Below are 57671 nucleotides of genomic sequence, written 5' to 3'. Positions count from 1 at the left end.
AGGATCTCCTACGATATCAGAAGATACGATAGGGTCTTCAGTGTACTTCAAGATTCCTTTCATTGGGCCTTCAGCAGCAGCTTTCATAGCAGCGTTTACTTCTTCTACAGTTACTTCGCGAGACAAAGTAGCTACCAAGTCAGTGATTGACCCAGTTGGCGTAGGGACTCTCATAGAGTTACCATCCAATTTGCCATTCAATTCAGGCAATACCAATCCAACTGCTTTAGCAGCACCAGTCGAAGTAGGTACCATATTGATCGCAGCTGCTCTAGATCTTCTCAAGTCATTGTGAGGACCATCTTGCAAGTTCTGATCAGCAGTGTAAGCATGGATAGTGGTGATAAATCCTTGTTCCAAACCAAAGCTGTCGTGCAATACCTTAGCGATAGGAGCTAAACAGTTAGTTGTACAAGAAGCGTTAGACATGATCGTCTCATCGCCAGTCAAAATATCGTCATTTACACCCAATACGACAGTTGGGATGTTTCCTTTTGCAGGAGCAGAGATAACCACTTTCTTAGCTCCAGCAGTCAAATGTTGGCTAGCGCCAGCTTCGTCTACGAATCTACCAGTAGATTCTAGAACTACGTCGATGCCTAATGCTTTCCATGGCAAATCAGAAGGAACTCTTTCAGCAGTGATGCTGATTTTTTTTCCATTTACAACGATTCCGTCTGCAGCAGCTTCAACAGTTCCGTCGAATTTACCCTGCGTAGAATCGTACTTTAATAAGTGTGCTAACGTCTTAGTATCAGTCAGGTCGTTGATCGCAACGACTTCCACATTTTCTTTTTTCAATAATGCTTTGAACGCAAGTCTTCCGATTCGTCCAAATCCGTTGATAGCAACTTTAATCATTGATTAATAATTTAGTGTGTGTTAAAAATTTTGGCAAAACTAATAGGTTGAACGACTAATTCAAATAATTGGTTCGTAAAGAAACGAACTGTTATTTGGATGTTTGTTAATTTATCAACAGAAATTATCAAGATATCATAATATTTATAGACTTTCGTTGAATTGATCGCAAAAAAAGCCATAGAAACGGGAGTAAACTGGTTCCATTCGAAAAATTGGAAGGTTTATAAATTTCAAAAAGAAATGTGGCAGACCTTTTTCGATTTGCCCAATGGACTGCTCAATGCACCCACGGGTAGCGGCAAAACCTTCGCATTGTGGATCCCGGCTGCCATGAATGCTTATGCAGCAAAGTCGCAAAAGAAGAAATTGAAAGTCATTTGGTTGACCCCTCTGAAGGCTTTGGCCAATGATATCAAACTGGCACTTGAAAAATTTAGTCAGGACAATGATCTAGGTTTAAATATTGCCATTCGCACAGGCGAAACTTCCACTGCCGAGCGGAAGAAAATTACTGATTCAGCGCCTGATGGTTTGATTATTACACCAGAGAGTTTGCATCTCATGTTGAGCCAAAAGAATGCCCCTAACTATTTCAGTGATTTGCAGTGTGTGATTGTAGACGAATGGCACGAACTGCTAGGAACTAAACGAGGTGTACAGGTAGAATTGGCATTGTCTAAACTAAGAGTATGGTCAGATTCAGGACTAAAAACCTGGGGGATATCAGCGACAGTTGGAAATATGGACGAAGCGCTATCAACACTCACTGGGCCAAATCAAAGTGGTCAAATCATTCGAGCTAACATTAAAAAGAAAATTCAGATCAAATCGATCATACCAAAAAAGATTGAAAACTATCCTTGGGCAGGTCATCTGGGTATTCGATTGATGAAAGAGGTCATGGAAATTGTGAAGCAGAACACTACCACCCTACTCTTCACCAATACACGTTCACAAACAGAAATCTGGTATCAAGGCATTATTGATAAATATCCAGAGATGATTGGACTGATGGCCATGCATCACGGCTCGATTGACAATGACATCAGAAGATGGGTGGAGGATGCCTTGAATGCAGGTAAGCTAAAATTGGTGATTTGTACTTCCAGTTTGGACTTAGGTGTCGATTTTCGACCTGTAGACATGGTCATTCAAGTAGGTAGCCCTAAAGGAGTCTCCAGATTTTTCCAGCGAGCTGGCCGAAGTGGTCATGGTCCAGGTGAAATTAGCCAGATGCGTTTTGTGCCTACTCACGCTTTAGAGCTGATGGAGGCAAATGCATTGCGCTCAGCGATTGATGATGATTTGTACGAACCTAGAAAACCATTGACTAATTGTATTGACGTATTGGTGCAATATCTGGTCACTCTAGCGGTAGGAGATGGTTTTTTCCCAGAGGAAGTGTATGATGAAGTTAAAGCGACCAATTGTTATAAAAATCTTACGCTAGAGCAATGGCAATGGTGTCTGACGTTCATTACCACAGGCGGTGAGAGTTTGTCGCAATATGAAGAGTTTTCCAAAGTGGAAATTCTCAAAGGTGTCTATAAGGTCAATCGCCAGCGAACCGCTATGAGACACCGATTGGGGATGGGTACAATTGTGGGAGACCCTTCACTCAAAGTCAGGTTTTTAACTGGTGGATATATAGGAACAGTGGAAGAAAGTTTCGTGTCGAGACTCAATGCTGGAGATGTATTTTGGTTTGCTGGTCAGGCTTTGGAGTTTGTCAGAATCAAGGAATTGACTGTCATTGTCAAAAAAGGAAGAAAGAAAAAGGGGATTGTGCCGAGATGGGGAGGAGGAAGAATACCCCTCTCCTCTCAGCTATCCAGATTGCTTCGGCAGAAGTTTGAATTGGCTGCTCAAGGCACATATGAATCCATAGAAATGAAAAGGCTCAAGCCTTTACTCGATCTACAAGCAAAACTTTCTATTATTCCTGATAGTAAAACTTTACTGATAGAAAAAACACAAACCAAGGAAGGTTTTCATGTGTTTGTTTTTCCATTTGAAGGGAGAGCCGTTCATGAGGTGCTTGCTGGCGTGGTGGCCTTTCGTCTGGCACAGTCACAGCCGATCACCTTTTCCATATCTATGAATGATTACGGGTTTGAATTGCTGTCAGATCAAGAGATTCCAATTGAAGATGCACTCGAACAGGATTTATTTACCAGTAAGGACATCTTTTTTGATATTACCTCTTCTATTAATCAATCCGAAATGGCGAGGAGAAGGTTTCGAGAAATAGCTGCTATTTCAGGTTTGGTGTTTCAGGGGCATCCGGGCCAACCAGTTCGTGGCAAACATTTGCAAATGAATTCTGGAATCATTTACAAAGCCTTGGCTGACTATGACCCTGACAATTTACTTTTGAAGCAAGCTGAAGAAGAAGTGCTTTCACTTCAATTAGAACAAGAACGATTCTTAGAGTCTATGGACCGTATCAATCAACAAAAAATAAAATTGATAAAAACAACACAACCCACACCATTTTCATTTCCTATATTAGTGGATGGTATGCGAGAGCGTATCAGCTCTGAAAGTCTTGGCGAACGTATCGCTAAGATGCAGGTGAATATGGAGTGAGGTTTTGCATTTTTGTACTATACCTTAAAACACCCTTTTTGTCATTTCGACGGAGGAGAAATCTAAGCTAACTGCTTGGCGCTAAGATTTACGCTGTGGCTGCGAAATGGAACTTAACTTTAAAGAATTGAATATAATAAATATGAAATCAACACTAATAATTTCAACCGTACTCTTTTTTGTACTTCACACAGCTTCTGCCCAAGACCCCATCTTAGGTCAATGGAAAACAGTAGATGATGAAACCAATAAGGCTCGGTCAGTGGTAGAGATTTACAAAAAAGGTGATTTGTATTACGGCAAAGTAGTAGATATGATCCTTGAGCCCCATGAAGATCCTGACCCTGTATGTGAAAAATGTGATGAGGATGACCCTAGATACATGCAAAAAACCTTGGGAATGGAAATTCTAAAAGGTGCTAAAAAGGATGGAGAGGAATATGTAGATGGAAAAATACTCGACCCAGAAAACGGAACCGTATACAAATGCAAGTTGTGGTTAGAAGATGGAGAATTAAAGCTTCGAGGATATGTAGCTTTCTTCTATCGGACGCAAACTTGGTTAAAAAATGAATAGAGAATTGGAAGGACGTTATAACCAAATGTGGGAAAACGCCCGCTCTCAATTCAATCAAGGTAACTGCAATGTCGACCAATTAATTGATGATGAGGAAGACCACAGGCGTGGAATGACTCTATTGGCCCGACCAAATCAAAAGGTCAAAGAGGTAATTTCAAATTTCCAGAATGAACTTAGGCGTATTGAACCGAATCAATATTATCAGCCACAAGACGACTTGCACTTAACTGTGCTTTCTATTATTTCTTGTGACACAGGTTTTGAATTGAGTCAAATTAATTTAAGAGATTATGAACGTATGGTTAGGGAGTGCATCAGCGAACCCATCACAATTAACTTTGAAGGAATCACAGCAAGCTCATCTGGGATTTTAGTACAAGGTTTTCCTGAAGGAGAAGGACTTAAAGAATTAAGAAACGGCCTTAGAAATAAATTCAAGTCCTCGCAACTCCAGCATTCTATAGACTGTCGCTACAAAATCAATACAGCACATATCACCATCATGCGTTTCAGAAAACCATTGGTCGATTCTATAAAATTTGTAAAGTTGCTCGACAAATTCCGATCGTATTCCTTTGGAACTTTGCAGATCAGTCACTTACACTTGGTGTTTAATGATTGGTATCAGCGCACTGAGATCGTAAAGAAACTGGCTACTTTTGAGCTCAGTTAATTCGAGATTTCAATGAAGCACTTCAAGGCTACTATCCAAAATCAGACCTTCTACCTGTTGCCTGAAAAAGTGATCTTTTGGGAAGAACAAAAAGCTTTGATTTTGTCGGATTTGCATATTGGTAAAGCCAGTCACTTTCGAAAAGCTGGGGTGCCTATTTCGTCCCATATTCATGTGAATGAGTTTTTTGTTCTTGATGCTATCATCGAAGAATTTAATCCCGATAAGATTCTATTTGTGGGAGACCTTTTTCACAGCGACCATAATCAGGAGTGGGATTTGTTTTACAATTGGTCGCATCATTATGATGATCTTGAAATGATCTTGATTAAAGGCAATCATGATATTTTACCAGATTCACTTTATCGCAATTCAAGATTGAGAGTCGTGGATCTATTACAAATTGACAATATCGAATTTACGCATGAGCGAAATGAACTTTCTGAGTATTATAACATCTCTGGTCACATTCACCCGTCAGTGTCTATGGTTGGCTCTGGCAAGCAATCTTTGAAGCTCCCATGTTATCTATTCAGAGAAGATCATGCGTTCCTTCCTGCCTTTGGTCACTTCACTGGAATGGCAAAAATTAAACCTTCAAAAAAAGATAATATCTTTGTAGTAGCAGAAAACGAGATTATTCACGTTAGCTAATTGGACTATTTGTCGTAAATCAGCTATATTGAAAGACTGATGAAAAATTTCTACCCGCAAGGGTTACAATTAGTTACATTGTCGTATTTAAACTAGAGCGAGAGCTTAATAGTGTCATGAAAGACCATGAAGTGTTAGAACGGGTGAGTAGAGGGGACGAGGCAGCTTTGGACTACTTGTACAAAAAACATTACAAAATGATGACTCGTATTGTGCTAAACAATAATGGGTCTGAGGATGAAGCGAAGGATGTTTTTCAGGATGCGCTCTTGGTATTTTGGCAGAAGGCCGTTTCTGGTAAGTTGGTATTGACATCTAAGATTAGCACGTACATTTATAGTATTTGCTTGAATCTTTGGAGGAAGGAGTTGGACCGAAAGGGAAGACATTCCTCAGAAGAGGTCGAACAGAGTATTTATCAGGAGTATGAAAAGAATGAAAGAATTAAAATTATAACCGATTGTATCAATCAATTGGGAGACACCTGTAGAAGAATACTAACCTACCACTACTTCGATGGATTGTCTATGTCAGATATTGCAGACAAACTAAACTTTGCAAATACTGATACGGCCAAGACAAAGAAGTATAAATGTAAAAAGAAGCTTGACCTGATGGTTAAGCGGAATTATTCTTCACAAGATGTATTAGATTAAGAAAAATGGGAATTAACAAATACAGCAGTCAATTAGAAGCTTACTTCAGCGGCACCATGTCGGAAACTGACCGTATCCTGTTTGAAGGAAGAGTTGAAAGCAATCCAGAATTAAAATCTGAATTTTCTAAACAAAACGATATTGTGGAAGGTCTTAAGGCTCATCGTAGAGCTGAACTAAAGACTCGACTAAATAATATAACAGTAGAGCCTACTTTGATAGGTACGTTAATGCAAGGTTCGATGATGAAATCATTGACTTATGGACTAACGGCTGTCATGGTCGCTACAGGTAGCTATTTCTTTTACAACAAAGAAGCAGCTATACAGTATCACATAGAATCCTTAAAGGCGAAATCTGAATATTCGTTGCATTCTAATCTTCAACTTAATTCGCTAAATCAATTGAGTTACAGATTTGAAGGAAATATGCAAATGTTGGATTATGTAGATGCTGCTCCTGTTTTGAAGAAAAGGACCATTATTGAGGAAACTCCAAAACAAAGTATTGCTTTTGAAGTACCAGAAGTGGCTCCTACCCATGAGGAGGCTTTCGATGGTATGACTGTAGACTTTGGCGCTATGGATCGCATTGAGCAAGTATCTGGAATATCAGAAGTAGACAAAGTCAATATCCAAACTATTAATTCCAGAAGATATAATTTCCATTACCGTTTAGAAGACAATCGCCTTTTTCTATATGGAAAATTCAATGAGTCTCCCTATGAGATTATTGAGATTAGTACACCAGGAAGCAAGAAATTGTTTTTCTACTATCATGGAGATTTCTATCAGTTGAGGAAAAAAGCTTCTTCCATTACCCCTCTTTCAAAAATTGAGAACCGCGAATTGATTCACGAGCTTGATGCATTGAAGAGCAAAGGGTAATCACCTTCTGATTTTTTAATTTCTTCATTCCACTATTGTCAGTAATTGGGCTATTTTTGACCATTGACTTATGACAAAAGATAAAAAGTTTAGAAAAAAGAAAAAATTAGGAAGCTATCCCTTTATTAGTGTGGTTTTCAGTGTTACTCTCGCCCTTTTTGTAATGGGGCTTTTTGGTCTATTGCTAATGATGACCAAGAACTTGACAACCATTATTCAAGAAAATGTCGAAATGCAGATTTTTTTGAATAAAAATCTAAGCCAAAACGAAGTCACTAAAATCATCAAGACACTTTCTTCAAAGGATTATGTCATAAAAAAGGACGGCCTTGCACAGGTTACACATATTACAAAAGAAGAAGCAGCCAAGGAGTTTTATGAAGAGACAGGCGAGGACTTTGTAGAGTTTCTTGGAGACAATCCATTAAAAGATGTAGTGGTAATTAAAATCAATCCAGATTTTCATGAATCCCAAAACTTGATTGAAATTAAAAAAGAAATCGGCTTTATCCGTGGCGTGTATGAAGTAACTTATATCGAAAGCTTAGTAAATAGCATTCGCCAAAACGTAAAAAAAGTGAGCTTCGTGCTGATAGGCTTTTCTGTTATTTTGTTGATCGTCGTTGTAATCCTGATCAATAATACCATCAAGCTAGCCTTGTTCTCTCAGCGTTTTTTGATTCGTAGCATGCAACTGGTAGGTGCAACCTCCCAATTTATCCGAAAGCCCTTTTTATTGCGCGCTTCCTTATTTGGATTGATCGCTGGACTCATTGCAATAACTTTACTTGGATCGCTTTTGCGATATCTCAATAGCGAAGTAGAGGGATTGTTGGACTTACTTCAAACTGAACAGCTAGCTTTGCTCGGTACTGGAATCGTTTTGGTCGGAATTTTTGTAGGTTTTATGAGTACATTTGCGGCCATCAGGAAGTACATGAAAATGTCACTGGACGAACTTTATTAGATTATGAGCGACAAGAATAAATTAGCTTTTCAAAAAATCAATTATATGATCATGCTTGCCGGAGTGGCAGTTTTGATTCTCGGATTTATCATCATGAGTTTAGATGGCGAACCTTATGGGTTTGGTTTTCTTGGTCTGACTTTGGGTCCGCTTGTGGTACTTTTAGGTTTTGCCATTGAGTTTGTAGCTATTCTGTACAAGCCAAAAGAAAAATAAATGACTTTTATTGAAGCATTGATCCTTGGAATCATCCAAGGGTTAACGGAATTTCTACCTGTAAGTAGCAGCGGACACTTGGAGCTAGGCACCTATTTTTTGGGTGTACAATCAGAAGACAATCTTTTATTTTCTATTATACTTCATGGAGCCACAGCCTGTAGCACAGTGGTGATATTTAGAAAGGATATCTTAGAAATCATCAAAGGCATTTTTGAGTTTGAGTGGAATGAATCTACTCAATTTGCGGCTATGATTGTGCTTTCCATGATTCCTGTAGGAATAGTAGGTGTTTTTTTTGAGGACCAGATTGAATCTTTTTTTGGCGGAAACATTCTATTGGTAGGAACCATGTTGTTGATCACCGCTTTGTTACTTGCCTTCACTTATTTCAACAAAAAAAACGAAGGAACTATCACATTCAAAAGCTCTTTTTTAATAGGATTGGCACAAGCCATTGCTATAATGCCTGGCATATCTAGGTCGGGTTCTACCATTTCCATAGCCTTATTACTTGGCATTAACAAAGAGAAAGCGGCTCGATTCTCCTTCTTAATGGTGCTTCCTCCAATTCTGGGCGCTATGTTGTTAAAAACTAAAGATTTCTTAGAAAACCCAGAGATTGCAGCTAATATCTCTGGCATGAATCTTTCGGTTGGATTTTTGGCGGCTTTTGTATCAGGCTTGCTGGCTTGTCAATGGATGATTTCTATTGTGAAAAAAGGAAAGCTCATCTATTTCGCTATTTATTGTGGAGTGGTTGGATTGCTCGCCGTGCTTGGAAGTCTACTATGGTAGATCCTATTCTCATATCGGAAATGGACTTCGAAAAAGGAGAAGTCTTTTTGGTAGATAAGCCACTGGAATGGACTTCGTTCGATGTGGTAAAAAAAATTAGGGGAAGGCTTAAAATAAAAAAAGTGGGTCATGCAGGTACTTTGGACCCATTGGCTACAGGCTTGCTTATTATTTGTGCGGGCAAAGCCACTAAAAAAATTAATGAATATCAGGATTTAGGAAAAACCTATACCGGTAAAATGGTATTGGGTAAGACCACCCCTTCAGTAGATTTAGAGACTGAGTTCGATAGTGAAAAATCTTACGAGCATATCACCGAACAGCAAGTAAATGAAGCGGCAGCCAAATGGACAGGAGATATTGTGCAAATTCCACCGATCTATAGTGCCATCAAAGTAGATGGAGAGAGAGCCTATAAAGCAGCTAGGCGGAAAGAAGAGATCAAACTCAAACCTAGACCAGTTCATGTGCCTGTGTTTGAAGTAGATTCCAGCAATTTTCCCGAGGTCAGTTTCAAAATCCAATGCTCTAAAGGAACATACATCAGAAGCCTGGTTCGAGACGTTGGGGAAGAGTTGGGCTGTGGAGCCTATATGTCTGAACTACGGCGTACTGCAATTGGTGATTTTCAAGTAGACGATGCATTTGTTTTAGAAGATTTTATTTCCCGATTGCAAAGAGATTAGATTTGCCGTCATAATTACACGCTATGGTCATTATTGAAGGACACCAAGCCATTCCCGATATTCAAAACGCTATTGTTACCAGTGGTACTTTTGATGGTGTGCACTTCGGTCATCAGAAGATTCTCAAGAAGATAGTTAAAACAGCTCGAGAACTTAATGGTAAAAGTGTAGTTCTCACTTTTTGGCCACATCCCCGGTTTGTTTTGTTTCCTGAGGAAAAGACTTTGAAACTACTTTCCACTTTTGAAGAGAAGGCACAATTACTGGAAGAAGTAGGAATTGACTACTTGGTTAAAGTAGAGTTCACCAAAGCCTTCTCTCAACTGTCTTCAGAGACTTTCATCCAGAACATGCTTGTTAAAAAACTGAAGACCAAGAAATTGATCATTGGTTACGATCATCGTTTTGGTAAAAATCGATCAGGCAGTTTTGAGTACTTGAAAGAAAATAGTGAGCGGTTCGGGTTTGAAGTCGAAGAAATTCCTAGACAGGATATCGACGATGTGGGAGTGAGCAGTACCAAAATTCGTCAGGCTTTATTTCACGGATCGGTAGACTTAGCAGCTGAGTTTCTTGGGCGCCAGTATAGCCTGACTGGCCAAGTGGTCAAAGGAAAACGAATAGGAACAAAATTGGGGTTTCCAACGGCCAATGTTCAGGTCAAAGAAGACTTTAAATTAATTCCAAAGGATGGTGCATACATCGTCCAAGTGAAAACTGGAGGCAAATGGCACAAAGCCATGCTCAATATTGGCATTCGACCAACGGTGGGAGGATTACACCGTGTCATTGAAACACACATATTTGACTTTAATGAGCAGATATATGACCAAACTATCCAAATCAATTTTGTGAAATACTTAAGGGAAGAGAAAAAATTTGATTCCTTAGAAGACCTAAAAGCTCAACTTCAGAAGGATAAAGTAGTAGCCTTGGAACTTCTTAAAGAATATTGATCCAGTTGTTGGAAGTTTGATGGGGGCGAACGCCTCAAAAACCTTAAGTTTGTAGTGTATCATTATACATTAAACAACAACTTACTGCTATGAACAAAATTGTAGCTGATGCTCAAGCCGCCATTGAAGGAATCAATCACGGTATGACGTTAATGTTGGGAGGCTTTGGTCTTTGCGGCATTCCTGAAAATTGTATTTCAGCCCTAAACGATAAAGGGATTTCCGATCTTACTTGTATCTCTAATAATGCTGGGGTGGATGATTTTGGTTTAGGACTTTTACTTCAAAAAAAACAAATTAAGAAAATGATCTCTTCTTATGTAGGAGAGAATGACGAATTTGAAAGGCAAATGTTGAGCGGTGAATTAGAAGTGGATTTGATTCCACAAGGTTCATTGGCTGAAAGATGTCGAGCGGGTGGAGCAGGAATTCCAGCTTTTTTCACTCCTGCAGGTTTCGGAACTGAAGTCGCAGAAGGGAAAGAAGTTAGAGAATTCAATGGCAAACCACACATTTTGGAATCGGCACTTACGGCGGATTTTGCAATTGTAAAGGCCTGGAAAGGAGATAAATTTGGAAACTTAGTTTATAAAGGAACTGCACGAAATTTTAATCCGCCTATGGCCATGGCTGGCAAGATTACGATTGCAGAAGTAGATGAATTAGTAGAGCCAGGAGAGTTGGATCCTAATTTCATACATACACCCGGCATTTTCGTTCAGCGCATTTTTCAAGGAAAGGATTATGAAAAGCGAATTGAGCAATTGACAATCAGGAAAATTGAAAATTGATCAATTTGAAAATGAGGAATGATAAGGAAAATATCGTTGTAGACTTGACTTTTCAATTTGCACTGGGCATAATTTCATTTGCTGAAAAACTGGAGTCAGAAAAGAAGTATGTAATTGCCAGGCAGATACTAAAACCAGGCACGTCAATAGGTGCAAATGTGCGTGAGGCACAAAATGCTGAGAGTAAGGCTGACTTTATTCATAAACTCAAGATAGCCGCACCTTCAATTCTTCAAATTAAAAAATCTTCAAATTATTTAAGGGATGTTAGATAAAACTGGAATTGCAAAACGAATAGCACAAGAATTACAGAATGGTTGGTACGTCAATCTAGGCATTGGAATTCCAACATTAGTTGCTAATTATATCCCAGAAGGGATTGAGGTAGAATTTCAATCTGAGAATGGCATTCTTGGAATGGGGCCATTTCCGTACGAGGGAGAAGAAGATGCGGATATGATCAATGCAGGGAAACAGACCGTTACACTGCTGAAAGGTGCATCTATTTTCGATTCATCGACCAGCTTCGCCATGATTCGTGGCCAACATGTTCAATTAACTGTTTTAGGTGCCATGGAAGTATCAGAAAACGGAGATATTGCCAATTGGAAGATTCCTGGCCGAATGGTGAAAGGGATGGGTGGAGCCATGGATTTAGTGGCATCTGCTGAAAATATCATAGTAGCCATGATGCACACCAACAAAGCAGGGGAGTCAAAAATATTAAAAAGGTGTACGCTTCCTTTGACTGGAGTAGGCTGTGTAAAGAAGATTGTAACCAATATGGCTGTTCTAGATGTCACGCCAAAAGGTTTCCAATTAATCGAAAGAGCGCCTGGAGTGTCTGTCGAAGATATTCAAAAGGCCACTGAAGGTACATTGATCGTTGAAGGAGAGATTCCAGAAATGAAGATATAACTTTTCCGAAGTTTGTTGTAAAAGATTAAAGCCAAGAGCAAGAAGACTGCCTAGTCTCCCTGCTTTTTTCTTTGAAAACCGAAATGATTACTGATTAGTCCACCTTCTTCTGCACTTGATTTTTATCTTGGCATTTATTCATTTTAGATTTTTTCAACATGAATCAGATAAAATCAAAAGGACTGTCTGAGTCCTGGAAGGAATAAAAAAATTACGATTACTGGAATGGACGAGTTTCTTTTTGATTCTGAGCTCATGATGGAAAAAGCGTTAAGAAATGAATAGCAGCCTTGAATTCTTTGCTTACTTTCTTTTTCAAGAAAGAAAGTAAGGCCAGCCGGCGAGGCGAAAGTATCGTTGAGATACAAGTAAGTTTTAAACTCTGTTTCATTGGATAGATTCTATTAAGGTAAGACGTATTTTGATCATTTCTGATTCTCCCTCAGCTTTACAAATTGATCAAGGATTAGACTATTGTGATTGATTCAAATATTCTGAATTCAAGGTGGTATTCTGTGACTATTCATCGACTCTTTCATGAAGGTTTTGTTTCTTTGCACCTCCATTACGCAGATAAAATCAGATGAAGAAATCAAAAATCAACATAGAGGTCACACTCGACGAACAGAATATTCCAGAAGAAATTCAATGGTCCGCTGAAGATGCTGGGGCTGAACAACAAAAAACCAAGTCTATCTCTATTGGTATTTGGGATGATAAAAAGAGAGATACTTTGATGCTCGATCTTTGGACAAAAGACATGAATACAGATGAAATGAAGCAGTTTCATATTAATCTTTTAGGCAGCTCTGCAAGTACACTTTTGTCTGCCACAGGTGATGAATTCATGTCGTCAGAAATCTCCAATCTTTGCGAAAAATTGGTGCAATACCTGAGTGAAAAGTAGTATGCATGCATAATTTTTCTCTAAAATCATTATTAGGTGCTTAATCAAGGCTGATTTTATTAAATTTTCTTTAATATTAGAGACACGAAATAGTTTTTTCGTAGCATGATGATCAGCAAAACACTTAATAATGATTAATATGAGTAAACTTTTTACTAAGCGATTTTATCTGAGTTTGGTACTCGGGGGACTAATTAATTTCGGTGCTCTGGCACAGACTACCATTTCAGGCAGTGTTGTAGATAGCAACACGAGAGAGACTTTGCTCGGTGTGAGTATCGTGGTGAAAGGCAAAGTTATAGGCACAATTTCGGACACAGATGGAAATTTCAAATTGAGCGTAAGTTCTGCGCCTCCTATGACCTTAGTGTTTTCGATGGTAGGTTATACTTCTACCGAAATTGAAATTAACGATGCCAATGTTCAAGGACTCGAAATTAGTTTGGAAGAATCTGCAATCTTAGGGCAAGAAGTAGTCGTATCTGCTTCGCGAGTTGAGGAAAGCATCTTGGAGTCTCCTGTCTCCATAGAAAAGTTAGATATTCTGGCTGTCCAAAATACAGCATCAGATGACTACTACAAGGGACTGGCGAACATTAAGGGAGTAGATGTAAATTCTTCTAGTATTAATTTTCAAATAGTAAATACAAGAGGTTTTGCCAGCAACGGTAATACAAGATTTGTACAACAAACGGATGGAATGGATACACAGGCTCCTGGTCTTAATTTTCCTGTAGGCAACCTAAATGGCCCTTCTGTTATCGATGTGGAAAGTTTGGAACTAATTCCTGGGTCATCATCTGCAATATATGGGGCCAATGCTTTCAATGGAATTCTATTAGTCAATAGCAAGAATCCTTTTGACTATCAAGGTCTAAGTGCTTATTATAAAGTTGGCGTAAATCACGTAGGATCTAACGCAGATCAGGATGCCGCAATGATGAATGAGATGGCCATTCGATATGCCAAGGCTTTCAACAACAAGTTGGCAGTAAAAGTGAATTTCTCTTATATGCAAGCAGATGATTGGCATGGTACTAGCGCATTTGATAGAAATGCTAGTATAAATCCTTTTCCAAATGAAGAGAACATCAGTGCGGACAGATTGCACTATATGGGAGATGAAGCCAATTTGAATATGAATATTTTAAGATTTAGTACCACAAGTGGAGGTTCAGTTGGATGGCAAACTCCGGCATCTTCAGGAGACGGTGTTTTTGAACCGGGCATAACAGCTTGGCAGTATTCTCAATCTGGATTTTTGCCCAATCATATCATTGCAGCACCTAGTTACGAGGAAAAATATATAGTTGATTACGGCGCGAAAAATTTAAAAGCAAATGCTGGTCTTTACTATCGATTGAATGATGAATTAGAATTGAGCTACTTGTTTAACTATGGTTTTGGAACTACTGTTTATACCGGAGCACAGCGGTATTCATTAAAGAATTTTGCCATTCAACAGCATAGACTACAGCTAAGAGGCGATAATTTTTATATAAGAGCCTATACCACTCGTGAAAACTCTGGAGATTCATTTATTGCAGAATTTTTGGCTAAGAGGGTCAATGATGAAAGATACGGAGGGGATGTATCTAACTACCTTACTACTTACCCTATATATTATCTTGAGTCTTTATATAATCAAGGATTTAGGCCAAGTGATGACCCCAACAATGTCACTTCCGATCAATCTTGGCAAGCGCATGAATATGCGATGGGCGTGATGGATGCCGCTTTTCCTTTAGATCCTGAATCAAAGCAATTCGAAGAATATAAAAACAAGGTAAGCGAAGGAGAAGTCCCTTTTGGACCAAAATTTAATGATAATTCTGGCATGTACCATGTGGAGGGTCAGTATGATTTTAAAAATCAAATTGATGCAATAAGTCTTCAAACTGGTGCGAGTTTTAGAATGTTTGATTTGAAGTCGAATGGAACTGTATTTGACGATTTAGGAGGGCGTACCATAAAAGAATATGGCGGTTATGCACAAGCTTCTAAAAAGATAGCAAATGATCGAGTTAATCTTTTAGCATCTGTGAGATACGATAAGAATGAAAATTTTGATGGTCAATTTAGTCCTAAATTGGCTGCTGTATGGACATTTATGGAAAGTCATAATTTACGCATCTCGGCGCAGAGAGGATTTAGAAACCCAACAAATCAAGGTCAGTATATTGATTTGGACATTATCTCTGCTCGTCTATTAGGAGGCCTTCCAAGAGTAAATGAAAAGTATAAACTAACTGAAAATAGCTACCCAGTCTCGGTGGTTAATGAATGGACGGACGCTTTGTTTGAATCCAATGGTAACCCATTTGACCCAGCTCTTGTAGATGAATATTTAACAGGAAATGAACTAACTGAATTTAATGCTGTTCAACCTGAAACTGTCAAGGCATTCGAAATAGGTTACAAAAGCTTGCTTTCGAATAATTTAATGATTGACTTGGTTGGGTATTATAATATATACAACAATTTCATTACTCAGATTCAGGCAAGAAAATACAGTGAATTGGCAGATGGAAGCCCAAATTATGCTTCTTTGATGCGAGGGTCTACATTGACTTTACTTTCTGACGGTAGTTTTGAAGGAAATACGGCACAATTTTATACGAACATTGATAGACAAGTAACAGCTCAGGGGGCTGCTATCGGTCTTACCTATAGTTTGTCAGGCGGATATACTATAGGAGGTAATTATAATTGGAATGTGCTGAATGATGAGGACAAACTAGCGGCAGAAGGTTTTATTTCAGAATTCAATACACCAGAGCATAAGTTCAATATTTCATTTGCAAACAGAAAATTGACGGAGAACTTAGGATTTAATGTCACTTACAGATGGCAAGATGCATTCTTGTGGCAATCCTCTTTTGCTATTGGAGAAGTGGAAGCATATGCTACATTGGACGCACAAGTCAGCTACAAAATCAGCAATTTGAAATCAGTTGTGAAATTGGGAGGGTCTAATCTGACTAATGATTTTTATAACACCAGTCTAGGTGGTCCAAATATCGGAGCGATATACTATGTATCCATCACATTTGATGAATTCATGAATTAAGACTTTAAAGATCAATACGCAAAGCTGACATCGTAGTAGAACTTTTACTTTGGTGTCAGCTTTTTATTTTTTAAATCGAATTATCCTAAAATGAAAACTAGCTATACGAATAAAATAATTGTTTCACTTCTATTATTCGTAGTTGTTTGTACTTCGTGCAATGACAACGATGACAAAAAAGAAAGTGTTCAACACCTAGAGACTTCAACTTTCCAATTTGGAAATGATAAAGATGAAATTCTCAATTTATTTGCTTTTGCGGGTATTGATCAATTAGACGATTACCTAACGCATGATGTAAAAATTTATGAGTTGGAATATAAAACGCAGTATTTAGGGGAAGAAATTATTGCTTCTGGCTTAGTGACTTTTCCTGATACTTCCGAACCCATGCCTATGCTAAGTTTCCAACACGGTACTATGGTTGGGCACGATGAAGCTCCAACAGTTAATCGTGATTATACATTATTAAGCAATCTGGCAAGTGCCGGCTATATTTTTCTAATTCCTGATTTTATAGGATTTGGTAGTTCAAGCGAAGTACTACACCCTTACTATCATGCTGATTTAACAGCAAATTCTATATTGGATATGGTCCAAGCAGCTGAGGAATTGGCCAAGCAAGAAGGCTTTGACTTTAATGGAGATTTGTATTTGGCAGGTTACTCTGAAGGAGGGTTTGCCACCATGGCAGCTCATAAAGCCTATGAGGAGCATCCTATAGATGGCATCAAGCTTATTGCTTCGGCTCCAGCATCTGGGGGATATGATGTCAAAGGAATGCAAGAATATTTTTTCAGCCTTGATACTTATCACCAGCCATTTTATCTAGCATATGTAGCTATGTCTTATTTTTCTACTTATTCAGATTGGACTCTTAGCTTAAGTGATATGTTTAATGAACCTTACGCGACTGATATCCCAAAATATTTTGATGGAAGCTATTCTGGAGGAGATATCAATGATAAGTTAACGAATGATGTGAATGAATTATTAACAGAGACATTTCTCGATGAGGTAGACACCAACGATAAATTTGATGAATTAAATGATGCTTTTGAAGAAAACAGCTTAGATGCTTGGGTACCAGAGATACGAATGATCATGTATCATGGCGATGCAGATATTACTGTACCCTATCAAAATTCGGTGGACGCTTATGAAAATATGATAACCCTAGGCACATCTAGTGATATCTTGTCGTTTATTTCAATTGAAGGAGGGACACATGGCACTGGTTTTTTCCCTTATGTAGAAGATTTTATTAAGAAGTTTGATGAGCTGAAATAAGTGATTTCAGATTTCGTTACTACTGAGCGGACAAAATTCTGTGAAATGAAATTTGTTATGCATACATACTATTATATATATTTTATTTAAATTGGATGACTTAATTCAATTTTTGAAAACAAAATTCTACGAAATGAATACACTTGACAAACTATTTAGAGTTATGATGCTGACGCTTTTATGCGGATTAGCACTGTCATTCACAGCTTGTGATGACGATGAAGATGATGAAGAAGAAGCAACGATGACGATTTATGAACTAGTATCAGCTGATAGTGATCTTAGTGACTTAAAAAGTTATATTGATGCTGATGCAGAATTGAAAGGATATGCCGAGGGTACAACTACTCACACTTTATTTGCTCCGAACAATGCGGCATTTACAAAATTAGAAGCAACATTAGGTAGTTCACTTGATATAGTAGCTCCAGATATTGTAAAAGCTACCATGCTTTTTCAATTTGTAGCAGATGATGTCTCTAGCGATGAGCTTGTGAATGGTTCATTTGAAACTTTGCAAGGAGAAAACATTGTTGGAAATGGCGATGGTACTATTGCTACCGGTGGATCTGATGATGCAGTAGAGGTACTAGAGGCTGATATAGCTGCTACTAACGGTACTGTACACGTTATTGAAACTATTCTTATTCCTCCAACACTATTCGCAACAATTGGGGTTAACTTGGGTAAACTATCTCAGCCTATTTTGTTAGGCGCAGACTTTACAATTTTGGCTTCAGCTATAGCAAAAGCTGACACTTATGCAGCTGAAAATGAATTGACTACTCTGACTTCAATTTTGATTGGGGAAACAGCTTACACAGTATTCGCGCCTTCTAATGCAACATTTGAAGCAGGAAGTATTACTGCAGATACCTATACTGCTCAGCAGTGGTATGGTATTATTGCTAATCATGTAATAGTGGGAAGTGTAGCAGGTTCTACATTGGAGACATGTGATGAGTTTAGTACTTTGTATACCTTGGATGGAGTTAATTTCGGTGCTTTAGAAATTTTCAATAATACAGATGTAGTTGAAGCGGACAATGGTATCGGTGTTTATATCGATTCTAATGGAGACGTAGATTGTACGTTGGCTGATTCGGGGGCTTCCCTAACTAATTTGGATGCAGAAGTAGCAATTGCAGATGCATTTGAGGCGTCAAATGGAATTCTTCATGTGATTGCGGGTGTTCTTGCACCTTAAGTAAGACTTATATAATAATTTTAAACCCTGGCGAATTTCGTCAGGGTTTTTTTGTGTCCTGCTTATAGGAGCAATTGAAACGGACTGCTAACACAAGTATAAAATGTTATGCATGCATACTATATTTTGGAAAATCTTCTGTATTTTAGAGGAATGAAAACTGACCCAAAATGGCTTCCTTCTGAAGTGGTTTCAACACGCCTACTCCATCAGAGTTACTCCTTCGAGAACTCTGATGTCTTTGAGAGATATTCTCAGAGTCCCTTACAGGTGACTCTGAGGAGAAGTAACTTTGTTTGGAAATGGACTCTGATTGCTGATGTTGTCCAGTTGATTTTTGGGCATAAAAAAAGGGTCTCTGAATCAGAAACCCTTTCGCTATCTGGTGGTGATGAGTGGGCTCGAACCACCGACTCACGGATTTTCAGTCCGATGCTCTACCAACTGAGCTACATCACCGCGTTAACGAGGCACAAAAGTAAAAATAATTGTTAATGCGGCAAACATTTTAGAAGATATTTGAAATAAAAAAATAGGGAGAATATGACATGGATTTTACAAGTAGTTTTTGTGGCGGTTGTAGCTGTTCCGATCTACTTTTTAATACGAAGAATTAAGCAAATCAGAAGTAATATTTTGCTTGGTAAAGACTTGGATCGTTCGGATCGGCCAAGTGATAGATGGAAGGCCATGTTTTTGATAGCCTTCGGTCAAAAAAAGATGTTTAAAAAGCCCATTCCTGCCTTTTTGCATTTGCTGATTTATGTTGGATTCCTTGTGATCAACCTTGAAGTTCTTGAGTTTTTGATTGATGGATTGCTTGGGACGCACAGAATATTTGCGCCATACTTGGGGTCATTTTATAATGTAGCCATGAACTTCTTCGAGTTGCTAGCCTTTGGGGTGCTTATTTCCTGTATTGCCTTTCTGATTCGAAGAAATGTGATCAAGGTGCCAAGATTCACCAAACCCGAAATGAAAGGATGGCCTGCGTTGGATGGTAATCTGATTTTGATCATTGAATGTGTGTTGATGTTCGCTATTCTAAAAATGAATGCAGCAGATCAGGTATTACAAAGCAGAGGGGTTGCAGGGTATGTGGATACTGGAAACTTGATGATTTCTAGCCTATTCATTCCGTTGTTTCAAAATTATTCAGATGGCTTTTTGATAGTCATTGAGAGAGGAGCCTGGTGGTTCCATATCATTGGCATTTTTGCTTTCGCTGTCTATGTGACTTACTCTAAACATCTTCATATCTTTTTAGCATTCCCTAATACCTATTATTCCAATCTGGAACCAAAGGGTAAAATTCAGAATATGGATGCAGTGACCAATGAAGTCAAATCCATGCTGGGTATGCCTGTAGAGGGAGCAGGAGATCCTCCTGCCGAAGTAGGAACTTTCGGAGCGAAAGATGCTACAGATTTGAGTTGGAAGAGTTTGATGGAAGCTTATTCTTGTACAGAGTGTGGAAGATGCACAGCAGAATGTCCAGCCAATCAAACCGGAAAGCTGCTTTCTCCACGTAAAGTGATGATGGACACCCGCGATCGAATAGAAGACATAGGAGCGGGTAAAGGAGAAGGAAAGGCCTTATTAGGCGACTTTATTACTAAAGAAGAAATCAATGCCTGTACGAGCTGTAATGCCTGTACAGAGGCATGTCCTATTAATATTGATCCATTGTCCATTATTTTGGAAATGAAGCGCTATGTAGCCATGGAAGAGTCTGGCTCACCAGCCTCTTGGAATTCTATGTTTTCCAATATTGAAACCAATTTTGCCCCTTGGAAATTTTCTCCAACCGATAGGTTCAACTGGGCACAAGATTTAAACGACAAAAACTAAGCAGATGAGCGAAGCGATAAAAGCACCTACAGTAGCAGAATTACAAGCCAAAGGAGAAACTCCTGAAATATTGTTTTGGGTCGGATGTGCAGGGTCATTCGATGACAGATATAAAAGAGTGACTGTTGCCTTTACAAAAATCTTAAACAAGCTTAATGTCAACTTTGCCGTATTGGGCCCTGAAGAAAGTTGTACAGGGGATCCTGCCCGTAGAGCTGGAAATGAGTTTTTGTTTCAGATGCAAGCCATGGCCAACATCCAATTGTTGGATATGTATCAGGTGAAGAAAATTGTGACTGCCTGTCCTCACTGTTTTAATACTTTGAAGAATGAGTATCCTGATTTAGGTGGCAATTATGAAGTCATTCATCATACCACCTTTTTGCAAGAACTTTTGGATGAAGGCAAATTGAAAGTAAGTGGAGGTTCATTTAAGGGACAAAAAATCACTTATCATGATTCTTGTTATTTGGGTCGAGCCAATGATATCTACGAAGCACCTAGAAATGTATTAAAATCACTGGACGCAGATTTAGTCGAGATGAAAAGGTGTAAGACTAAGGGTCTTTGTTGCGGAGCTGGTGGTGGACAGATGTTCAAAGATGCTGAGTCAGGAGACAAAGAAATCAATATCGAACGTACGGAAGAGGCTTTGGATACTGGAGCCAAGGTAATTGCTTCTGGCTGTCCATTTTGTATGACCATGCTATCGGACGGTGTGAAAAGCAAAGAAAAGGAAGCGGAAGTTCAGGTAAAAGATATAGCAGAGCTGCTTGATGAAGCTATGGATTAATCCGTACACAGCTGATCGATCAGGGCTTGAGCGAGAGTGAGTCCTGTATCCAGTGCAAATTGCCAGTCTTGGCAAGCCGCATCGGTATTTCCTAAATCATATTGAACGGTGCCTCTATTGAGAAATGCTTCTCCATAATTAGGACTTATAGCAATGGCCGCATTAAAGTCCTTTAGTGCCATTGGGCTATTGCCAATAGTGAAATAAGCAAATCCTCTTTGGTAGTAGGCATCTGCATTTTTGTTGTCCAATGAGATGGAAATATTGAGATCAGTGATCGCACTTTCATTCTCGCCCAATTCTGACAAACAGGAACCTCTAAGGAAAAAGAATTCAGGGTTGGTGCCATTTGTTTTTTCAAGATCATTGAACATGTCTAATGCTTCTTCCAAATAGCCTTCTGAGAGCAGTCCATGCGCTTGATCCATAGATGGGTTCTGTGATATCTCGCCAAATGATGAGACCAAAACAACTACTACTAGTAATATTTTCATAAACCTTCGTTTTTATCCAGAGCTCAAGTGTAATTTCCATGAAATAATATGGATTACCAATTAACTTGCTATTGAATGGTTGTAATCAAAACGAGATGAAAGGAATTAAGTTGATGAAGTTTATTTTTAGTTTGTTAATCCTCTTTCCTGGTCTTGCCAGTGGCCAAAATCTAGATAGAATTTTAGAAACTCACTTTGAAGCCATAGGACAGGAAAATCTAATGGCGATGAGATCTATTTTTATGGAAGTGCGTGAAATGGATGGATTCAAAGAAGGAAAAAAATATCAGATCACTAAAAAAGCTCCCAATAAAATAAGAATAGAAGGAACGTATAAAGAACTCTCATTTGTAAATGCTTTTGATGGAAAAACAGCTTGGACTATCGCGCCATGGACTGGTGTGCTTTCAGCTCAATTGATGACGGATCGGGAACGTCATTTGTTTTTAATGAATGCAGGAATAGGTTCTCCCCTTTATGATCACGGCTTAGGAAATACACTTGCAGTGATTGGGTCGGAGCGATCTGACGATGCTAATCATTATGTAATTCGCTCCACGATGCCTTCTGGTTTTTACGTGGACTATTTATTAGATAAAAAAAATCATTTAATTCATTTAGCGAGAGTGTATAAAGAAGATGAACCTGAAAAGGTTGAGGTGGAAGTGATTTTTAAAAATTACAAAAACCTTGGAGGTGTGTCTGTTCCTTTTGCATTTGAAAACAGGAGCGAACGATCAATTTTCGACATAGTGATTGATGATATTATTTTTGGGCAGGGCGTCCCAAATAGTTTTTTTAATAAACCCGAATGATATGTGCGCTATTTTGACTCCCATTCAAAATAGTGCACATTGTTAATGTTAGACTTATTGATCGGTAATAATTGCTGATTGGATAGACCAAGCAAAATCTACTTGAACTTTGTCTACAAAATAAGGGTCATCCATACTGATGTATTCATCTGCACTATATACCACGCTGGAACTGCTGGTCGCCAGCGAATGACAACTCATACAGTTGGTTTGCACACCATAATCATAATTAGGGTTTAGCTGATTTTCACGTTTGGCAAAAGTGCCTTTTCCAAATCCAGCCTCTAAGAATGGGTTAAACCCAAAAATGGGTTCAACATCTTGATTGGTTCCTCCCACAATAGGTTGATTAGGCCAAACCATCGCATAACCTGTAGATACTCCATAATGAGCTGCTGCTGCAGATAGTCCAGTAGGACGAATGGATGCGGCCGTAGTCGAACTAGGAGCCAAAGGAGTATTGGGATTTGGTGCCCAATAAAAGGTCTGCCATGTCCAATTACTGATTTCTTTGCTGGTAACATGCATGGCGACCAAAAGAGCTACATCTCCAGCTTTTGCCGTATCACCTTGCACAGCACTTTGTTGCTCATTGAGATATTTAGCCATTTCTGCATCTACCTCAAAGTTGATAAAATCGTTCAAGTTACAAGTAGAGGCAGGTGTTGGGTCATCTCCTCCATTCACTGGCACTAATACTTTGCCTGATTCTTGCCCATTATTTACATCTACAAATATGTAGCTATCCCATACCTCAGGCCCAAATGGTTTGGGGGTGTCTGGAGGGCCTGGCCAAGCTGGAATTCTGATAAAGTCATCTTGTTTACTGCCAACATAATAGGTCGGCTTTATTGTAATAGCATCACTTGGGAAAGCGGGTATTTTGCCGATTGTTCCTGGCTTTTTATAGGAATCTAAAACAGATTTTTTAAAAATTTGATTTTGAATTGCATAGTTGGCAGCACTTGGGTTGTATGAAACAGTTACCCAAAAATTGGTGCCAAAATCCAAACCAGCTGTAGTGTCAACGCCAGCCTGTTTAGCTAAAGTAGCTGAATGCTCAAATTGCTTAGGTTTTTGAAGCATCGTTCGCTCTGTTTTTTGGAGCTGTAGACTATTTTGTTTAACGATGGATTGCATTTCACCTAGTCCAAGCCATGTTTCAAAAACTAACAATGGATTTCCATTGTAGCTTTGATCAGTTGGTGAGGTAAGACCAGCCCAGATTCCCCAAGCGTGTGCATAAATGGATAAAGTATCCCGTTCAGCTAACCATTGATAAATCAATGTAGAATCTTCGGGAAAGTTAAAGCCTGGATCTTCAGTTGTTGGTAGGGGTACTGGAGTAATTTGATTGATGTTCTCCAATAATTGGCTTTCGGGACTGTTATTGATAGGCGTCGGTTTGTTACAACTCAGCAGTATCAAATGTAAAATCAGGGCTAATACCAAGCCCATGGGCCATAGACGGCCTAGGTTAGATAGTTTCATGAAAAATAAGTTAGGTTTACAATAAGAATTAAGTTAGGTTATTTTGTGATTATTCCAAAATAATTTCCTCCTACCATCAACATAACTTTTAACTTGAACTATCCATCAATTGAGCATGAATGGACAAAACTTGGGGGATTATTAGTTTTTTCCCATCATTGTTAAGAATGAAATCAGCTAATTCACTTCTAGTTTCTTCATTCACCTGTTTGTCAATGATCCCTTTGATTTCTTCTATGCTACGATGAGGGTCTCTTTTTTGTACTCTTTGAATTCGTGTCTCTATAGGAGTATAGACATTAATCATTACATCCAATTGTTTGTAAGACCCAGATTCTATCATTAATGCTGCTTCCTTTAGTACATAAGGAGCATCCCCTTGTGATTTGATCCATGTTTTAAAATCTTCGCCTACCAGAGGGTGTACGAGACCATTAATTTTTTTTGTTTTTTCCGCATCGTTAAAGATTGCGTTAGCCAAATAAGGACGGTTGAGTTTTCCGTCTTGGTAGGCTTCTTCACCAAATAGGTCCGTAATACTAGATATTAAGCCTGTATGATGTTGCATTAAAAATTTAGCCCTATCATCCGCTTGATACACAGGAATATCTAGAATTTTAAAAATTTCACAAACTGTTGATTTGCCAGAGCCTATACCACCGGTGATACCGACAATTTTCATTTGGAATCTTTGAAGGTCAACTTGATTCGATCTGAGGCGAGTACAATGTCAAGTGCCTTTTCGTGGGCATACATGAGGATGGGTGCGACCGTAGAATCATTCATATTTCTCATAGAATAATCTGCAGTAACACTAAAATCTGAAGCACTAACTTCTTCCTCGTCATCTTCTTTTATAGTATAATAAAGAGCAATGCTACTTTCGGATAGGTAGGCTGAAGAGTCTTCTGGGAAATCCAAGATCTCTATGGGAATGTTGATTTCTCTTGCGAGGTATTTTGAAACCTCAAACTTTACTGTAGCTTCTGGTGGAACCACTTTGACATGCTCGCCTACGAAGTAGGTCAATTCTTCTTCGAAGTTTCCATCTATACTCATATTGCTGAAATCGAGTTGAACGTATTCAGGCATTTGGTTCATGGTAGATTTAGGGCCTGAAACCACGGCGCTATCGACGTTGCAAGAAATTGAGCTGATCATTCTGTAAGATTGGGATAGTGGAATTGAAATACTATCTATATATACAGGTAGTTTTTTTGTGACTTTCTCTTCGATATTAAAAAATAGTGTGTCTGTAACTACATAAATCAACCGTAGCCCATCCAGTTGATCTGAAATCATCGGAATCAAACTTGATCGGGTAAGGAACTTAATTTCAGTTGGATTATCCAAGGGGATATTGATAGGTGTAGCATTTATTCGTAAGGTCTTTCGAATCAGATTCCAACCACCACTTGTTACATCAATTTTAATTTGTTTAGCCAAGGGATTAATCACAACGACACTATCTTCAGCAAATGTGTAAGATAACGGATAGTCTACCCGTGTGTCATAAGATTTGTTCATGGCATTAAAAAACCAAAAGGTAGTTGCTCCTAATATTGAGAGTACAACTACCTTCCAGTTATCTTTTAATCCAGGTAATAAAAACCTAAATATTCCCATTCAGTTTATTTGTTCATAAAAACAATTAGCTCGCTAACTTCTTGGAATTTTCCATCGAGATAGAAGATTTTTCTATCTTCATTTTAGCGCCTTTGTCTATTTCTAAAGTTACGGTAGAGTCGTCTACTGACAAAATTTTACCATGGATTCCTCCAATAGTAACCACTTGATCTCCTTTCGAAACTCCCTCTGAGAAAGATTTTTGATCCTTCTGCTTTTTTTGCTGGGGTCGAATGAAGAAGAAATAGAAGATGACTACCATGACACCAATCATGATCAGATTTGAATAACCTGCGCCACCTGCAGCTGCTTGTAATAATATGAAGTTTAACATGCTTCGTTAATTGTTAAAAAATGAATGAAGAACTTAAGACGGTGTGTCAGCATCTTTAGGTGCTGGAGTCACATTAGCCTTGATTTTGATTCTTTGTTGTTTTGGGTATGTATTCGAAGTGATAGTTACCGTTTTGTTTTGAACGCCTGGCTTCTTTCTACTGTTGAATTTCACTTTGATTTCACCTTTTTCACCCACACCAATTGGTTCTTTTGGCCATTCAGGAACGGTACATCCACAAGATCCTGTAGCGCTTGAAATGATCAACGGAGCATCTCCAGTATTGGTAAAAGCAAATACATGCTCTACTACGTCTCCTTCATTGATGGTTCCGAAATCATGAGATTCTTCGTTGAAAGCAAATTCAGGAAGTGGACCTTCTGGCTTAACTGCAGGTTCTACTTTTTCGTTTGCATTTGGTTTAACTACTCTTTTAGCAGCAGTTCCTGATCCTTCTAGTTCAGCAACTCTACCTTCAAGCTTAGCAATTCTACCTTCTACATCTGCATTTGAACATCCAGTGGCTATCATAGCCAATACTGCCAAGAATGCAGGAATCATTTTTATATTTTTCATAACTAGTATGTTTAATTGAAATTGTTATTAGAATTAAATAGAGGTAAAGTTAAAGAAGGAATGACAATCGATTGAGTGATTTTTCAATCCTTAACAACTATTTAACAAAATTGATAATTTGATGGATCAGGCTTCTTCACCTTTGATTTTTGTGATCAGACCATTGACATCATCTAGTAGTCTTTCGGCCTTTTCTTTGGCATCACTTACGATTTTGTCGCCTTCTGATTTGGCTTCATTGTCACTTAGTTCTTTGCCGTCGATAAACTCTTTTACGATTTCATCCAATTTTTTGCTGTACTTGTCCAGCTGATATGAAAGTTTGTCTCTCGTGTTTTCTCCCTTGTCTGGAGCATAAAGAATACCTAAAATGGCACCAGCTGCTGCGCCAGTTAAAAATGCTAAAAAGGAATTCGAATTTTTACTCATAATTATTTGTTATCTAGCAGTCCTCGTCCACTTTTCTTGATTTGGCCATCCTTTTGTAATTCTACAGAAAGAACATCTAAAAGGCCATTTACAAACTGTTTACTCTTAGGCGTACTATAAAGTTTCGATAATTCAATATATTCATTAATCGTCACTTTTACAGGAATGGATGTGAAATGAATCATTTCGCCAATGGCCATTTCTAATATAATCCTATCTGTAAGAGCTACCCGATCAATTTCCCAGTTTTTTGATTTTTCTTCTATCAGTTTTTCGTATTGCTCTTCCTGATCGATGGCTAAATCGTAAAGCTCTTTCAAAAATAACAAATCCTCCTCCCAGTTTTTAGAAAGTTCCATCAATAATGGTTCACTTTCTTCACTTTCGATAGATTTCGCCGTTTTCAATACCATACTTTTCAATATAGGCTTGTTTTCGCTCCATCCTAAATCCAACGCTTCGAAGTAATCGTTGATATTGTCATTTTTGAAAATGATTGATTTGTACAAGGTCTGCACAAATTCTTGATCTTCTTCCAAGTTGGCTTTCGCCAAATTATCGTACTCTATAAAAAACTCTTGAGGTTTGATGTATTCCTTGTACCACGCTCTAATAAGATCAGTGTCCCAAGCTACATTTTTCCTAATTCGCTCTTCTTCTAATGCTTCAAAACTTTTGAGTTTGTTGATCACAATATTCTTAGCAATATTGTCGTGGGTGTTGTTCTTTTTGCGTTTTTCTGTGGCAATCAATTCTTGTATTTCAACTACGATATACAAGAATTTTATATAATCATCATAGATGGAAGTAATACCCGCCAGTAGTCTTTTTTTGAAATGATCCTTATTGGCTACGAGCTTATTTAAGTAAGACTGCTGTTGAGCTTTTATCAGCTTAACGATCTCTGGTTTGGTGTCTTCTGGAATAGCATCTGCACCTTTATGAATCAGCGCGTCGAAGGCTTTTCCAGTGGATTCGCGATCCTTGGTCAACTCTTCTTTGTCCTGAACCTCCATGGAGTTTAGGTCAGGTAAGAAGTGGTCTTCCGCCTCTTTTTTACAAATGTTGAATTCGGCTTCTCGGGCGGTATGATAAGCGAAGATGGCTTGCATACCTTTAATACGTAAAGAACGTCTGTTTAGCATTAAATCAAAGTTTTGAGTGATCCAAAGATCACTCTGGTAATTTATAATGGCAATTTGTTATTTCCAATTGCAGCAATTCTGTTTTCTGCGATTTGAATAGCTGCTGCCTGTGGTGTTGCTCCAGACTCGGCACACAATTCGAATACCTCTAAGGTAGTGTCGTAGATGCGCTCGGTTTGATTCATCACTCTGTCTCTATTATAGTTGCCTTCATATTCATAGTATACATTGGTAATACCTCCTCCATTGATTAGAAAATCAGGGGCATATAAAATACCCTTATTAACCAATGCTTTGCCATGAATTTTTTCGTCAAGCAATTGATTGTTGGCTCCACCAGCGACTATGTCACAGTTGAGCATTTCAATACTTTCATCATTTAAAGTGCCTCCCAAAGCACATGGCGCATAGATGTCAAAATTAGCGTTGAACACCTGATCTGCTGCTACTACTTCCACTGGGAATCGGTCAGTCACTTTTTTAATTTTATCTTCAAAAATATCTGAAATCATCACTTGGGCATTTTCTTTGACCAAATTTTCAATCAGATAAGTTCCTACATTTCCGGTTCCTTGTACCAAAACTTTTTTTCCTTCAAGCTTTTCAGAACCATAGGCTTTCTTAGCTGCTGCTTTCATTCCCATGTACACGCCATAAGCAGTGACTGGAGATGGATCGCCTGAACCACCCATGAAATCTGGAAGGCCTGTTACATAAGGAGTTTCCATTCTGACATATTCCATGTCTTTGGTACTCATGTTTACATCTTCAGCTGTCCAGTATTTACCACCTAGACTATTTACAAATTTGCCAAACCTCCTCATCAAAGCTTCATTTTTCAGCTTTCTAGCATCACCAATCAAAACAGCTTTTCCTCCACCAATATTTAAACCCGCAATGGCATTTTTTAGCGTCATGCCTCTGGATAATCTCAATACATCGGTCAATGCTTCCATGTCAGAAGCATAATGCCACATCCTAGTTCCTCCCATGGCAGGCCCTAGAACCGTATTGTGGATGGCAATGATAGCTTTCAACCCTGTAGCTTTGTCGTGACAAAAAACTACCTGCTCGTGATTCATCTCTTCTATTCCTGAGAACAATGACACTTCTTCTTTTTTGAGTGGTTCGTTCACCTCTATCATATTTTTGGGTTTATGATTGTTAATGTTGTTGGGTACTGAAAATAAGCGCAAAGTTAGCCGATTTTTAATCAGATCAAGAAAATTAGTAATTGATTAATTTAGATTTTATATACTGCCTTCTGGCGAAATATTAATCGAACATATTGTCAACTTTCAAAAAATATTGCCGTTTGAACTTTGTATTATTGCATTTTGAAAGCATTTTTTCAGCCATTCTGAATGAAAGATCTCGCACATCTGAATAAGTATTTTTTTAAGTATAAGTATCATTTGATACTGGGTACTGTGTTTATTATTATTTCAAATTTATTTGGGGTGATTCCGGCTGTAGTGGTTAGGCATTCATTTGATTTGATTCAAGGAAGCTTTCAGACCTATAACGGATTTGAAGGATTCGAACTGCAGCGGGATACATATGATCTGTTTGCTTCGAGTATTTTGATTTTTGGATTGGTCATTTTGGCCGCAGCCATACTCAAAGGGATATTCATGTTCTTTATGCGTCAGACAATCATTGTAATGTCGAGGCTGATAGAATATGATCTTAAAAATGAAATTTACACGCATTATCAAACACTGCCACTCAGCTTTTATCGAAAAAATAATACAGGTGATTTGATGAATAGGATCTCTGAAGATGTGAGTAGGGTACGCATGTATGTAGGCCCTGCCATCATGTATGGGATCAATTTGTTCACCATGTTTTTAATTGTCATTCCATTCATGTTGTCCATCAATGTGGAGTTGACCTTGTATTCGTTATTGCCATTGCCCTTTCTTTCGTTCAGCATTTATTATGTAAATAATATTATCAACAAACGTTCAGAGGAGATTCAGGAAAGCCTTTCTGACTTATCTACCTTCGTACAAGAAGCTTTTTCAGGCATTCGAGTAATCAAAGCATTCGTTCGGGAGCAGGATTACAACCATAAGTTTTCTGTAGCTAGTAATGACTATAAAAAGAAGTCACTGCGATTGGCATTTGTGCAGTCGCTCTTTTTCCCGCTGATCATGAGCCTTATTGGATTAAGTGTGATTCTTACGGTGTATGTAGGTTCTATTGGAATTTTGCAAGGAGAGTTGAGTACGGGTAATATTGCGGAATTTGTAATTTATGTGAATATGCTTACCTGGCCTGTGACAGCCTTGGGTTGGATCACAAGTATTATTCAGCGGGCGGCGGCCTCACAGCGTCGTGTCAATGAATTTCTCCATACTAAAAATGATATTGTATCGGATAAAAATATTGAAAAAGACATTGCCGGTGACGTCGTATTTGATCAGGTGGCATTCACATATCCTGACTCAGGGATAGAGGCACTGAAAGGTGTTTCATTCGAGGTCAAGGCTGGAGAGTCTATTGCGATCATAGGGACGACTGGATCTGGCAAAAGCACTATTGCCAACTTGCTATGCAGAATGTATGATGTATCAGACGGTGGAGTGAAAATTGATGATATTCCCATCAAAGATTATTCGCTTTCTACCGTCAGGGGGAATATTGGTTATGTGCCTCAAGACGTGTTTTTATTTTCAGAATCCATTGCGGACAATATAGCATTTGGTAATCAAAAACTGACTGAATCTCAAATTAGAGAAGCAGCAGACCATGCCGACCTAACAAATAATATTGATCGTTTTCCAAAAGGATTTAAAACCATGCTGGGAGAGCGGGGTATCACTTTGTCTGGAGGACAGAAGCAAAGAGTATCCATTGCTCGGGCCATAGCGCGTGAGCCCAAGATTTTGATTATGGACGATTGCTTGTCTGCGGTAGATACTAAGACGGAGAATAGTATTCTCAATAGTATGAAAAAAATAATGGTCGGTCGAACGACAGTTATTATTTCTCATCGAGTGTCCTCTGCCCAGTTGGCAGATAAAATCATAGTCTTAGATGACGGTAAAATCGTGGAACAGGGCTCTCACAAAGAGTTGATAGCCAAGGAAGGTACATACCAATCGCTTTATCAGAAGCAAATTCAAGGAGAAGAACTATCAGATACAGTGGTTTGATTTTGAATGGAAAGTTTGATTGATTAACCTTACATCCAAACAGACCACATCATGCGCATTTCAATTTTATTCTTCTTAGTCACCTTATCATTTTCTCTTTATGCCCAAAAAACAATGGTTCATTGCGGAGAACTTATCGATGGTTATTCGAGTGAGCCTCGCAAAGAACAAACTATAATCATTGAAGGAGAAAGAATTTTGGAAGTCATAAAGGGCTACGCTGTGCCTACTCCAGATCTACAATTGATTGATTTGAAATCCTATACCGTTCTTCCTGGATTTATTGATATGCATGTACACCTAGAGCAGGAAACGGGAAAGAATAAGTACATGAATAAATTCACCCAAAATCCAGAAGATAAGGCTTTTGAGTCTGTGGTGTATGCAGAAAGGACTTTGATGGCGGGATTTACAACCGTCAGAGATTTGGGCGGTTCTGGTGTTAATATTTCATTGAGAAACGCCATTAACAAAGGACTAATAGATGGGCCAAGGATATATACCGCAGGAAAGGCTTTGGGCGTGACTGGAGGTCATGCAGATCCGACCAACGGATTTAGCAAAGAACTAATGGGAAACCCTGGGCCAAAAGAAGGTGTTGTAAATGGGGTTGAAGATGCTAGACAAGCTGTACGTCAACGATATAAGAATGGCGCAGACTTGATTAAAATTACTGCAACTGGTGGAGTTTTAAGTTTGGCGAAAAATGGAACTGGACCTCATTTTCAGGAAGATGAAATTCGAGCCGTCGTTGAAACGGCCAAAGACTATGGGTTTCATGTTGCTGCTCATGCACACGGAGACGAAGGTATGAAACGAGCGGTTAGAGCAGGTGTGACTACTATCGAGCACGGCACTTATATGAGTAAAGAGACCATGCAGTTGATGAAAGAGCGCAATACTTATTTTATCCCCACACTATTGGCTGGAGCATTTGTTGCCGAGAAAGCTGAAGAAGAAGGCTATTACCCGGAGATTATAGTTCCAAAGGCAGCTGCCGTTGGCCCTCAAATTTTTGATACCTATAAGAAAGCTGTAAAATTTGGTGTTCCCATAGGTTTTGGAACAGATGCTGGTGTTTTTCTGCATGGTGATAATGGAAAAGAATTTGAGCTGATGGTAGCAGGTGGAATGGCTGAAATGCAAGCGATCAAATGTGCTACCTCTATTAATGCTTCCATACTAAAAGAATCGGAAAATATTGGTGGTATTAAGAAAGGGGTTTATGCAGATTTAGTTGCTGTGAAAGGCGATCCCATTCAAGACATTACGGTTTTACAATCGATTCCTTTTGTAATGAAAGGGGGGAAAGTCTATAAGAATGAAAACTAGTTATTTAGCGAACATCTCAACAATCACAGAATTATCTTCGTATAGTTTTTCAAGAGTAAAATCTTGAAGTTTTAGGCCTCTTTCTTCTGCAAGTAATTGTAGTTTAGTTTCTACTTTTTCGGTGTTGGGCATCACTAACGGATGCATGGTTAAAGCTGCTTGAAATGTAGTAAGCCCTTCAACCTCTAAAACCGTTAGTCCGCTTGGGATCATAGAAACTTCGTCTTCAAGTAGTACGCCTACAAATCTTCTGCTTTCATACTCACCTAGTGTGTCATCTTTATAATTGATAATTGAAAGTGTGCCTTTCAATTGGCCACTGGCTATATATCCTTTCATTTCTTCAAACAAAAAATGTTCCTCTTTGGAGGTTAATCGACCATTAATCTCTTTTCCAGCTAGGCTGTATATATTATTCCTTGACACTGCAGTCTGTACTTCTTCGAACCCACCTAAATTGAAATAGATAGTAAGTAGAATGACAAAAAGGGCTGTAAACGAGGCAAACCAATAAATATATTTTTTCGACAAAGTGCTGAGTGGCATATTACTATAGTTAATTTGTAAAGCTAAATAATATTGAGGTTGGGGAATGAAAAGAAACAAAAAAAGCAGACCATAAGTCTGCTTTTAGTGACCTCGCCAGGATTCAAACCTGGAACCTCCTGAGCCGTAATCAGGTGCTCTATTCAGTTGAGCCACGAGGCCAAATATTTCAGCAAATATAGTTGAGTCTATTATTTTGACTCAACCATTTAAAAGTATTTTCAATAAAAAAAAGACCACTGTTGCTGTGCCGTAGTACTTGATGACCAACCAGCGATTCTGTATATCATGCCACCAGAGTACCACCCAAGGTTTGTATAATAATCCTACCAGTAGTATAGCCAATGAACTATAACCTAGAAAGGAAGTGATATGTATAGTCGCTTCCAAAAAGCTGTATTACAGCGAACGTTTGATCTCTCTTTGTTCGAATCCTTCAATCACGTCACCTACTTTGATGTCGTTGAATCCTTTGATCGAGATACCACATTCGTAACTGTGTTTCACTTCGGCCACATCGTCTTTGAATCGTTTCAATTGTCCGATTTCACCTTCGTAAGTCACAATACCATCTCTAATCAATCGAATGCTATTCGCACGTTTCACATATCCGTCAGTCACGTAACATCCAGCTACAGTACCCACTTTCGTAATTTTGAAGACTTCTCTTACTTCAATGTTACCAGTGATCACTTCTTCAACGGTAGGAGCTAATAGTCCTTCCATGGCATCTTTCACCTCGTTGATAGCGTCGTAGATGATGGAGTATAGTCTGATTTCAACTTCTTCTGTTTCAGCGATTTTCTTAGCACCTCCGGATGGACGTACCTGGAAACCGATGATAATTGCGTCTGAAGCAGATGCCAATAGTACGTCAGATTCAGAAATCTGACCCACGCCTTTGTGGATGATATTGACTTGAACTTCTTTGGTAGAAAGCTTCAGCAACGAATCAGACAATGCCTCGACAGAACCGTCCACGTCACCTTTTACAATTACGTTCAGTTCTTTAAATGAACCAATCGCTAATCGACGACCAATCTCATCAAGAGTAATATGTTTCTTGGTTCTGATACTTTGTTCACGTTGAATTTGCTCTCTTTTAGTAGCAATCTCTCTCGCTTCTCTATCAGATTCCATCACATTGAACTTGTCGCCCGCTTGTGCTGCACCATCCAGACCCAACATTTGTAGTGGAGTAGAAGGGCCTACTTTTTTCAATTTGGAACCTTTGTGATCAAACATGGCTTTCACCTTACCAAAATAAGATCCTGCCAATACTACATCGCCAATTTCCAAAGTACCTGACTGCACCATCATGGTAGTCACATATCCACGTCCTTTGTCCAGGGTAGCTTCTATGATAGAACCGACCGCCTTTTTATTAGGATTAGCTTTCAATTCTAATACTTCGGCTTCAAGCAATACTTTTTCAAGTAAGTCTTCTACGCCCTGTCCTGTTTTAGCCGATATCTCCTGGCATTGGTACTTACCACCCCAGTCTTCTACTAGTATATTGTTAGCCGATAATGCCTCCTTGATTTTATCAGGGTTGGCATTAGGCTTATCTATTTTGTTAATAGCAATAATGATCGGAACACCTGCTACTTGAGCGTGATTGATGGCCTCTTTGGTTTGTGGCATCACATCATCATCCGCAGCTACTACGATAATTACGATATCTGTAATCTTAGCACCCCTTGCTCTCATCGCCGTAAAGGCTTCGTGACCCGGTGTATCCAAGAAAGCAATTTTCTTTCCGGATTCCGTCGTCACATCATAAGCACCAATGTGCTGGGTGATTCCGCCAGCTTCATCATCAGTTACTTTAGAGTCTCTGATATAATCAAGCAATGAAGTTTTACCGTGATCGACGTGTCCCATAATGGTCACGATCGGCGCACGATCTTCTAATGTTTCTTCTGCATCGACTTCTTCTACTACATCGACTTCTTCGTCTTGTGTAGTAAAGTCAACATTGTATCCAAACTCATCAGCTATGATGGTGATAGATTCAGCATCTAATCGTTGATTAATCGAAACGAACATGCCCAAAGTCATGCATGTAGAGATAATATCATTGACTGATACATCTAGCAAACTTGCCAAGTCATTGGCAGAAACGAATTCAGTGACCTTAAGTGTCTTAGATTCTTCCTGCTCTTGCATTAGCCTTTCTTCCTCGGCATCTGCTACTGCTGATCGTTTCTCTTTTCTGTATTTTGATCTACTTACATTCGAGCTTGTTTTACCACCGCTCAGCTTCGCAAGTGTTGCTTTGATCTTGTCTTGAATTTCCTTGTCAGTCAATTCTTCTTTGACAACTTTCTTCTTGCCTTTTTCGAATCGTCCGCCTCCACGTCTATCGCCACCGCCTCTTGGGCCTCCGCCTCCGCCAGAATCTTTTTTCGACGTACTGATTCGTTTTCTAGGTCGTTTTTTATCTCCAGATGTATCAGAAGATGCGACTGGCTTTCCTTTGTCACCTTTAGTTGGGGCTTTAGGCAATTCAATTTTACCCAAAACTTTAAGTCCTCTCAAAGAGTCGGCCTTTGCTTCGATTGTTTTATTTTCAGGTTTGGCTTCTGGTGCTGGAGCTTCCTCTTTTTTCTCAACTTTAGGAGCTGGAGCTTTCTCTGTAGGCTTTTCTTCCTTCTTAGGTTCTTCTTTAGGAGTTTCTTCCTTTTTAGGTTCCTCTTTCTTAGCTACTGGTTCGGGCGCTTTTTCCTCTACTTTAGGAGTTTCCTCTTTTTTAGGCTCTTCCTTCTTTGGCTCCTCTTTTTTGGGTTCCTCTTTTTTCTTTTTGTCGCCAAGATCAATTTTACCAACAACCTTGATGCCTTGAAGTTTATGACCTCCCGCAGATGACTCGTCCGCTTTTTTGGTTTCTTCAGGCTTTTCTTCTTCTACAGCAGGAGCGTCTGATGTAGCAGTGTTGTCTGTAATTAGAATTTCTTCTTCTTTGACTGGTTCTGCTGGAGCTGGAGTAGCATCTGCAGTGATTACCACATTGTCACCCGATTTGGATCCAATGGAAAGGCTGCTAGCCTCTTCTTTTTCATGTGCCGAATCCGCATATTCCTTCGCTAGAATTGCATATTGATCCGGGGTAAGCTTGGTGTTGGGGCTCCGCTCTATTTCATGCCCCTTTTCAGACAAGAATTCCACGACGGTGTCTATTCCGACGTTTAGTTTTCTTGCTGCCTGATTGAGTCTTATCATTTTACCTTCAGCCATAGTCAATTAAAAAGTATTCTTCTTCTGATTATATAAATCAGCTTATTGTTCAAATTCTTGTTTTAAGACACCCAATACATTATTGATGGTCTCTTCTTCCAAATCGGTTCTTCTGAGAAGTTCTTCCATTGAAAGTGATATTACACTTTTAGCAGTATCCAAACCAATTTTTCTCAATTCGTCAATTACCCAATCTTCGATTTCATCGGTAAATTCTGCCAAGGCTACATCTTCCTCCTCTAATCCATCTAGCTCTCTGAAGACATCAATCTCCATGTCTACTAGTCTACTCGCCAATTTGATATTTTGTCCACCTTTACCAATGGCCAATGAAACTTGGTCTGGTTTTAAGTAAACAGAAACTCTCTTGTTTTCTTCTTCTATTTTGATACTTGTGATTTTAGCAGGGCTCAATGCTCTGGTAATATACAAGTCCATATTGTCTGTGAAGTTAATCACATCAATGTTTTCATTTTGCAACTCACGTACAATACTGTGAATTCTTGACCCTTTCATACCTACACAGGCGCCTACGGGATCGATTCTATCATCGTAAGATTCAACCGCTACTTTTGCTCTTTCTCCTGGCTCACGAACTACTTTTTTGATCGTAATCAAACCATCGTAAACCTCCGGTACTTCACTTTCGAAAAGTCTTTCAAGAAAAGTAGGAGAGATTCTCGATAAGATAATCCTAGGGTTGCCATTTACGATCTCTACGCGATCTACAATTGCTCTAACCGAATCACCTTTTCTGTATCGATCTTTACTGATTTGCTCTGATTTAGGAATCGTTAATTCGTTTCCTTCGCCATCTATCAGTAATACTTCTCTACTCAAAGTCTGATAAACCTCTCCATTGATGATTTCACCAACAAGATCCTTGTACTTTTGGAATAGAATGTCTTTTTCTAGATCCTTGATTTTTTGAATAAGCGTCTGACGGGCAGTCATTACCATTCTTCTACCAAAATCGATCAATTTCACCTCTTCAGCTACTTCTTCACCGATTTCGAAATCAGGCTCAATTTTTCTAGCATCAGTTAAACTGATTTTATCATGATCCCAAATATCTTCTGAATTGTCATCAACAATTTCTCTAAACCTCCAGATTTCAAGGTCACCTTTATCAGCATTGATAATGATGTCAAAATTGTCATCATACTCAAACTTCTTACGGATCATGGTTTTGAATACATCTTCGAGTATCCTTATCATGGTAGGACGATCTACATTTTTGCTTTTTGCAAAATCCGAAAACGACTCTATTAATACAGAACTATCCATTTTATTATTTGAATGAAACTAGAACAATAGTTTTACTTATATCTTCAAAATTGACAACTTTAGTCTCTGTGGTTTTTTTCTTTTTATCGATTACTATTTCTAATTCGATAGATGAATCTTCCACTTTTTTCAACTGACCCTCTACGAGGGTTTTGTCATTCAAAGTCACCTTTACATTTTTTCCAATGTTTTTGACATATTGTCTATTCAGTTTGAGTGGATGATCCAACCCTGCTGAAGAGACTTCCAATGTCAAAGGTTCGTTGAGCTCAATTTCTTCATCTATAAAATGAGAAACTGCTCGGCTTACCTCACTGCACTTTTCTATAGTAATTCCTTGATCGCCATCGAGCAATACAATCAGCTTGCCACTGCGGTCATTGCCTTTTTTGATAATATCTACTAAAAACAGGTCTTCCTGCTCAGAGAGGATATTTTCAACAACAGTTTGTACTTGATTTTCGATGCTTTCAGTCACAATTCCTACTATAAAAAGAGGGGACTTCAGGTCCCCTCGTTCAAGAAATCTATATTTCGAATGCAAATGTAGAGGAATAATCCATCAAAACAAATATTTGAAGGGATATTGGATTATTGATTCTAGCCCAAAAATGAAATCAAAACCCCCGCAGCAACGGCGGAACCGATCACTCCGGAAATGTTGCTGGCCATGGCGTATTGAAGCAGGTGATTAGACGAGTCATGTTTCAATGCAATCTCGTTGGCCACGCGGGAAGCCATAGGTACAGCAGATAATCCAGTAGCGCCGATGAGTGGATTGATTTTTTTCTTTGCGAATAAGTTATACACCTTCACAGCAAATATTCCTCCTGCAATGGAAATGGCAAATGCGATGAAACCACCGACTACGATCATGATCGTTTCCATATTCAAAAAAGCCTTGGCGGTCATAGTTGCTCCTACTGATAATCCCAGAAATATGGTGGCTGCGTTCATTATGGAATTGGAAGCTGCATCGAACAATCGAGAGGTGTTACTGCCTATTTCTTTTACAAGGTTGCCAAACAAAAGCATACCGACTAATGGAACAGAAGAGGGTACTAGAATGGAGACAATTGTTCCCAAGGCTATCGGGAACAGAATTTTAACCGCTTGCAAGTTTTTGATTTCTGCGCTAGCCGGGTAAAGTTTATCCTGCTTTTTCATATTGATGGCAAGCTCACTTTTGCTCATGGTGAATCTTACAACAAAAGGAATAATAACTGGAACAAGCGCCATATACGAATATGCTGCGATGGCAATTGGTCCTAAAAGGTGAGGTGCCAGTTTGATAGTTGTATAAATGGCGGTTGGGCCATCGGCTCCCCCGATGATCCCAAGTGAAGCAGCTTCTTTAGGGGTGAATCCCATCAAGATAGCAGCAATGAGCACTGAGAAAATGCCTATTTGAGCGGCAGCCCCAAAAAACGCCAAACGAAGATTTCTCAACATAGGGCCAAAATCCGTGAGTGCACCAACTCCCATAAAAATTATTGGAGGGAGAAAACCCGTTTTAATCAAGGCATAGTATAGGAAATTCATAATGCCATGATGCTTTGCGATTTCTAAAAGGTTGAGACTTTCATCAATTTTGACAACTCCCATTTCTCCTCCAGGAAAATTGGCGAGTAATACACCAAATGCAATTGGAACTAATAATAAGGGCTCGTATTGTTTTTTGATACCTAAATACAAGAGCCCAAAGGCAACTAATATCATCAGGATACTTTCTGGCTGGGCAGCCAAGTCACCAATGGCGGTCATTTCATAAACTTTTCGAAGTAGTTCCATTCAATTTTTCGATTAATTCAATTTGAATAAGACATCATCATCGAAAATATCTTCACCATCTTTGATGCAGACTTCGGCTATTGTTCCACTTTGATCTGCCTTTACTGCATTCACCACTTTCATGGCTTCGATGTAGCAAATGACATCTCCATCTTGCACCGTATCACCTACTTTCTTGGCTGTTTCGGATGGGTCTTTGGTTAGGAAAACTTTACCTTCTAGTGGAGCGAGAATTTCTTTTAAGTGTCCATTGGAAGAAGATGTAGGAGTGGGCGGTTCCTTTGATTCATTGGTATCGACTTCATTGTTATCATAGGAAATGCTGACATTGAATTTTTCGCCATTAACATCAACCTGGACAGATTTAGGACCCAAATCCCATGAGCCATTTACTACTGGATTAGTTGAGGTAGTGTATTTCTCTGTTCTCCGTTTTTCTAAGTCGGCTTCAAAGTCAGCTTTTGCTTTTCCTGATTTATAGTCAATATACTGCTGTGGATGGAGGGCATATTCCAAAAGTTCTTCATCGTCCTGACCAGTCTCCCATCCTTTTTCGTTCATTTCCTTCCTCAAATCACCTAAACAATCAGGAACTAATTCAGAAGGATCACCTTTGAAAAATTCTCTTCCTTGTTCTGAGGCTAGATTTTTCAACTCATCGCTGACTTCACCTGGTAAACGACCAGATTTACCTAACATCATATCCCATGTATTGTCGTCTAGTAATGACCATCTTTCTTTGCCTTTCTCCATTTGCATCACATTGACCAAAGCGGCATTTTTTACATACTGGCTGTATGGAGTCACAAGAGGTGGATACCCCATCATTGGCCAAACTTCTTGAACCTCATCAAATAGCTTAATCAACAAATCATCTTGGGTGAGCTGAGGCTTGTTGTTTTTTTCCATCCATTTGTTGAGGCTTTTCAGATTGTTTTCTAAATCAGCCATTAAGCTTCCCATCATGCCACCAGGTAAACCTGGCGCGATAAGTAAGGAGTTCATCAATCTGTTTTTGGGATTGATGTAGTAACCCAAAAAGTCATCAATAAATTCTTGGGTCAAAGTTCGCACTTGCATGTAGGCCTTCATATTGATATCAGGTAGAGAATAGCCGGCATCTTTTAGTACTTCATGTATTGTCAACAAATCTGCATGGACCGTTCCCCAGGATAAAGGTTCAACTGCTACATCAACTATGTCTGCTCCTGCGCGAACTGCCTCCAAAGATGAAGTCACTGAAAATCCAGGGCCTGAATGTCCATGATACTGTACTAAAATGTTAGGCTTTATTTCTTTGATTCCTGCCACAATTTTGCCCAAAGAAACAGGGCGACCAATGCCTGCCATGTCCTTGATGCAAATTTCTTCAGCGCCTAAGTTTATCAGTTCCTCGGCTTTTTTTATGTAATAGTCAACTGTATGAATTTTGGAATAGGTAATGCATAAACAAGTTTGAGAGATCATGCCACCAGCTTTGGCATATTCGATCGATTTTTCAAGGTTTCTAGCGTCATTAAGCCCATCGAAAGATCTTGAAATATCAGTTCCTTGCAGTTTTTTGACCTTGAACATCAATTTTCTGACGTCATCAGATACTGGAAACATACGCAGGGCATTCAAACCTCTTTCGAGCATTTGTGTTTGAATTCCGGCATCATTGAAAGGCTGCGTCCAGGCTCGATTGGAAATATTTGGATTTTCTCCATAAAGGAGATTGATCTGCTCAAATCCGCCACCATTGGTTTCTACCCTACGAAAACAACCCATATCAATGATAGGCTCAGCTACTTTGACTAATTGGTCTACTCTAGGCATGTACTTGCCAGAAGACTGCCACATGTCACGATATACCAGACACAATCCTATCTCTCTTCCCATATTTAATTGATTTTATTAATTTTTGTAATCTTACCCCTACCTTTGGTGAATATCTCAATGGCTGAAGTGATAGCGGCTACCTTCGAAGGTGCGATTTTTGATGTATTAGAAGACCGTTGCACGGATTTTTCCGTTAGAGGTACAAATCGATTAGCGAATTGAATAAGAAGGTTGCCAATTATGACTACGCATAGTAATACTATGAATACTGTGATCATTCCAATACCCATAAGTAAGAAAGCCGTTCGAAGTTCGTCAGTCATAAATTTTGCTAACCTATTGTAAATTACTTAATTGCAACTTAAAAAATATTGTAGAAACCGATAGAATTCATATGAAAAACATTGAAACCGAAATTTTGATTGATGCTCCGGTAGAAGTAGTGTGGCGTGTATTGATGAATTTTGAGGCCTATCGGCATTGGAATCCATTTCTAACTGTAGAAGGAGAGGCCATTTTGGGCAACAAATTAGACGTGATTATCAATATGGACGGCAGGAAGAATTTTTTCAAACCCAAAGTAGTGGCATACGAAGAAGGGAGACGATTTGAGTGGACGGGTAAGCTGTTACTCAAAGGTTTGTTCGCGGGGAATCATTATTTTAAGCTACACCCAGTGACCGAATTTCAAACTCAGTTTATTCACGGTGAAAACTTTACAGGTATTCTTCAGGGGCCTATTATGAAAAAGGTTCGAGATAAAACCATCATGGGTTTTGAAACTATGAATGAGGCCATGAAGGCGCATGCCGAGGAGCAAGTGATTTAGTATGCGTGCCTAATAAAGTAGGGTTTTTGGTTGGCTTGAGTGCTTGGATTTTATATTTTTGAAAGTTCACCTATTCAAATTGTGGTTCAATTGGCTATAGTTTGATGCATTAACAACAGCCCATGGAAGCATACGCAAAAGCCGTTTTATACATCATTCCTGTTTTTTTATTGCTTATGGCAATAGAAATGATTTACGGAATCGTTGTGAAAAAAAATACATTTCGAAGTTTCGACACGATTACTGGTATCAGTTCCGGTATTACTAATTCGGTTAAAGATTTGCTGGGGCTTACACTTGTTGTGATCGCCTATTCATGGTTATATGAAAAACTAGCATTGATCGAGATTGAAAGCACCATATTAGTATATGTGATTTGCTTTGTTTGCATTGATTTTTCTAGTTATTGGGTACACCGATTGCGGCATCATGTTAATTATTTTTGGAACGAGCATGTCGTACATCATAGCAGTGAGGAATTCAATATGGCCTGTGCGCTTCGACAGAGCATATCTTCTTTTTTTGGTATCTATTCTGTGTTACTCATTCCAGCAGCACTTCTTGGCGTACCGCCAAAAGTGATTGCTATTGTTAGTCCTATCCATTTGTTTTTACAGTTTTGGTATCATACGAGACATATTCCAAAACTTGGATTCTTAGAATATATCATCGTCACACCTTCTCAGCACCGTGTGCATCATGCCATCAATCCTATTTATTTGGATAAAAATCTCTCGGCAATATTTTGTATTTGGGACCGTGCATTTGGCACATTTCAAGAGGAATTAGACGAAGAGCCATGTGTATATGGAGTGAAAAAGGCACCACAAACCTGGAATCCTATTTGGATCAATTTTCAACATTTATGGCTCTTGATTAAAGATGCTTGGAGAACCAACAATTGGTTTGATAAACTGAGGATTTGGTTTATGCCACTTGGATGGCGCCCTGAAGATATCAAAGACAAATTTCCTATCGACTATATAGATGACCCAAAAGATCAGGTTAAATATGATACTCAGGCCTCAGCTGCCCTACATATTTGGTCTTGGGTTCAATTGGCCATGACTCACCTTTTCTTGGTTTTGATGTTGATCAACTTCACTGAAATAGGATTCCCTAATCTATTCGTATATGGTGCTTTTCTGTTTATACATATTTATGCCTACAGTGCTTTGATGGATTTAAAAAAGTCGGCGGTAATTGTGGAAACTTTGAAATGCTTCGGGGGTATTTTTTGGATCCTTCAATCAGGTGATTGGTTCGGGATCAATGATTATTGGGCAATTGGATCATTCGTAGTGATAGGGTATTTGGTTGCCTCTATGTTTATTACTTTAGGCTTTGTGGTTAAGGAATTCAGTACGTCGAACCAGATGGTTAATGTAAGCACAAAAAAAACCACTAGAATCTCTTCCAGTGGTTTCTAATCTTTCTTTTAATTAACTAGCTCTTTGAAGCTACCCAATCATTGACCATTGTTTCTAATAACTCAAGTGGAACTGGTCCACTGGTTAGTACGACATCGTGGAATTCTCTGATGTCGAATTTTTCACCCAGTTTAGCTTTTGCGTCTGCTCGCAGCTCTAAGATTTTCAGCATTCCGATTTTGTAAGCTGTAGCTTGAGATGGCATTACAATGTGGCGTTCCACCATTCGAACGCACTCACGTTCTGTACCAGAGGTATTGTTTTGGTAATAGGCAATCCCTTCTTCTCTAGTCCATTTTTTGCCATGTATACCTGTGTCCACCACTAAACGACAAGCTCTCCAGAGCTCCATAGCCAAGCGACCATAGTCAGAATATGGATTTTCGTATAGCCCCATTTCTTTAGGAATAAACTCACAGTATAATCCCCATCCTTCTGTATAGGCAGTGTAGCGAGCGTATTTTCTAAATCGAGGAAGCCCTTCTAACTCTTGTGCGATGGATAGTTGCATGTGGTGTCCAGGGATGCCTTCGTGATAGGCCAATGCCTCCATTTCGAATTTAGGCATGTTGCGAGAATTCGCCAGGTTTGCATAATAGGTTCCGGGGCGGCTGCCATCAGGTGCAGGACTATTGTAAAAAGCTTTTCCAGCTGATTGTTCTCTAAACGCTTCTACACGTTTCACAATCATGTCAGCTTTTGGTTTTGTGATAAACAATTCGTCCAATCGGCCTTTCATATTGTTGATGATGGCTGTGGCGCTATCCATGTAGGCCATTTTTCCTTCATCAGTGTTAGGGTAATAAAACTGATCATCTGTCTTTAAAAATTCAAAAAATGCCTGTAGATCTCCTTCGAATCCTACTGTTTTCATGATTTCTCTCATTTCACCATGAATTCGAGCTACTTCTTGCAATCCAATTTCGTGTATTTCGTCAGATGTCAAATTTGTCGTTGTGGTTCTTTTTAAAGCGAAATTGAAAAAGGCCTCACCATTCGGGAACTTCCACGCACCATCATCTGTAGTGGCTCTTTTTTCTTGTTCAGTTAAGAAAGAAATAAGCGATTCATAAGCCGGCTTTACACTTGTCATCAATGCCTCATTGGCTCTTGCCAAAAGATCACTTTTATCATCTTGAGATAATGAGTCTAACTTCTCAATTTTTCCTGAAAAGTCTGCAAGTAATGTGCTCGGCTCTCCATCACTAAAAGGAGCACCCTTCAGTAAATTTTCTGAGTCAGAAATGGCTCTTGGAAAGACAAATTTTGGAGGCACTATTCCCATTTCTTCCCTTTTCTTTAGGTTAACTATTAATTGATCAAAAACAGATTTTAGTTTCTCTAACCTAGAAATATAAGCTTCAGCATCCACTTTATTGGTAATCTGATGCATATTGATCAAAAATGCAGGTTTGCCAGAATGCATTCCAAACATTTGATTTACTGGGTAATTGTATAGTCTATATTTGAAACCGTCAATTTCTTGTTCTGAAGAGGCAACGAATAGATTGTAACTCACTTTTGTATTTTCATCTAAAGCGTCGTAGTTGATAGAATCTTTTAGCCACTGCAATTCCTGTTTTGTGATTTCTAATTCAGCATTTGCGTTTTCTTCTGAATAGTCATCCCATTTATCCTGATCTTTTTTAACAGCCAGATAAGTTTGATATTCTGGACTTCTGTCGAGCCCATCACTAAATGACTTTTCGAAAAAGTCATTTGCTTTTTTTGATTCAGCAACTATCTCTTCAGGTGAATAGGAATTTTGATCCTGATTTGGTGAGCATGCCGCGGCAAGAACCAAAATGAGCAATAATAAGTTTTTGACTTGATTCATTTTTGATTTGTTTAATTCAATCCGCAATTTATAAAATTGTGAATAAGGTTCTTTAAAATTCAGTGGAGTTTATAATTAGGGGTATGAGCGTTTTATTTGACTTTAATTTAGTCCCTAACTAATTCGAACGATGAAAAAATTCACCTCACTCATTATCGCCATTATTTTATCCTATCATCTTTCGGCTCAAACGTCCTCAGAAGTGCCAGTAGGAGAATTTTGGCTAGGATTGCAGTTTGCAGTACCGGTAGGAACATTTGCCGATGAAATAGATAGAAATCTGGGCTACGGAGGAAATCTAGGAGGCGTATGGAATCCTTCAAAAACTTCCAATTTTTTCCAAATTGGTTTGGACTTGGGTATCAATTATATGGGTAAGGACAAACGCGAAATAGGTGGCCTTCCTTTGAAAACAACCGCAACACTTATAACTACACATTTAGTCACTCGTCTAAGAATTCAAACAGATTCACATATCAAACCTTACGTTGATCTCTTAGGTGGAGGAAAATTTTTCTCCACCACTACAAAATACAATAATGATGTGTTTGACACGCTTCTGGATATAGAGGATGAGTCGATCTTTGCGGATCAGACGAAAGGAGTTTGGAGTTATGGTGCGGGTCTTGGTTTTTCCTTTCGAAAACAATCATTTGGTGCGGATTTAAGAATTTTATATCTAGCAAGCGGACCTCTTGAATACATTTCTCCCAAAAATTTAAAACAAGACGACGCAGGTGACTTCTACTATGAGCATCAGGAAATAAGCAGAACCCACATGGTGTTTCCACAGTTGAGTATCAGTTTTGATCTTTGAGAACATACTGGTATACGTTTAATAATCTCATAGTTTCCTTGTAATTTCGAGATTCAATTGTCCGCATTAAAAAATGAAAAAAATTGCCTTTGTTACTGGAGCTACTTCCGGAATAGGTGAAGCGATTGCAAGAATCCTAGCCTCTGATTTTGCTTTAATTATCTGTGGAAGAAGGGAGGAACGTCTAAAGAAATTGGCCGCTGAGCTTCGAGATCAGACTGATGTCTATATTTTAACATTTGATGTTTCAAATTCTACTGAAGTCAATTCTGCTTTTGATTCCTTGCCATCAAACTGGAAGAATATTCAACTTTTGGTGAATAATGCAGGCAATGCCCATGGAAGAGCACCAATTCATAAAGGTGATCTGTCTGATTGGGACGCTATGATCGATAGCAACTTGAAAGGGCTTTTATATGTAACTAGAGCCATTTCCCCTGGAATGGTGGAAAAGAAAACGGGAGATATTATCAATATTGGGTCTATAGCTGGGAAAGAGGTTTATCCAGATGGTAATGTTTATTGTGCTTCTAAATTCGGTGTGGATGCTGCTACTAATGGCATGCGATTGGATCTAAACCCATATGGCATACGAGTGGTTGGAATTCATCCTGGATTAGTCGAAACTGAGTTTTCCATGGTACGATTCAAAGGAGATGAAGATAAAAGTGAAAGTGTATATAAAGGAATTACCCCTTTGTATGCAAGTGATATTGCTGAGACAGTGAAGTTTGTAGTAGACAGACCTCCACATGTCACAATTGCTGATATTACTATTTTCCCAACAGCTCAGGCGAGCAGTACCATTGTCAATCGACAATCTTAGAAAATGATGAATTGGAAAAACTTAATGTCGTCTTCTCGTATTGGCGACAGTAAAGAAAACAAAAACACAAACCCGCTTAGAAGTGATTTTGAGATCGATTATGATCGAATTATTTTTAGCGCACCTTTTAGAAATCTACAAGATAAAACGCAGGTTTTTCCACTTCCAGATCAAGACTTTGTACATACAAGACTGACTCACAGTTTGGAGGTTTCCAGTGTTGGAAAGTCACTTGGAAAAAATGTAGGAGCAGCAGTGATAGCTAAATATGATGAGTTGTCTTATTTAACTCCTCATGATTTTGGGGCTGTAGTTGGAGCCGCTGCTTTGGCACATGATGTAGGCAATCCACCATTTGGACATTCGGGAGAACAAGCCATTTCTGATTTTTTTTTACATAATGCTAAGGCTCAAAAAATTAAATCTATGGTCTCCGAACATGAGTGGAATGACCTAGTTCGTTTTGAGGGCAATGCTCAAGGGTTTAGATTGCTTACTAAGAATCAAAAACAAGGGCTCAGATTGACATTTGCTACATTGGCGGCGTTTACAAAATACCCTTGTACTTCAACTTTGACTAATCAAGACAAAGCCAGAAAAAGTCAGAAAAAATATGGCTATTTTAAAGCAGAGGAAAAAGCATTTTGTGAAGTAGCTACGCAATTGGGTCTTCTTCAACTTGATAAAAATATAAATACATTTGTTAGACACCCATTGGCTTTTTTAGTAGAAGCAGCCGATGATATATGTTATAGCATCATAGATTTGGAAGATGGGTTTGGGCTCGGGTTGGTGTCATTTGAAGAAACCAGAGACTTTTTGGCTGAAATACTAGGAGAAAGTTATTATCCTGAAAAGTTAGAAAATATAGCTAGTGATAAAGAGAAGGTAGGGGTATTGAGAGCTGTGGCAATTAATACATTGATTCATCAGACTTCAGAAATTTTCATGAAGTACGAAAAAGATATTTTGAATGGTGCCTTTGATAAGGCATTAACTGACCTTATTCCTTCGGCTTCTACTCTAAAAAAGTTAAGTTCCTTTTCTGTGAAAAGAATATATCAAAGCCGGCAGGTTTTAGAAAAAGAAGCTGCAGGATTTGAAGTGATAGATGGGCTACTGGAGGCTTTCATGGAAGCTGTTTTTTGCAAGTTTTATAATAAAGAAAGCTATTCAGGTCGACATAAAAGTGTCTACAGACTCCTTCCTTCTGAAGTGCAGTTCAAATTGGATTGGGCCGAAAGTCCATACGAATCTGCATTGGAAATTACAGATTATATTTCAGGCATGACAGATAGTTCGGCTGTTAAACAATTTAGAATAATGAAAGGTATGAGTTTAGCGTAAACCGAAGACTAATATTATCTTTCAATCAACTTTAAATTATGAACAAAGATTGGCAACTGCTCACTTTTCCTAATCAAGCTGACCTTTCACATGCTAGGGCACAATATCATCAAGCGATTCAAAACGTGGCTGCTGTCGGTCGTTCATTTTTGCCTGCCAATGATGAAGACGAAAATGCCAATTTAGAATGGGATTTCGATTTGCAAAGAATAGTTGGGCGATGGGTAGAAGCTGATATCAAATTTCGGTCATCTATCAGCATGCAAAAGTTTGAAGTTTATCTGGTTGATGAAAATCTTCAAACCATATCTTCAATTTCAATGCAGGATATTCGGCAAACGGATGTTATGGTTTGGTTGGAGCATGAATTGAGCAAACTTGGGGCAGAATTTTCCAAACTCAGTTTAGCATATCCTTATGCTATACCAGAATATCCCACCGCGAAAAAAGAGGCATTTCATATTGAAAATATGGCAGGTTCTATCGAATTGAGCAAACTCTATCATAATACCGCCTTATTGTTACATGGGATTATGAAAAAAGAAGAAAATGGGTCTGCAATTAAGTGTTGGCCCCATCACTTCGACATTGCAGCTAGGATCACATTGTTGGATACAGGAGACCCAGAAACATCAAGAAGTATCAATATGGGTATGTCTCCTGGCGATAAGTACTATGATGAACCATATTTCTATTGTTCGCCTTGGCCTTACCCAACGAAGAATTTGATAGATTTGAGCGAAGTACTAGGGCATTGGCATCAAGATGAGTGGGTGGGCGCAGTACTCCCTGTCAGTCAGTTATCCGATTTAAATTTGATCCAGGATCAGCGAAGAGCTGTAATGAATTTTTATAGTACTGCATTAAAATTCTTGAAAGAAGTTTTATAATGGATATTCATTCTTCATTAAAGCTGCCATGCGGAGCAGTACTTAACAACCGTTTGGCAAAAGCTGCCATGACAGAGCGCTTTAGCCATAGTGATTTAAAACCCAACCAAAAACATTATACGCTTTATGAAAATTGGTCGAAGGACGGATCAGGATTGTTAATCACGGGTAATGTTTTGCTCGAACCTTCGCACCTAGAGTCTGCAGGCAATGTGGTAATCAATGAGAGTGGCCTACCTGAACTAAAAAAATGGGCTTCAGCTGCAACAGCTAATGGTAATCACTGTTGGACGCAAATTTCACATAGCGGCAGACAGACGACGATATTCAATAATCTTCGACCTGTTTCCCCTTCCAATGTTAAACTTAAAAAGTTAGGTTTTTTTGCAAAGCCGCGTGCATTAAGAGAAGAAGAAATCTGGGAGCTAATTGGGCAGTTTGCTGAAGCGGCAAATATTTCAAAAACAGCCGGGTTTACCGGAGTTCAGATTCATGCAGCTCATGGATATCTGATTAGTCAATTTCTTTCTCCAAATACGAACAAAAGAACAGATCAATGGGGAGGAAGTTTAGAAAATAGAACCAGGTTTTTATTCGAAATTATTCAAGCAACAAGAACTCAGGTAGGACTTGATTTTCCGATTGGCGTCAAACTAAACTCATCAGATTTCCAGAAGGGTGGATTTAGTGAAGATGATTCACTTTGGGTAATAAATAAGCTCGATGAATTGGGAGTTGATTTATTAGAGATTTCTGGTGGAACTTATGAAAATGCAGAATTTTTATTGGCATCAAATGTCAGACAATCTACAAAAAATAGGGAAGCTTATTTTATGGATTTTGCCGAAAAGGTTAGAAAACAAAGTGAAATTCCTCTGATGGTAACTGGTGGAATTCGTACGCTTGATTTTTGTAATTCAGCCTTGAAGGAAGGACTCTTAGATGTGGTAGGTATGGCGCGGCCTTACCTATTGTATGATCATTTCGCGGCTGAGTTTTTATCAGGGCAGTTGACACCTGAATCTTTTTCCATCCGTACAGGCATTAAAGCATTCGAAGACATGGCAGAGGCTGGGTTTTATAATTTGCAACTAGACAGATTAGGACAAGGGCAGAAAGTTGATCTCAATTTTTCTCCAGCTAGATCAGCTTTTCATCTGGTGAAACATGAATTTGTTAAAGCGCTTGCCAATAAATTTGGAGGTTAACTTTCATAAAAGCCAAATGAGTCTTCCCAAATATTCAGTAATTATTCCAGTTTACAATCGCCCTGACGAAATGAGTGAGATGTTTGATAGTTTGCAATGCCAAACGATCAAGTCATTTGAGGTTGTGGTGGTGGAGGATGGTTCAGATCAAAAGTCTGATCACCTAATTGCTGAGTATCATCTGCCAATCCATTACTTTTTCAAACCAAACACAGGGCCAGGTGATAGTCGGAATTTTGGTATGGAAAAGGCAAAAGGCGACTATTTTATATTTTTCGATTCTGACTGTATACTTCCCGAGGACTATTTTGAAAAATTGGATCAAGCAATTGAAGAGATTCAACCTGACGCATTTGGTGGTCCAGACGCCGCACATTCGAGCTTTTCAGATGTGCAAAAGGCTATCAATTACGCCATGACTTCCTTTTTTACAACAGGTGGTATTCGTGGAGGAAAAAAGCAATTAGATCGTTACCAGCCCCGTAGTTTCAATATGGGATTAAAAAGAGAGGTTTTCGAAAAGGTTGGTGGATTCGCTGATATTCACCCTGGTGAGGATCCAGATTTAAGTTTTCGTATCATGAATGCAGGCTTTAAGGTGTCTTTAATTCAAGACGCTGTGGTCTTTCACAAAAGGAGAATCAATTTCGGAAAATTTATTAAACAAGTATATAAGTTCGGAGTAGTTCGAGTCATACTCAATCGCTGGTACCCTGGCACTGGTAAGCTGGTTTATATACTACCAACTTTATTCTTGTTGGGAGTTCTAGGATTGCTAGTTCTTGCACCCTTTAGTGCAGGCTATAGTTTATTGCCATTGGGTTTGTTAATCTGCTTGATAGGCTTTGATGCCTTAAAAAACAATTCACTTTTAGTATCCTTATTGGCGATTCCTGCATCCTTTATTCAGTTGCTGGGATATGGGTTTGGTTTTCTAAAATCTCAATTTAAATTGAATCTACTGGGGCAAGAGGAACGAAAGGCTTTTCCTTCTTTCTTTTTTGGCAAAAAATAAACCCCAGCCAAAGGCCGGGGTTCGTTTATTAACACTATTTCCTGCCGTCTACAGGATAAGCTATGAGAAAAAGGTTGCTATTTCAGTCATGGTTTTAAACCACCATGAGGGGTTCTGATTTGGCTATGTTCAACTCTCCAATAATCTTATGAGCTAACACTTTGTCATCTCCAGTAAATTCCATGAGTATAGTTAGGGCGTCTCCCAAATCACTAGTCTTCTTCAAAGATTTGAAGTCCACTGAGCTTCCGTACTCATACCTTTTGGTTACAGAATTATACCAAATAAGATGCATAGCCAATGTGTTAACGTTACAAATAAACCTAATTCTAAGTGTTCGTATCTGCCAGTTTACTTTACTCAACTGTCAAATTCTATCTAAGTATTAAAAAACGAACCGTCCTCAATACTAGTTTAAAACACTACGAGACGCCTACTTTTTTCGACCTAACACGCTAATCTTACGATGGATTGCGTATTTGCAATGTTCAATTGCTCTATAATCTTGTAGGCGATCTGCTTAGAATCTTTGTCAAATTCCATGAGCACCGTATATGCTCTGGGATTATTGGCACTTTCAATCTCTAAGTTAAAAGCGGCCACATTTCCATATTTGTATTCACTGTGGTCAGGATTATACCATATAAAATGCATAAGCTTTTTTGTTTTAGTAATACCCCAAAGTAAGGCTATGTTGATTTCGGATAACTGCCATAAGAATTAACTATTCTGACAATCTGCACTGTCAATTATGGACAGGAATTTGAAGATTCTACTTTTTTCTTTAATTATCTGACACTAGACTTTACAATTCTGTCATCTAAGCAGTCAGCAATAACGAGAGGTTGGTATTGTGGTTATTCCCTATTAAAATTCATCGTATCCACTACATATTGTCCTTTTACTTCTTTAAGCAATATGACTACGCGGAAGGTATTAGATTTGGCATTGTACATGCCTATATTGTATTTGAGTCCTTCTGGTGAAGATCCTTTATGTATATATTCGAAATTCTCAACTTGGTTTTGTTGGAAGAATTCACGCAATACGGACTCCGCTTGTATTTTGCTATAATTTGCACCAGAGTCATCTATTTTAAGTTCGGTCACTTCGTTGAAGTATTTGATCAGTTCTTTGGCACTTCCGGCATTCAGAGCAAGCCTCACCTGGTCTGTAGTTGACTGCCCATAACTGATTGTAGCAATGAGAATAGTTAGAGCCAAAACAAGAGACTTTTTCATAAAATTAATTTTATCAAACCGAAGCGAATATTATGCCAAGAGTCTTAAAATTAGGGGTTTTCTGTAGTCCTACAAATTTTGTTCATGATAATTCGTTTCGACTGTTCTTTGTTTTGCTCAACAAATTAGTAAATACTGCGTTAGAAAATCTAAAACTCAAAATAATGAAACTACTACTCTGGCTTATTTTATTGGTTATCTGTTGGCCGCTGGCCATCGGCCTTTTGTTCTTCTATCCTGTTATTTGGCTGATTTTGTTGCCTTTTAGACTGTTAGGTTTTGCTGTAGAGGGAGTGTTCGCTTTTATAAAGGCACTTTTTATGTTGCCGGCAAGGGTACTCTCTTAATCTATTTTTTTATTTATGTAATAGGTAATAACAGGAACTGTTTATTACCTATTAATTATTCTTAGGTCAAAACTCAAACACATGAATAAAATTGAACGATTTTTTTGCTACTGTTCAGGCGCTTCTCAGTCTATTCTAAATAAGTGTCCTACTGAAGTCAGTAAATTTGTTGGTATTGGTGCGGCAGTATTTTTCACTGGTTTGCTAGCAACTATGTCTTCGGCTTATGCATTGTATTTTGTTTTTGAAGGGATTTTTTGGCCAATAGTGTTTGGCTTGATCTGGGGCTTGATGATTTTCAATTTGGATCGTTTCATCGTACTCAGTATGCGTAAATCCTACTCAAATAAAGAGTATTGGCAGGCCATACCACGAGTGATATTAGCCATTTTGATTGCCCTGGTAATTTCTAAACCACTAGAATTAAAGATTTTTGAAAAGGAGATTGCCACAGAACTGAATTTGATTCAGCAGGAGCTGCTATCAACTAATGAAAAGGCTGTTCGATCTCGGTTTAGTTCAAAAACAGATTCACTTCATTCGAAAGTGGAGTCTTTAAAAAAAGAGATAACTGATAAAGAAAAAGTTCGCGATCAGCTGTTGGAATTGGCAAGACAGGAAGCAGATGGAACAGGAGGTTCTGGTAAAGTGAATCCCGGACCTATTTATCAAATTAAGAAAAAGAATGCTGATCAGGCTCAAATAGAATTGGAAGAACTGAAGGAAGAGAATGGTCAGTTAATTGCAGCCATAAGGAAAGAATTGGAGGTGGTCGATCAAATAAAATCTGGAGAATTAGAGCAAATAGAAGTGGCTGATATGAATGGAATTTCCTTTCAACTGACAGCGCTGGGAAGGTTGGGAGAGAAATATGATACCATTTATTACGCCAATGCATTTATTATTTTGCTTTTCATCATGTTGGAAATAGCCCCAATACTTGGAAAGCTCTTGGCGCCAAGAGGACCATACGACGACCTATTAGAGGTTCATGAGAAACGCTTCGAAAGTTACCGAAAGGAAAAAGTGTATAAGGAAGACAAAAGAGTGGAGGATTATATTCTTGCGAACTAGCTAGCGACAATCAATTTCTTTCCTTCCAAAATAGGCACCACATCATAGGTGCTTTGCTTTACACAAAATTCAATATCCTTAATCACATGGAGTTTGTTCAAGCGTTTGGCATGAGCAGAATTCTTTACCGTTTCAAAGAGATTATCTTTCACTGACTGATAATAATTTAGAGAAAGATGGGCGGTATCACATGCCAAGTCATGAGTGCCTGAAAGTAACTCCACCAAAGCACCAGCAAAAAGGGTATCTTCCATATTGGTCTTTCCTTTCCACCCTGCACAATGCACAATAACATCCTTGTTTTGCTTAGTGATGTAGTCGGCCACTGCTTGTATGTTTATAAAAGCTCCTACTAGCACTTGATCTGCTTTCGTCGATTTAGTAATGGCTAAAGTGCCGTTAGTAGTGGTAATCACTATTGGCTGGCCAACAATATTCTCGTTCATGTAACTGAAAGGAGAATTATCCAAAGGGAAGCCGTCTACTTGTGCGCCACCTCTTTCGGCAGCGCACAGAAAACCTTGATCTAAATATGATTTTGCCTCGTCGAGTGTAGCTACAGGTATAATTTCTTTAGCACCATGAGCCATAGCCGTAACCATGACAGAAGTAGCCCTTAAAATATCAACAACAACTACAATTTTCCCTTCCAGATCATATAATCCTATGAGCTCTGGAGAGAGGCAAACGTCTATATTTTTTTTCAATCTTATTTTTTGTAAAGTGGTAATTTGGTGACTCTAGCTTTGAGTGACTTATTTCTTACTTGAATGTAAATCTCAGAATCTGCTTTATGATGTCCTACTTTCACATATCCCAAACCGATACCTATTCCCATGGATGGGGACATCGTGCCAGAAGTTACTTCTCCTATAATGTTGCCTTCGGCATCAGCAATTTCGTAATGTCCTCTTGGAATGCCTTTGTCTTCCATTATAAATCCAACGAGTCTTCGGGTTACACCCTCTTCTTTTTGCTTGGCCAAATTGGCTGAATTGGTAAAGTCTTTGGTGAACTTAGTCACCCATCCCAAACCAGCTTCGAGCGGTGAAGTAGTGTCGGTGATATCATTGCCGTATAGGCAATATCCCATTTCTAATCTCAAAGTGTCTCTTGCACCTAAGCCAATAGGCAATATGCCAAACTCTTCACCTGCTTCAAAAACTTTCTTCCAAACAGCTTCTGCATCTTTATTTTTGATATACAATTCAAAACCACCAGCGCCAGTGTATCCCGTAGCGGAGATAATGACATCTTCGATTCCAGCTAATGATCCTACAACGAATGTGTAAAATTTTACTTCAGAAAGATTGACATCAGTCAGTTTCTGTAAGGTTTCGATTGCTTTTGGCCCTTGTACTGCAAAGAGGGAGTATTCATCAGAAAGGTTAGTCATTTTCACTCCCTCAGTATTGTACTTTGAGATCCAATTCCAGTCCTTTTCTATATTCGAAGCATTGACAACCAAGAAATATTTCTCTTCAGCCATACGATAGATGATTAAATCGTCTACAATTCCACCGTCCTCATTGGGTAAACATGAATATTGGGCCTGACCATCTACGAGTTTAGAGGCATCATTACTGCTTACTCTTTGGATGAGATCAAGGGCTTTTGGTCCTTCTAGGAGAAACTCTCCCATGTGAGAAACATCAAATACACCTACACTTTCTCGTACCTGATTATGTTCTTCTTTGTCTGAGCTATATCGTACCGGCATGTTGTATCCGGCAAAAGGGACCATTTTTCCACCTAGGGATTCGTGGAGGTCGTTTAGGGCTGTTTTTTTGATATCCATGTTGTTCAATTTTAGTGGCGCAAATCTAACCAATAGCCCCATAGAGCAAAAATATCTCCCGACCAATTCAGCTGGAATTTGGCTAGAAATAAGAAGATGTCAAATTGGTATTGATTTAGGTAAGATAATTATTATCCTACCTTTTCTATTACCAGATTGTGATTGGTATAAATGCAGATATCAGCGGCTATGTTTAAACTTTCTCTGACTATGTCTTCAGCAGTAAGTTTATCTCCAGCATGTTTTTTCAGAGCTAATGCGGCTGATTGTGCATACATACTCCCTGATCCAATAACAGCTATATCATTGTCTGGCTCTAATACATCACCAGTACCGGATACGACCAAAATCTCATCTTTATCAGCCACAATGAGCATGGCTTCTAGCTTGCGTAAGTATCGATCCATGCGCCAGTCCTTAGCTAGTTCAATAGCAGCTCTTTTCATATTGCCACCATAGGAGTTGAGCTTTTCGTCCATTCGCTCAAGTAATGTGAACGCATCTGCGGTAGAGCCAGCAAATCCTGTCACTATTTTACCATCCTGCAACTTTCTTATTTTTTTTACATTGCTTTTCGCAACTGTGTTTCCTAGTGTGGCTTGTCCATCAGCGCCGATGGCTACTTGTCCGTTGTGTTTTACTGCACAGACCGTAGTAGATCTTATTTTTGGGAATTTCGACATGTCTATTAGTTTAAGGAAAGTTAAAACGAATAAAAAAAGGAGAGGTTAACCTCTCCTTCCGAATTGTTTTTATATCAAGATTCTTACTGGATCTTCGATGAATCCTTTCAGTGTTTGCAAGAAGGCAGAGCCAACAGCTCCATCTACAGTCCTATGATCACAGGTCAATGTAATTTTCATCACGTTGCCAGGTACAATCTCTCCATTTTTAACAACTGGAGTTTGTTTGATGCCTCCGACGGCCAAAATACAAGATTCTGGCGCATTAATGATAGAAGTGAATTGCTCAATTCCAAACATGCCTAGGTTAGAGACGGTGAACGTATTGCCTTGCATTTCATCCAATTGGATTTTTTTAGCCTTAGCTTTCGCTCCAAATTCTTTTACTTCAGTAGATATCTGAGCCAATGTTTTCGTATCTGCGAATTTTACTACTGGCACAACCAATCCATCTTCTGTAGCCATGGCTACGCCTACACTGATGTGGTGGTTTTTTCTAATGCTGTTTGTATCGCTAATCCAGTAAGTATTTACATCAGGATGCTTTCTTAATGCTGCGGCCACAGCTTTTATTATAATATCATTGAACGAAATTTTAACAGGAGCCTGCTCGTTGATGCTTACTCTGGCCTCTATCGTTTTGTCCATGTCTATTTCCATGGTCAAATAGAAGTGAGGAGCTCCAAACTGACTCGCGGTCACGCCCTTGGCGATGGCCTTTCTCATTTGAGTGGCAGGCACGTCTTCGTAACTCTCTACTCCAAATGCGCCAGTAGCTGCGATTCCGCCAGCTGCAGGAACTGCAGATGGAACGAATGCTTCTACATCTCTTTTGATAATTCTTCCACCGTCGCCTGTTCCTGGAATCAGTGAAATGTCATATCCTTTTTC

Annotated in this window: 60 protein-coding genes and 2 tRNA genes (2 of these 62 cut by a window edge); 33 read left to right on the top strand and 29 right to left on the bottom strand. The window is 38.8% G+C overall.

Annotated features, from left to right (window positions below):
• Positions 1-861: the 5' portion of a type I glyceraldehyde-3-phosphate dehydrogenase gene (gene gap / locus ABJH98_RS00850; RefSeq protein ID WP_348305727.1), read on the bottom strand. 126 nt of this gene lie to the left of the window's left edge; the window shows 861 of its 987 coding nt (coding positions 1-861); its start codon is at positions 859-861; its stop codon lies beyond the left edge, outside the window.
• A 162-nt stretch (positions 862-1023) separates the two neighbouring features.
• Here gap and ABJH98_RS00845 point away from each other — a divergent pair, with 162 nt between their 5' ends.
• The 18 genes from ABJH98_RS00845 (at position 1024) to ABJH98_RS00760 (ending at position 18709) form a co-directional block, all read left to right on the top strand.
• A complete protein-coding gene (locus ABJH98_RS00845) occupies positions 1024-3453 on the top strand; it encodes a ligase-associated DNA damage response DEXH box helicase (protein WP_348305726.1) in 2430 nt (809 codons plus the stop codon).
• 142 nt (positions 3454-3595) lie between these two features.
• A complete protein-coding gene (locus ABJH98_RS00840; RefSeq protein WP_348305725.1) occupies positions 3596-4030 on the top strand; it encodes a DUF2147 domain-containing protein in 435 nt (144 codons plus the stop codon).
• Positions 4023-4706 (top strand): mutarotase, encoded by a 684-nt coding sequence (locus ABJH98_RS00835; RefSeq protein WP_348305724.1) that lies wholly within the window; start codon positions 4023-4025, stop codon positions 4704-4706. The genes ABJH98_RS00840 and ABJH98_RS00835 overlap by 8 nt, the downstream gene beginning before the upstream one ends.
• 12 nt (positions 4707-4718) lie before the next feature.
• Positions 4719-5360 carry a ligase-associated DNA damage response endonuclease PdeM gene (gene pdeM, locus ABJH98_RS00830; protein WP_348305723.1) on the top strand — a complete coding sequence of 214 codons (642 nt, stop codon included), beginning with the start codon at positions 4719-4721 and terminating at the stop codon, positions 5358-5360.
• Between the two features lie 116 nt (positions 5361-5476).
• Positions 5477-6016, top strand: a complete 540-nt coding sequence (locus tag ABJH98_RS00825; protein ID WP_348305722.1) for a sigma-70 family RNA polymerase sigma factor — start codon at positions 5477-5479, stop codon at positions 6014-6016.
• Between the two features lie 5 nt (positions 6017-6021).
• On the top strand, positions 6022-6903 hold the full coding sequence (locus ABJH98_RS00820; RefSeq protein ID WP_348305721.1) for a hypothetical protein: 882 nt from the start codon (positions 6022-6024) through the stop codon (positions 6901-6903).
• A 70-nt stretch (positions 6904-6973) separates the two neighbouring features.
• The gene (locus ABJH98_RS00815; RefSeq protein WP_348305720.1) at positions 6974-7870 is read left to right on the top strand and encodes an ABC transporter permease; all 897 of its coding nucleotides are present in this window, start codon (positions 6974-6976) and stop codon (positions 7868-7870) included.
• A 3-nt stretch (positions 7871-7873) separates the two neighbouring features.
• Positions 7874-8086 carry a DUF3098 domain-containing protein gene (locus ABJH98_RS00810; protein ID WP_348305719.1) on the top strand — a complete coding sequence of 71 codons (213 nt, stop codon included), beginning with the start codon at positions 7874-7876 and terminating at the stop codon, positions 8084-8086.
• A complete protein-coding gene (locus ABJH98_RS00805) occupies positions 8087-8884 on the top strand; it encodes an undecaprenyl-diphosphate phosphatase (protein ID WP_348305718.1) in 798 nt (265 codons plus the stop codon). It begins immediately after the preceding gene.
• Positions 8878-9570 (top strand): tRNA pseudouridine(55) synthase TruB, encoded by a 693-nt coding sequence (gene truB / locus ABJH98_RS00800; protein WP_348305717.1) that lies wholly within the window; start codon positions 8878-8880, stop codon positions 9568-9570. Before ABJH98_RS00805 ends, truB begins: the two co-directional genes overlap by 7 nt.
• Positions 9571-9593: 23 nt before the next feature.
• Entirely contained in the window at positions 9594-10526 is a 933-nt protein-coding gene (locus tag ABJH98_RS00795) for a bifunctional riboflavin kinase/FAD synthetase (protein WP_348305716.1), read from the top strand.
• A gap of 89 nt (positions 10527-10615) precedes the next feature.
• On the top strand, positions 10616-11317 hold the full coding sequence (locus ABJH98_RS00790) for a CoA transferase subunit A (protein ID WP_348305715.1): 702 nt from the start codon (positions 10616-10618) through the stop codon (positions 11315-11317).
• A gap of 11 nt (positions 11318-11328) precedes the next feature.
• The gene (locus ABJH98_RS00785) at positions 11329-11592 is read left to right on the top strand and encodes a four helix bundle protein (RefSeq protein WP_348305714.1); all 264 of its coding nucleotides are present in this window, start codon (positions 11329-11331) and stop codon (positions 11590-11592) included.
• Complete coding sequence (locus ABJH98_RS00780; protein ID WP_348305713.1) at positions 11582-12235, top strand: CoA transferase subunit B; 654 nt, start codon at positions 11582-11584, stop codon at positions 12233-12235. Before ABJH98_RS00785 ends, ABJH98_RS00780 begins: the two co-directional genes overlap by 11 nt.
• Before the next feature lie 583 nt (positions 12236-12818).
• Positions 12819-13142, top strand: coding sequence for a gliding motility protein GldC (gene gldC, locus ABJH98_RS00775; protein WP_348305712.1), 324 nt, complete (start codon positions 12819-12821; stop codon positions 13140-13142).
• A 139-nt stretch (positions 13143-13281) separates the two neighbouring features.
• The gene (locus ABJH98_RS00770; protein WP_348305711.1) at positions 13282-16212 is read left to right on the top strand and encodes a TonB-dependent receptor; all 2931 of its coding nucleotides are present in this window, start codon (positions 13282-13284) and stop codon (positions 16210-16212) included.
• A gap of 90 nt (positions 16213-16302) precedes the next feature.
• Entirely contained in the window at positions 16303-17502 is a 1200-nt protein-coding gene (locus ABJH98_RS00765) for an alpha/beta hydrolase (protein WP_348305710.1), read from the top strand.
• A 133-nt stretch (positions 17503-17635) separates the two neighbouring features.
• Complete coding sequence (locus tag ABJH98_RS00760; protein WP_348305709.1) at positions 17636-18709, top strand: fasciclin domain-containing protein; 1074 nt, start codon at positions 17636-17638, stop codon at positions 18707-18709.
• 145 nt (positions 18710-18854) lie between these two features.
• Here ABJH98_RS00760 and ABJH98_RS00755 read toward each other — a convergent pair whose 3' ends face one another.
• Together ABJH98_RS00755 and ABJH98_RS00750 are read right to left on the bottom strand one after the other, a co-directional pair.
• Complete coding sequence (locus ABJH98_RS00755) at positions 18855-19127, bottom strand: hypothetical protein (RefSeq protein WP_348305708.1); 273 nt, start codon at positions 19125-19127, stop codon at positions 18855-18857.
• Positions 19093-19168 (bottom strand) — tRNA-Phe (locus tag ABJH98_RS00750). The genes ABJH98_RS00755 and ABJH98_RS00750 overlap by 35 nt, the downstream gene beginning before the upstream one ends.
• Positions 19169-19252: 84 nt before the next feature.
• Between ABJH98_RS00750 and ABJH98_RS00745 the strand changes: the two genes are divergently transcribed.
• Together ABJH98_RS00745 and ABJH98_RS00740 are read left to right on the top strand one after the other, a co-directional pair.
• Positions 19253-20560, top strand: a complete 1308-nt coding sequence (locus tag ABJH98_RS00745) for a (Fe-S)-binding protein (protein ID WP_348305707.1) — start codon at positions 19253-19255, stop codon at positions 20558-20560.
• Positions 20561-20564: 4 nt separating this feature from the next.
• Positions 20565-21353: a (Fe-S)-binding protein gene (locus ABJH98_RS00740; protein ID WP_348305706.1), complete on the top strand. Its 789-nt coding sequence runs from the start codon at positions 20565-20567 to the stop codon at positions 21351-21353.
• Here ABJH98_RS00740 and ABJH98_RS00735 read toward each other — a convergent pair.
• Positions 21350-21847, bottom strand: coding sequence for a tetratricopeptide repeat protein (locus ABJH98_RS00735; protein WP_348305705.1), 498 nt, complete (start codon positions 21845-21847; stop codon positions 21350-21352). The two genes, ABJH98_RS00740 and ABJH98_RS00735, sit on opposite strands and share 4 nt — an antisense overlap.
• Before the next feature lie 95 nt (positions 21848-21942).
• On the opposite strand from ABJH98_RS00735, the gene ABJH98_RS00730 reads away from it, so the two are divergent.
• Positions 21943-22662, top strand: a complete 720-nt coding sequence (locus ABJH98_RS00730; RefSeq protein WP_348305704.1) for a hypothetical protein — start codon at positions 21943-21945, stop codon at positions 22660-22662.
• 54 nt (positions 22663-22716) lie between these two features.
• Here ABJH98_RS00730 and ABJH98_RS00725 read toward each other — a convergent pair whose 3' ends face one another.
• From ABJH98_RS00725 to ABJH98_RS00690, 8 genes are all read right to left on the bottom strand, one after another.
• Positions 22717-24153, bottom strand: coding sequence for a hypothetical protein (locus tag ABJH98_RS00725; RefSeq protein WP_348305703.1), 1437 nt, complete (start codon positions 24151-24153; stop codon positions 22717-22719).
• Between the two features lie 88 nt (positions 24154-24241).
• On the bottom strand, positions 24242-24835 hold the full coding sequence (gene coaE, locus ABJH98_RS00720; protein WP_348305702.1) for a dephospho-CoA kinase: 594 nt from the start codon (positions 24833-24835) through the stop codon (positions 24242-24244).
• Positions 24832-25779, bottom strand: a complete 948-nt coding sequence (locus ABJH98_RS00715; RefSeq protein ID WP_348305701.1) for a hypothetical protein — start codon at positions 25777-25779, stop codon at positions 24832-24834. The genes coaE and ABJH98_RS00715 overlap by 4 nt, the downstream gene beginning before the upstream one ends.
• A gap of 25 nt (positions 25780-25804) precedes the next feature.
• Positions 25805-26113, bottom strand: coding sequence for a preprotein translocase subunit YajC (gene yajC / locus ABJH98_RS00710; RefSeq protein ID WP_348305700.1), 309 nt, complete (start codon positions 26111-26113; stop codon positions 25805-25807).
• Positions 26114-26146: 33 nt separating this feature from the next.
• Positions 26147-26689 carry a DUF1573 domain-containing protein gene (locus ABJH98_RS00705; RefSeq protein WP_348305699.1) on the bottom strand — a complete coding sequence of 181 codons (543 nt, stop codon included), beginning with the start codon at positions 26687-26689 and terminating at the stop codon, positions 26147-26149.
• Between the two features lie 126 nt (positions 26690-26815).
• A complete protein-coding gene (locus tag ABJH98_RS00700; RefSeq protein WP_348305698.1) occupies positions 26816-27118 on the bottom strand; it encodes a YtxH domain-containing protein in 303 nt (100 codons plus the stop codon).
• Between the two features lie 2 nt (positions 27119-27120).
• A complete protein-coding gene (gene nusB / locus ABJH98_RS00695) occupies positions 27121-28263 on the bottom strand; it encodes a transcription antitermination factor NusB (protein ID WP_348305697.1) in 1143 nt (380 codons plus the stop codon).
• A gap of 41 nt (positions 28264-28304) precedes the next feature.
• Complete coding sequence (locus ABJH98_RS00690) at positions 28305-29408, bottom strand: Glu/Leu/Phe/Val dehydrogenase dimerization domain-containing protein (protein WP_348305696.1); 1104 nt, start codon at positions 29406-29408, stop codon at positions 28305-28307.
• Positions 29409-29627: 219 nt separating this feature from the next.
• Between ABJH98_RS00690 and ABJH98_RS00685 the strand changes: the two genes are divergently transcribed.
• Both ABJH98_RS00685 and ABJH98_RS00680 read left to right on the top strand, forming a co-directional pair.
• Positions 29628-31424, top strand: coding sequence for an ABC transporter ATP-binding protein (locus tag ABJH98_RS00685; protein ID WP_348305695.1), 1797 nt, complete (start codon positions 29628-29630; stop codon positions 31422-31424).
• A 51-nt stretch (positions 31425-31475) separates the two neighbouring features.
• On the top strand, positions 31476-32756 hold the full coding sequence (locus ABJH98_RS00680) for an amidohydrolase family protein (protein WP_348305694.1): 1281 nt from the start codon (positions 31476-31478) through the stop codon (positions 32754-32756).
• On the opposite strand, the gene ABJH98_RS00675 is transcribed toward ABJH98_RS00680, so the two are convergent.
• The 9 genes from ABJH98_RS00675 to ABJH98_RS00635 all read right to left on the bottom strand — a co-directional run bounded on the left by ABJH98_RS00675 (position 32757) and on the right by ABJH98_RS00635 (position 41761).
• The gene (locus ABJH98_RS00675; RefSeq protein WP_348305693.1) at positions 32757-33302 is read right to left on the bottom strand and encodes a hypothetical protein; all 546 of its coding nucleotides are present in this window, start codon (positions 33300-33302) and stop codon (positions 32757-32759) included.
• Between the two features lie 88 nt (positions 33303-33390).
• A tRNA-Arg gene (locus ABJH98_RS00670) sits at positions 33391-33464 on the bottom strand.
• Positions 33465-33503: 39 nt separating this feature from the next.
• On the bottom strand, positions 33504-33692 hold the full coding sequence (locus ABJH98_RS00665; RefSeq protein ID WP_348305692.1) for a hypothetical protein: 189 nt from the start codon (positions 33690-33692) through the stop codon (positions 33504-33506).
• Positions 33693-33701: 9 nt separating this feature from the next.
• Complete coding sequence (gene infB, locus ABJH98_RS00660; protein WP_348305691.1) at positions 33702-36539, bottom strand: translation initiation factor IF-2; 2838 nt, start codon at positions 36537-36539, stop codon at positions 33702-33704.
• Between the two features lie 42 nt (positions 36540-36581).
• Positions 36582-37826 (bottom strand): transcription termination factor NusA, encoded by a 1245-nt coding sequence (gene nusA / locus ABJH98_RS00655; RefSeq protein ID WP_084373375.1) that lies wholly within the window; start codon positions 37824-37826, stop codon positions 36582-36584.
• Positions 37827-37830: 4 nt separating this feature from the next.
• Entirely contained in the window at positions 37831-38304 is a 474-nt protein-coding gene (locus tag ABJH98_RS00650; protein WP_348305690.1) for a ribosome maturation factor RimP, read from the bottom strand.
• 122 nt (positions 38305-38426) lie between these two features.
• Positions 38427-39617, bottom strand: a complete 1191-nt coding sequence (locus tag ABJH98_RS00645; protein ID WP_348305689.1) for a sodium ion-translocating decarboxylase subunit beta — start codon at positions 39615-39617, stop codon at positions 38427-38429.
• A 12-nt stretch (positions 39618-39629) separates the two neighbouring features.
• Positions 39630-41498: a biotin/lipoyl-containing protein gene (locus tag ABJH98_RS00640; protein WP_348305688.1), complete on the bottom strand. Its 1869-nt coding sequence runs from the start codon at positions 41496-41498 to the stop codon at positions 39630-39632.
• A gap of 2 nt (positions 41499-41500) precedes the next feature.
• A complete protein-coding gene (locus ABJH98_RS00635; protein ID WP_348305687.1) occupies positions 41501-41761 on the bottom strand; it encodes an OadG family transporter subunit in 261 nt (86 codons plus the stop codon).
• Between the two features lie 71 nt (positions 41762-41832).
• Between ABJH98_RS00635 and ABJH98_RS00630 the strand changes: the two genes are divergently transcribed.
• The gene (locus ABJH98_RS00630) at positions 41833-42267 is read left to right on the top strand and encodes an SRPBCC domain-containing protein (protein WP_348305686.1); all 435 of its coding nucleotides are present in this window, start codon (positions 41833-41835) and stop codon (positions 42265-42267) included.
• Between the two features lie 122 nt (positions 42268-42389).
• The gene (locus tag ABJH98_RS00625) at positions 42390-43697 is read left to right on the top strand and encodes a sterol desaturase family protein (RefSeq protein WP_348305685.1); all 1308 of its coding nucleotides are present in this window, start codon (positions 42390-42392) and stop codon (positions 43695-43697) included.
• A 16-nt stretch (positions 43698-43713) separates the two neighbouring features.
• Here the strand turns inward: ABJH98_RS00625 and ABJH98_RS00620 are convergent, their stop codons facing one another.
• On the bottom strand, positions 43714-45534 hold the full coding sequence (locus ABJH98_RS00620) for a DUF885 domain-containing protein (RefSeq protein WP_348305684.1): 1821 nt from the start codon (positions 45532-45534) through the stop codon (positions 43714-43716).
• Between the two features lie 130 nt (positions 45535-45664).
• Here ABJH98_RS00620 and ABJH98_RS00615 point away from each other — a divergent pair, with 130 nt between their 5' ends.
• The 6 genes from ABJH98_RS00615 (at position 45665) to ABJH98_RS00590 (ending at position 51637) form a co-directional block, all read left to right on the top strand.
• Positions 45665-46351: a hypothetical protein gene (locus ABJH98_RS00615; protein WP_348305683.1), complete on the top strand. Its 687-nt coding sequence runs from the start codon at positions 45665-45667 to the stop codon at positions 46349-46351.
• 73 nt (positions 46352-46424) lie between these two features.
• Positions 46425-47177 carry an SDR family NAD(P)-dependent oxidoreductase gene (locus ABJH98_RS00610; RefSeq protein WP_348305682.1) on the top strand — a complete coding sequence of 251 codons (753 nt, stop codon included), beginning with the start codon at positions 46425-46427 and terminating at the stop codon, positions 47175-47177.
• Positions 47178-47180: 3 nt separating this feature from the next.
• On the top strand, positions 47181-48524 hold the full coding sequence (locus ABJH98_RS00605; RefSeq protein WP_348305681.1) for a deoxyguanosinetriphosphate triphosphohydrolase: 1344 nt from the start codon (positions 47181-47183) through the stop codon (positions 48522-48524).
• Between the two features lie 38 nt (positions 48525-48562).
• The gene (locus ABJH98_RS00600; protein ID WP_348305680.1) at positions 48563-49414 is read left to right on the top strand and encodes a hypothetical protein; all 852 of its coding nucleotides are present in this window, start codon (positions 48563-48565) and stop codon (positions 49412-49414) included.
• Positions 49414-50622 (top strand): NADH:flavin oxidoreductase/NADH oxidase family protein, encoded by a 1209-nt coding sequence (locus tag ABJH98_RS00595; RefSeq protein WP_348305679.1) that lies wholly within the window; start codon positions 49414-49416, stop codon positions 50620-50622. Before ABJH98_RS00600 ends, ABJH98_RS00595 begins: the two co-directional genes overlap by 1 nt.
• Positions 50623-50638: 16 nt before the next feature.
• Positions 50639-51637 (top strand): glycosyltransferase, encoded by a 999-nt coding sequence (locus ABJH98_RS00590; RefSeq protein WP_348305678.1) that lies wholly within the window; start codon positions 50639-50641, stop codon positions 51635-51637.
• Between the two features lie 94 nt (positions 51638-51731).
• Here the strand turns inward: ABJH98_RS00590 and ABJH98_RS00585 are convergent, their stop codons facing one another.
• From ABJH98_RS00585 to ABJH98_RS00575, 3 genes are all read right to left on the bottom strand, one after another.
• Positions 51732-51932, bottom strand: a complete 201-nt coding sequence (locus ABJH98_RS00585; protein WP_348305677.1) for a hypothetical protein — start codon at positions 51930-51932, stop codon at positions 51732-51734.
• Between the two features lie 152 nt (positions 51933-52084).
• Positions 52085-52291 carry a hypothetical protein gene (locus ABJH98_RS00580; protein WP_348305676.1) on the bottom strand — a complete coding sequence of 69 codons (207 nt, stop codon included), beginning with the start codon at positions 52289-52291 and terminating at the stop codon, positions 52085-52087.
• A 203-nt stretch (positions 52292-52494) separates the two neighbouring features.
• Complete coding sequence (locus ABJH98_RS00575; RefSeq protein WP_348305675.1) at positions 52495-52878, bottom strand: DUF4783 domain-containing protein; 384 nt, start codon at positions 52876-52878, stop codon at positions 52495-52497.
• Positions 52879-53042: 164 nt separating this feature from the next.
• Here ABJH98_RS00575 and ABJH98_RS00570 point away from each other — a divergent pair, with 164 nt between their 5' ends.
• Positions 53043-53225 (top strand): hypothetical protein, encoded by a 183-nt coding sequence (locus tag ABJH98_RS00570; RefSeq protein WP_348305674.1) that lies wholly within the window; start codon positions 53043-53045, stop codon positions 53223-53225.
• An 81-nt stretch (positions 53226-53306) separates the two neighbouring features.
• The gene (locus tag ABJH98_RS00565) at positions 53307-54299 is read left to right on the top strand and encodes a DUF4407 domain-containing protein (RefSeq protein ID WP_348305673.1); all 993 of its coding nucleotides are present in this window, start codon (positions 53307-53309) and stop codon (positions 54297-54299) included.
• Here ABJH98_RS00565 and ABJH98_RS00560 read toward each other — a convergent pair.
• The 4 genes from ABJH98_RS00560 to ABJH98_RS00545 form a co-directional block, all read right to left on the bottom strand.
• Positions 54296-55006, bottom strand: a complete 711-nt coding sequence (locus tag ABJH98_RS00560; RefSeq protein ID WP_348305672.1) for a 2-phosphosulfolactate phosphatase — start codon at positions 55004-55006, stop codon at positions 54296-54298. The two genes, ABJH98_RS00565 and ABJH98_RS00560, sit on opposite strands and share 4 nt — an antisense overlap.
• Positions 55007-55008: 2 nt before the next feature.
• A complete protein-coding gene (gene gcvT / locus ABJH98_RS00555; protein WP_348305671.1) occupies positions 55009-56097 on the bottom strand; it encodes a glycine cleavage system aminomethyltransferase GcvT in 1089 nt (362 codons plus the stop codon).
• Between the two features lie 131 nt (positions 56098-56228).
• Positions 56229-56780, bottom strand: coding sequence for an ATP-dependent protease subunit HslV (hslV, locus tag ABJH98_RS00550; RefSeq protein ID WP_348305670.1), 552 nt, complete (start codon positions 56778-56780; stop codon positions 56229-56231).
• Between the two features lie 69 nt (positions 56781-56849).
• A protein-coding gene (locus ABJH98_RS00545) for a 2-oxo acid dehydrogenase subunit E2 (RefSeq protein ID WP_348305669.1) crosses the window boundary here: on the bottom strand, positions 56850-57671 show its 3' portion. The gene runs 804 nt beyond the window's last position; 822 of the gene's 1626 nt are visible here — the last part of the coding sequence; the start codon falls outside the window, past its right edge — the gene reads right to left on this strand; it ends in the stop codon at positions 56850-56852.

The sequence above is a fragment of the Reichenbachiella sp. genome (assembly GCF_039969095.1).
Classification (GTDB): domain Bacteria; phylum Bacteroidota; class Bacteroidia; order Cytophagales; family Cyclobacteriaceae; genus Reichenbachiella.
Note: the sequence above shows the minus strand (reverse complement) of the source record. Positions and strands in the feature narration are given on the sequence as shown.

Bases quoted from the DNA above. Each gene is read 5' to 3' on its own strand.
- ABJH98_RS00840 (WP_348305725.1), top strand. From the start codon at position 3,596: ATGAAATCAACACTAATAATTTCAACCGTACTCTTTTTTGTACTTCAC.
- ABJH98_RS00835 (WP_348305724.1), top strand. From the start codon at position 4,023: ATGAATAGAGAATTGGAAGGACGTTATAACCAAATGTGGGAAAACGCC.
- pdeM (WP_348305723.1), top strand. From the start codon at position 4,719: ATGAAGCACTTCAAGGCTACTATCCAAAATCAGACCTTCTACCTGTTG.
- ABJH98_RS00825 (WP_348305722.1), top strand. From the start codon at position 5,477: ATGAAAGACCATGAAGTGTTAGAACGGGTGAGTAGAGGGGACGAGGCA.
- ABJH98_RS00820 (WP_348305721.1), top strand. From the start codon at position 6,022: ATGGGAATTAACAAATACAGCAGTCAATTAGAAGCTTACTTCAGCGGC.
- ABJH98_RS00815 (WP_348305720.1), top strand. From the start codon at position 6,974: ATGACAAAAGATAAAAAGTTTAGAAAAAAGAAAAAATTAGGAAGCTAT.
- ABJH98_RS00810 (WP_348305719.1), top strand. From the start codon at position 7,874: ATGAGCGACAAGAATAAATTAGCTTTTCAAAAAATCAATTATATGATC.
- ABJH98_RS00805 (WP_348305718.1), top strand. From the start codon at position 8,087: ATGACTTTTATTGAAGCATTGATCCTTGGAATCATCCAAGGGTTAACG.
- truB (WP_348305717.1), top strand. From the start codon at position 8,878: ATGGTAGATCCTATTCTCATATCGGAAATGGACTTCGAAAAAGGAGAA.
- ABJH98_RS00795 (WP_348305716.1), top strand. From the start codon at position 9,594: ATGGTCATTATTGAAGGACACCAAGCCATTCCCGATATTCAAAACGCT.
- ABJH98_RS00790 (WP_348305715.1), top strand. From the start codon at position 10,616: ATGAACAAAATTGTAGCTGATGCTCAAGCCGCCATTGAAGGAATCAAT.
- ABJH98_RS00785 (WP_348305714.1), top strand. From the start codon at position 11,329: ATGAGGAATGATAAGGAAAATATCGTTGTAGACTTGACTTTTCAATTT.
- ABJH98_RS00780 (WP_348305713.1), top strand. From the start codon at position 11,582: ATGTTAGATAAAACTGGAATTGCAAAACGAATAGCACAAGAATTACAG.
- gldC (WP_348305712.1), top strand. From the start codon at position 12,819: ATGAAGAAATCAAAAATCAACATAGAGGTCACACTCGACGAACAGAAT.
- ABJH98_RS00770 (WP_348305711.1), top strand. From the start codon at position 13,282: ATGAGTAAACTTTTTACTAAGCGATTTTATCTGAGTTTGGTACTCGGG.
- ABJH98_RS00765 (WP_348305710.1), top strand. From the start codon at position 16,303: ATGAAAACTAGCTATACGAATAAAATAATTGTTTCACTTCTATTATTC.
- ABJH98_RS00760 (WP_348305709.1), top strand. From the start codon at position 17,636: ATGAATACACTTGACAAACTATTTAGAGTTATGATGCTGACGCTTTTA.
- ABJH98_RS00745 (WP_348305707.1), top strand. From the start codon at position 19,253: ATGACATGGATTTTACAAGTAGTTTTTGTGGCGGTTGTAGCTGTTCCG.
- ABJH98_RS00740 (WP_348305706.1), top strand. From the start codon at position 20,565: ATGAGCGAAGCGATAAAAGCACCTACAGTAGCAGAATTACAAGCCAAA.
- ABJH98_RS00735 (WP_348305705.1), bottom strand. From the start codon at position 21,847: ATGAAAATATTACTAGTAGTAGTTGTTTTGGTCTCATCATTTGGCGAG.
- ABJH98_RS00730 (WP_348305704.1), top strand. From the start codon at position 21,943: ATGAAAGGAATTAAGTTGATGAAGTTTATTTTTAGTTTGTTAATCCTC.
- ABJH98_RS00725 (WP_348305703.1), bottom strand. From the start codon at position 24,153: ATGAAACTATCTAACCTAGGCCGTCTATGGCCCATGGGCTTGGTATTA.
- coaE (WP_348305702.1), bottom strand. From the start codon at position 24,835: ATGAAAATTGTCGGTATCACCGGTGGTATAGGCTCTGGCAAATCAACA.
- ABJH98_RS00715 (WP_348305701.1), bottom strand. From the start codon at position 25,779: ATGGGAATATTTAGGTTTTTATTACCTGGATTAAAAGATAACTGGAAG.
- yajC (WP_348305700.1), bottom strand. From the start codon at position 26,113: ATGTTAAACTTCATATTATTACAAGCAGCTGCAGGTGGCGCAGGTTAT.
- ABJH98_RS00705 (WP_348305699.1), bottom strand. From the start codon at position 26,689: ATGAAAAATATAAAAATGATTCCTGCATTCTTGGCAGTATTGGCTATG.
- ABJH98_RS00700 (WP_348305698.1), bottom strand. From the start codon at position 27,118: ATGAGTAAAAATTCGAATTCCTTTTTAGCATTTTTAACTGGCGCAGCA.
- nusB (WP_348305697.1), bottom strand. From the start codon at position 28,263: ATGCTAAACAGACGTTCTTTACGTATTAAAGGTATGCAAGCCATCTTC.
- ABJH98_RS00690 (WP_348305696.1), bottom strand. From the start codon at position 29,408: ATGATAGAGGTGAACGAACCACTCAAAAAAGAAGAAGTGTCATTGTTC.
- ABJH98_RS00685 (WP_348305695.1), top strand. From the start codon at position 29,628: ATGAAAGATCTCGCACATCTGAATAAGTATTTTTTTAAGTATAAGTAT.
- ABJH98_RS00680 (WP_348305694.1), top strand. From the start codon at position 31,476: ATGCGCATTTCAATTTTATTCTTCTTAGTCACCTTATCATTTTCTCTT.
- ABJH98_RS00675 (WP_348305693.1), bottom strand. From the start codon at position 33,302: ATGCCACTCAGCACTTTGTCGAAAAAATATATTTATTGGTTTGCCTCG.
- infB (WP_348305691.1), bottom strand. From the start codon at position 36,539: ATGGCTGAAGGTAAAATGATAAGACTCAATCAGGCAGCAAGAAAACTA.
- nusA (WP_084373375.1), bottom strand. From the start codon at position 37,826: ATGGATAGTTCTGTATTAATAGAGTCGTTTTCGGATTTTGCAAAAAGC.
- ABJH98_RS00645 (WP_348305689.1), bottom strand. From the start codon at position 39,617: ATGGAACTACTTCGAAAAGTTTATGAAATGACCGCCATTGGTGACTTG.
- ABJH98_RS00640 (WP_348305688.1), bottom strand. From the start codon at position 41,498: ATGGGAAGAGAGATAGGATTGTGTCTGGTATATCGTGACATGTGGCAG.
- ABJH98_RS00635 (WP_348305687.1), bottom strand. From the start codon at position 41,761: ATGACTGACGAACTTCGAACGGCTTTCTTACTTATGGGTATTGGAATG.
- ABJH98_RS00630 (WP_348305686.1), top strand. From the start codon at position 41,833: ATGAAAAACATTGAAACCGAAATTTTGATTGATGCTCCGGTAGAAGTA.
- ABJH98_RS00625 (WP_348305685.1), top strand. From the start codon at position 42,390: ATGGAAGCATACGCAAAAGCCGTTTTATACATCATTCCTGTTTTTTTA.
- ABJH98_RS00620 (WP_348305684.1), bottom strand. From the start codon at position 45,534: ATGAATCAAGTCAAAAACTTATTATTGCTCATTTTGGTTCTTGCCGCG.
- ABJH98_RS00615 (WP_348305683.1), top strand. From the start codon at position 45,665: ATGAAAAAATTCACCTCACTCATTATCGCCATTATTTTATCCTATCAT.
- ABJH98_RS00610 (WP_348305682.1), top strand. From the start codon at position 46,425: ATGAAAAAAATTGCCTTTGTTACTGGAGCTACTTCCGGAATAGGTGAA.
- ABJH98_RS00605 (WP_348305681.1), top strand. From the start codon at position 47,181: ATGATGAATTGGAAAAACTTAATGTCGTCTTCTCGTATTGGCGACAGT.
- ABJH98_RS00600 (WP_348305680.1), top strand. From the start codon at position 48,563: ATGAACAAAGATTGGCAACTGCTCACTTTTCCTAATCAAGCTGACCTT.
- ABJH98_RS00595 (WP_348305679.1), top strand. From the start codon at position 49,414: ATGGATATTCATTCTTCATTAAAGCTGCCATGCGGAGCAGTACTTAAC.
- ABJH98_RS00590 (WP_348305678.1), top strand. From the start codon at position 50,639: ATGAGTCTTCCCAAATATTCAGTAATTATTCCAGTTTACAATCGCCCT.
- ABJH98_RS00585 (WP_348305677.1), bottom strand. From the start codon at position 51,932: ATGCATCTTATTTGGTATAATTCTGTAACCAAAAGGTATGAGTACGGA.
- ABJH98_RS00580 (WP_348305676.1), bottom strand. From the start codon at position 52,291: ATGCATTTTATATGGTATAATCCTGACCACAGTGAATACAAATATGGA.
- ABJH98_RS00575 (WP_348305675.1), bottom strand. From the start codon at position 52,878: ATGAAAAAGTCTCTTGTTTTGGCTCTAACTATTCTCATTGCTACAATC.
- ABJH98_RS00570 (WP_348305674.1), top strand. From the start codon at position 53,043: ATGAAACTACTACTCTGGCTTATTTTATTGGTTATCTGTTGGCCGCTG.
- ABJH98_RS00565 (WP_348305673.1), top strand. From the start codon at position 53,307: ATGAATAAAATTGAACGATTTTTTTGCTACTGTTCAGGCGCTTCTCAG.
- gcvT (WP_348305671.1), bottom strand. From the start codon at position 56,097: ATGGATATCAAAAAAACAGCCCTAAACGACCTCCACGAATCCCTAGGT.
- hslV (WP_348305670.1), bottom strand. From the start codon at position 56,780: ATGTCGAAATTCCCAAAAATAAGATCTACTACGGTCTGTGCAGTAAAA.